Annotated in this window: 33 protein-coding genes and 3 pseudogenes (2 of these 36 cut by a window edge); 1 reads left to right on the top strand and 35 read right to left on the bottom strand. The window is 38.9% G+C overall.

Annotation, left to right across the window (positions count from 1 at the left end):
* The 10 genes from HCR01_RS08995 to HCR01_RS08950 form a co-directional block, all read right to left on the bottom strand.
* Positions 1-267, bottom strand: the 5' portion of a protein-coding gene (locus tag HCR01_RS08995; protein WP_193195868.1) for an SMR family transporter. Its footprint begins 69 nt before the window's first position; only the first 267 of its 336 coding nucleotides appear in the window; it begins with the start codon at positions 265-267; its stop codon lies beyond the left edge, outside the window.
* A gap of 352 nt (positions 268-619) precedes the next feature.
* Positions 620-5,938 carry a translocation/assembly module TamB domain-containing protein gene (locus tag HCR01_RS08990; protein WP_193195867.1) on the bottom strand — a complete coding sequence of 1,773 codons (5,319 nt, stop codon included), beginning with the start codon at positions 5,936-5,938 and terminating at the stop codon, positions 620-622.
* Positions 5,939-6,500: 562 nt separating this feature from the next.
* On the bottom strand, positions 6,501-8,546 hold the full coding sequence (locus tag HCR01_RS08985; RefSeq protein ID WP_226889212.1) for a TolC family protein: 2,046 nt from the start codon (positions 8,544-8,546) through the stop codon (positions 6,501-6,503).
* Positions 8,547-8,601: 55 nt separating this feature from the next.
* Positions 8,602-9,774: an ABC transporter permease gene (locus HCR01_RS08980; protein WP_193195865.1), complete on the bottom strand. Its 1,173-nt coding sequence runs from the start codon at positions 9,772-9,774 to the stop codon at positions 8,602-8,604.
* Between the two features lie 157 nt (positions 9,775-9,931).
* Positions 9,932-11,470, bottom strand: a complete 1,539-nt coding sequence (locus HCR01_RS08975) for an efflux RND transporter periplasmic adaptor subunit (RefSeq protein ID WP_193195864.1) — start codon at positions 11,468-11,470, stop codon at positions 9,932-9,934.
* Between the two features lie 130 nt (positions 11,471-11,600).
* Positions 11,601-13,418 carry an ABC transporter ATP-binding protein gene (locus tag HCR01_RS08970; protein WP_193195863.1) on the bottom strand — a complete coding sequence of 606 codons (1,818 nt, stop codon included), beginning with the start codon at positions 13,416-13,418 and terminating at the stop codon, positions 11,601-11,603.
* A 302-nt stretch (positions 13,419-13,720) separates the two neighbouring features.
* Complete coding sequence (locus HCR01_RS08965; protein ID WP_193195862.1) at positions 13,721-14,140, bottom strand: lasso peptide biosynthesis B2 protein; 420 nt, start codon at positions 14,138-14,140, stop codon at positions 13,721-13,723.
* Positions 14,141-14,279: 139 nt separating this feature from the next.
* Entirely contained in the window at positions 14,280-14,555 is a 276-nt protein-coding gene (locus tag HCR01_RS08960; protein WP_193195861.1) for a PqqD family protein, read from the bottom strand.
* A gap of 122 nt (positions 14,556-14,677) precedes the next feature.
* Positions 14,678-16,558, bottom strand: coding sequence for an albusnodin/ikarugamycin family macrolactam cyclase (locus HCR01_RS08955; RefSeq protein WP_193195860.1), 1,881 nt, complete (start codon positions 16,556-16,558; stop codon positions 14,678-14,680).
* A gap of 337 nt (positions 16,559-16,895) precedes the next feature.
* The gene (locus HCR01_RS08950; protein WP_162399094.1) at positions 16,896-17,042 is read right to left on the bottom strand and encodes a hypothetical protein; all 147 of its coding nucleotides are present in this window, start codon (positions 17,040-17,042) and stop codon (positions 16,896-16,898) included.
* A 1,993-nt stretch (positions 17,043-19,035) separates the two neighbouring features.
* Between HCR01_RS08950 and HCR01_RS08945 the strand changes: the two are divergent.
* Positions 19,036-20,093, top strand: a pseudogene (locus HCR01_RS08945) (ISKra4 family transposase); the annotation flags it as partial.
* 536 nt (positions 20,094-20,629) lie between these two features.
* Here the strand turns inward: HCR01_RS08945 and HCR01_RS39895 are convergent.
* The 25 genes and pseudogenes from HCR01_RS39895 to HCR01_RS08825 all read right to left on the bottom strand — a co-directional run.
* Entirely contained in the window at positions 20,630-20,752 is a 123-nt protein-coding gene (locus HCR01_RS39895; protein WP_264299889.1) for a hypothetical protein, read from the bottom strand.
* Between the two features lie 393 nt (positions 20,753-21,145).
* Positions 21,146-22,114 carry a glycosyltransferase family 2 protein gene (locus tag HCR01_RS08940; RefSeq protein ID WP_193195921.1) on the bottom strand — a complete coding sequence of 323 codons (969 nt, stop codon included), beginning with the start codon at positions 22,112-22,114 and terminating at the stop codon, positions 21,146-21,148.
* Between the two features lie 204 nt (positions 22,115-22,318).
* Positions 22,319-23,662, bottom strand: a complete 1,344-nt coding sequence (locus HCR01_RS08935) for a flavin-containing monooxygenase (protein ID WP_193195859.1) — start codon at positions 23,660-23,662, stop codon at positions 22,319-22,321.
* A gap of 647 nt (positions 23,663-24,309) precedes the next feature.
* Positions 24,310-25,182, bottom strand: coding sequence for an SDR family NAD(P)-dependent oxidoreductase (locus HCR01_RS08930; protein WP_193195858.1), 873 nt, complete (start codon positions 25,180-25,182; stop codon positions 24,310-24,312).
* 277 nt (positions 25,183-25,459) lie between these two features.
* Complete coding sequence (locus HCR01_RS08925; protein ID WP_193195857.1) at positions 25,460-26,467, bottom strand: NAD-dependent epimerase/dehydratase family protein; 1,008 nt, start codon at positions 26,465-26,467, stop codon at positions 25,460-25,462.
* Between the two features lie 605 nt (positions 26,468-27,072).
* Positions 27,073-27,711, bottom strand: coding sequence for a class I SAM-dependent methyltransferase (locus tag HCR01_RS08920; protein ID WP_193195856.1), 639 nt, complete (start codon positions 27,709-27,711; stop codon positions 27,073-27,075).
* A gap of 118 nt (positions 27,712-27,829) precedes the next feature.
* Positions 27,830-28,528 (bottom strand): FkbM family methyltransferase, encoded by a 699-nt coding sequence (locus HCR01_RS08915; protein WP_193195855.1) that lies wholly within the window; start codon positions 28,526-28,528, stop codon positions 27,830-27,832.
* Positions 28,525-28,710, bottom strand: coding sequence for an SDR family NAD(P)-dependent oxidoreductase (locus HCR01_RS08910; RefSeq protein ID WP_320073097.1), 186 nt, complete (start codon positions 28,708-28,710; stop codon positions 28,525-28,527). Before HCR01_RS08910 ends, HCR01_RS08915 begins: the two co-directional genes overlap by 4 nt.
* Before the next feature lie 558 nt (positions 28,711-29,268).
* The gene (locus HCR01_RS08905) at positions 29,269-30,210 is read right to left on the bottom strand and encodes a hypothetical protein (protein ID WP_193195854.1); all 942 of its coding nucleotides are present in this window, start codon (positions 30,208-30,210) and stop codon (positions 29,269-29,271) included.
* A 134-nt stretch (positions 30,211-30,344) separates the two neighbouring features.
* On the bottom strand, positions 30,345-30,569 hold the full coding sequence (locus tag HCR01_RS40405; RefSeq protein WP_193195853.1) for a hypothetical protein: 225 nt from the start codon (positions 30,567-30,569) through the stop codon (positions 30,345-30,347).
* Positions 30,570-31,661: 1,092 nt separating this feature from the next.
* Positions 31,662-33,029: a hypothetical protein gene (locus tag HCR01_RS08895; RefSeq protein ID WP_193195852.1), complete on the bottom strand. Its 1,368-nt coding sequence runs from the start codon at positions 33,027-33,029 to the stop codon at positions 31,662-31,664.
* Between the two features lie 35 nt (positions 33,030-33,064).
* Positions 33,065-34,693 carry a cyclic peptide export ABC transporter gene (locus tag HCR01_RS08890; RefSeq protein WP_193195851.1) on the bottom strand — a complete coding sequence of 543 codons (1,629 nt, stop codon included), beginning with the start codon at positions 34,691-34,693 and terminating at the stop codon, positions 33,065-33,067.
* Between the two features lie 370 nt (positions 34,694-35,063).
* Positions 35,064-36,347, bottom strand: a complete 1,284-nt coding sequence (locus HCR01_RS08885) for a glycosyltransferase (protein ID WP_193195850.1) — start codon at positions 36,345-36,347, stop codon at positions 35,064-35,066.
* Between the two features lie 286 nt (positions 36,348-36,633).
* The gene (locus HCR01_RS08880; RefSeq protein WP_226889227.1) at positions 36,634-37,317 is read right to left on the bottom strand and encodes a class I SAM-dependent methyltransferase; all 684 of its coding nucleotides are present in this window, start codon (positions 37,315-37,317) and stop codon (positions 36,634-36,636) included.
* A 215-nt stretch (positions 37,318-37,532) separates the two neighbouring features.
* Positions 37,533-38,543 (bottom strand): NAD-dependent epimerase/dehydratase family protein, encoded by a 1,011-nt coding sequence (locus HCR01_RS08875; RefSeq protein WP_193195848.1) that lies wholly within the window; start codon positions 38,541-38,543, stop codon positions 37,533-37,535.
* Positions 38,544-38,604: 61 nt separating this feature from the next.
* Complete coding sequence (locus tag HCR01_RS08870) at positions 38,605-40,482, bottom strand: hypothetical protein (protein WP_193195847.1); 1,878 nt, start codon at positions 40,480-40,482, stop codon at positions 38,605-38,607.
* Between the two features lie 15 nt (positions 40,483-40,497).
* Entirely contained in the window at positions 40,498-40,803 is a 306-nt protein-coding gene (locus tag HCR01_RS08865) for a phosphopantetheine-binding protein (protein WP_193195846.1), read from the bottom strand.
* Positions 40,804-40,855: 52 nt separating this feature from the next.
* On the bottom strand, positions 40,856-42,202 hold the full coding sequence (locus HCR01_RS08860; RefSeq protein ID WP_193195845.1) for a phthiocerol/phthiodiolone dimycocerosyl transferase family protein: 1,347 nt from the start codon (positions 42,200-42,202) through the stop codon (positions 40,856-40,858).
* Between the two features lie 71 nt (positions 42,203-42,273).
* Positions 42,274-43,953 (bottom strand): PfaD family polyunsaturated fatty acid/polyketide biosynthesis protein, encoded by a 1,680-nt coding sequence (locus HCR01_RS08855; RefSeq protein WP_193195844.1) that lies wholly within the window; start codon positions 43,951-43,953, stop codon positions 42,274-42,276.
* Between the two features lie 299 nt (positions 43,954-44,252).
* Complete coding sequence (locus HCR01_RS08850; RefSeq protein ID WP_226889211.1) at positions 44,253-47,618, bottom strand: PfaB family protein; 3,366 nt, start codon at positions 47,616-47,618, stop codon at positions 44,253-44,255.
* Positions 47,615-48,973, bottom strand: coding sequence for a polyketide synthase (locus HCR01_RS08845; protein WP_193195843.1), 1,359 nt, complete (start codon positions 48,971-48,973; stop codon positions 47,615-47,617). Before HCR01_RS08845 ends, HCR01_RS08850 begins: the two co-directional genes overlap by 4 nt.
* Positions 48,974-48,994: 21 nt before the next feature.
* Positions 48,995-50,740 (bottom strand): SDR family NAD(P)-dependent oxidoreductase, encoded by a 1,746-nt coding sequence (locus tag HCR01_RS08840; RefSeq protein WP_193195842.1) that lies wholly within the window; start codon positions 50,738-50,740, stop codon positions 48,995-48,997.
* A gap of 56 nt (positions 50,741-50,796) precedes the next feature.
* The gene (locus HCR01_RS08835) at positions 50,797-51,582 is read right to left on the bottom strand and encodes a glucose 1-dehydrogenase (RefSeq protein WP_193195841.1); all 786 of its coding nucleotides are present in this window, start codon (positions 51,580-51,582) and stop codon (positions 50,797-50,799) included.
* Between the two features lie 176 nt (positions 51,583-51,758).
* Positions 51,759-57,113: pseudogene (locus HCR01_RS08830) on the bottom strand (beta-ketoacyl synthase N-terminal-like domain-containing protein); the annotation flags it as partial.
* 430 nt (positions 57,114-57,543) lie between these two features.
* Positions 57,544-57,671, bottom strand: a pseudogene (locus tag HCR01_RS08825) (hypothetical protein) (its annotated part continues 118 nt past the right edge of the window); the annotation flags it as partial.

Genomic DNA, 57,671 nt, shown 5'->3' with positions numbered 1-57,671 from the left:
AGGTTCTCCCCAAAGTAAGTGAGCTAAGAAAGACACAACAGCATAGCTGATAGCAACAGTGGGATAAGCTACGGAAATTGGGATCTTTTTAAGAGCATATATATAAAACAAAGCAGCAACAAAATAAGAAACTAGTCCGACTAAAACATAGGGCTGTAAAAATAAGTTTATTTTACTGCCAAAACTTTGCAAAGCCCCTGCTTTAAGACTTAGCTGTCCTCCAATACCAATAACAATTGAAGTCAATAATGCAAAATAAGAATTCACTATATTATTCCTTTATTTAACTGACAATTTTTTATCTTTAAAAATATCTATGTTATAAAAACAGTAGACTTACTAAATGTGATTTTAACTTGTTGCATTTTACAACATCCTAAATAGAAGATGCAAGTGCTTTGCGAAACCAACAACATCATCCTCTACTTAAAGAAACATGATTAATAAATGTAAAATTAAACTTTTGCTCGTAGTGAGCGATGAATCGCTCTATATAAGGATTTAAACGGCCAAAGCCGCTCACTATGTACTTTAATTTAAATAATTAGATTACAACTCTTCAGGTAGGCATTGTCCAAAAAAGGTTATACCAACTTAAAAAAAGAATGCAAAGTCTCTACTAAAACCGGGTTTCATACTCAAATAAAAATTGATTTACATCCCCTAAATCAGTTGAGCCTCGCATCAGAATTTCATCATTGAGTCGATAGAGCAGATTGTAACGGAAAGACTCATTAGTAGAAAGAGGCCGAGATAAAGAAGCAGAGAAATTATTATTGATGTTAAACACACCCTCTGCTGACAAATCGAGAACCGAAGATCTCCTTGATGCTTGATTAGTTACAGGAGTAGGAAATATCCGAAATTCGCTAAAACCAATAGCTTGCCCGATCGCAGTGATACTTCCTTGCAGACCACCTAAAATAGTAGAGCCAGCTAAATTAGTCAGCCCTTGTGTTGCGTCTCCTGTTTGACTGAAAGAACCAAGAATAGAGCCACCCAATAGAGCAACGATTTCTCCTCTACTACGGCTAGGTTCACTCGTCAGTTCTAGATTTTCGCTCAATTCACTAGCTGGGCCGTTGACGCTTGCTTCAACCCGCACGGTACGTAAAGTCCCAAAATTAGTAGCAGAAACATCGCTGATTTCAGCAGAAAGAGGTGATTCTAAAATTCGACTGCTTGTCGCCGAAGCTTCAGGGACAATTGAGACAAGCCGGACATCTAAGATAGGGTCAAGTCCTTGACTAGGAGTAAACCGTGCAGTTTGTTCGTAGCCCCGCGCCAAGGTGAACTCAGTTGAAAATAGACTGAGTCGTCCTCCTGTCAGACGAATGATTCCTTCAGGAAGGGGCTTCGCTAAAGTACCATTAACAGTTAGGCCACCTTTTGCCTGAAAGTTCAGTATAGGCTGACTAAATGTGGCTCCTCCAGGTACAAAGCCCAGTAAAGGCTGACTAGTAACGCGAACATCGTCGCCCAAAATCAGCCGTAAATCTGTAAACTCTATAGGTAAGTTGGGTCTAGTTGTAGCTGTTGTATTGGCGTTACTGCTTTCTGTAGTTGTTGTATTGGCGTTACCATCTCCTGTAATTGCGGCGCTACTGCTAGCCTCTGTTGTAGTTGGTTGTGAGCCAGTAGTAGAGTTTCCAATGATGACTTGACCATCACTTAGTTGAATCTCTCCACCAATTTGAGGTTTTAGTGCTGTTCCCCGGATGACGACGCCACCGCTGACACCGCCTTCATACAATCCTGGAACCTGAAAATCTAGTTCTTTTTCTATTGATACTGTAAGTGGATTCGATATAGCTTGCTGAGCAGCAAAAATCGGGAGAACTCCTGATGCAGTTACTTGCCCTTGATTATAAATGCCTTGAATACCTTCGGCGTTCAGCGTACTACCATTAAATTGCAGTTGTCCTGTGACATTTGTTAGAGGCTCGGATACAGCTTGAGCGCGAAAAGTAGCATTATTAACTGTGGCATTCCCGTTAATAATTGGCTGGTTTAATGTGCCTTGAACGTTTAAATCTACTTGTCCTTGACCGTCTACCCAAGAGACTTGATTGTTAGTAAACAAGTTTAACAGCGCTAATCCTTCATTATTTACACTGGCGTTGATACTAATTTGATTGCTATCTGGTTGCACTGCGGCAAAAGGCAACGCCGCAGGTACACTACCTGTAATTGTTACTGGCTGTGTTCCTGTCACTAACAAAGTACTATCAAAATTTAAGCGAGCATTGTTGTAGTCAAAGTTTACCTGTCCTGTTTGCACAGGTTGCTTATTTAAAGTCGCATTCGCCAGCGTCACTTCCCCATTAACTCTGGGAGCTTCTAAACTACCTGCTAAGTTAGCGATCGCATTCACCTGTCCAGTAATATCTATAGGGTATCTTTCGATAAATGGGTCTAAAAGCGACAAAGGTAAACTGGCTACGCTCAATTGTCCAGATAGTTGTTCAGTTCCTAACTGTCCTGAAAAAGCCACCAGTCCTTGATTGACCCCCACACGCAACGGCGACAGTGTGACAATCCCATCCGCAAAAGTGCCTCTAGCAACGACTTCATTAAGCGAGTATTCACCCCATTGCCAGTTAGCACCTTGAAAATTAAAGCCAACATTTAACCCAGTCTTCAACGAGCCTGTCGCTTGAATTGCTCCACTCAAAGCACCCGTTAATTCTGCAAGGGTTGGTAAAGATGGTGTTTGTTTTGTTTCTACCCGCTCTTGCTTTGCTATCAATGCTTGAACTTTTGAGAAATATTCTAACTGTGTTTCCAAATCTGCATTAGGCAAATTGATAGGGGTGGTGTTGAGTACCTCTGCTCCAGCCAAATCTGGAGACTGTAACCCTCCACCCAAGTCTTGAAAGTCGAAGATATTGAATGTTTGTAGGAGTCTCTGGATTCTAATTTGGTCAAAATTCGCTTGGACTTGAAATTGAGGATCGTTCCCTGTTTGTAAACTTCCACTTAGGGCGATGCTGCTGTCTCCTATCCGCAATTGACCATTAGTTAAGTTAGCAGCACCATTAGCATAATTGATGTTACCTCGAAATTCGTCTGCTGTGACTCTGGCAACGCGAGGTTGAGCGATCGCAATATCTCCGTCAACCGCGTAGTTGTTCAAATTCACAACTAAATTTCCCGATAATATTCCTCCAAGGGGTTTCAACGTATTGTTAGGTACGAAGCCCCCAACCAGAGCTATAGGAAACTGTTGGGCGTTGATGAGCAAGTTATCGCCCTCAGTTCTGCCTGTGGTAACTGCCCCGTCGCGTTGGAGTAAAAATGAAGTTGGGCGATAATCTGCACCAAGGTTAAGCGCTATCCTATCTTGAGTACCTGCAAGTTGCAGACTTGCGCCTTGTCCCCCTTGAAAATTCACGTTTCCAGTTAAAAGTGGGTCAAACGCCAAATTACTAACATTAAAATTCCGTAACCGGATATCGCCAGTAGCTTTTGGAACATCAGGAGTGCCTGTAATTTTCCCATTAAAATCAAGTAGCCCCGCTATTGCTAAGTCTCCAGGAACTTGAAAGCCAGTATTTTGAAGGTTGAAATTCTGCGCTAGTACATTCAGATTAAAACTAGAGATTTGAGGTGTACCATCTAGTTGAACTGCGATCGCACCATTAGCGCTCAATCCTGGGGTAGTTGCGCGTTGTACAATAATCTGCTTTCCATCCCACTGAACTTGAGCTGTCAGCGGTTTCGCTAACAGTGCCAACCCTTCGGAAACGCGGATTTGTCCGTCGGCCCGAATATCTGCAAGCTGGAAAGATTTTATTGTACCTGCTAACTGGATGTTGCTATTGAGCCGTCCTTGCAATTGTGGTGAAAAACGGTTGAGTTGAACTTGGGAAACGTTGACAAGCCCTTGCCAGCGACCATCATCAAGGTTAAGATTCCTGAGATTAACTGTACCTCCTGCCACACTTAGGTTTGCTCGTCCTGTGGCTTGAATCGTTGAGGGTTGAAATGAAGCAGTACTTCCTGATAAATTCAACGCCGCATTATTTAAGACACCTTGAAACTGGGCAGGTATCTGCTTAAAGCGATTTAACTGAACCTGTCGGGTACTAACAAAAGCCTGCCAGCGTTGTTGAGCAACCTGACCCCTAGCCCTGATTGTATTGCCTGCTACATTCAATACAGCACTAGGAAATAGGATATTCTGCCCTTGTTGAGTAGCAACAATTTGTCCTGTAGTGGGGTATGTGCCAGCTGGTGCTTTTACCTGTGCGACTGCTCGTAGGTTGCCTAAAGAGCCAGAAACTTTGGTATTTGCCGATACAGTGCCAATAGTGACAGATGAATTGTTGTTCGTTTTGGCGATTGCATCCCCTGGTAAATTCTTTGCTTGAGCATTAAATGATACTCTACCTTGGGGTGCTAGTTGAATTTGACCGTTCCCGACAATTTGCCCCCCAGCTGGTGGGTTTGCTTGAATACTCGAAATCTCCAATTCCAACGGCTGTTGGCCAAGTGAGCCAGAAACTTCTGCCTTTGCCGAGATATTACCAACTGCGATCGGTGGCGTAAATCCGTATCTACGTGCCAGTATATCCCCTGACACATCTTCAGCTTGAATATTAAATATTACCTCACCGTTAGACCCCAGTGTAGCTTGACCTTCTCCTGTGATTTGACCGCCTGCGGCTGGGACTAATTTAAGATTATCAACGGTAATTTGCGATGCAGTTTTAGATGTACTCAAGCGGAAATCAGTATTTACAGCGTTGAATTGCACACGGTCAACTTGAATCGGTTTTATATTGCTTGCCGTGCCGCTGAGAACTGGCTGTTGAAGCGGCCCTTGCACTTTTATATCTGCTCGCACTTCTCCAGTAGCGGGGACTGGCGAATTTACCTTGAACGTATCTAAAAGATTTTTAGCACTAACTGATTTTATTTGAGCGGAGAGGTTAAAACCTGTTTGAGTATTAATTGCTCCATTTGCTAACACGGGAACTTTGCCAAAGTTTGTACTCAGATTATCTAAAGCAATTGTCTGACCCTGAAAATTCAATCTCCCATTAGAATTGGCGAACTGTTGAGGAATATTTTGAATTTGAGCAGTGACCTGATTAGCGGTAGCCGTTCCCGTAATCGCTATTTCTGACAGTTTTGGTGGAATCTGAACCCCTAAGTCAGCATCTACGCGCCCTGCTTGCAAGACAATTGGCAACTCTATTAATCGACTGACATCAGATGCTACTAGATTTTGTGCTAAAAGCTTGAGGTTTGTTTTTTGTGTTGTTAGTTCTGTTTCGCCAGAGATTTTAACTGCTCCTCCTCTAGAGAGTTGAGCATTTATGTCATAATTAACACCTGTATTTTGAGGTAAAAATCGAGCAGCACCACCAACTTGATTTAATACTACTGAGCCTTTCGGTTTGGTTGGTGCTTGGGCTGGTACTAACTCTACATTTCCATTCTGAAGCCGGAGTGTCTGCAACTCAGTTTGAATAGCACCTTTACCCTCTCCAGTCTTAATTTCAGCTGTAACCCAGCGACCATCTTTATCCTGTTGGATATATACATTGGGCTGAACTAACGTGACATCTAATGCTAGTGTCCGTGTGAAGAGGAGTTGCAAAGGCGAGAACTGCACTTCTACGGCTTTAACTGTCACCTGGTCTGGGTCTGTGGGAGTTGCTGGTATAGATAAGGAGCCAAATCTTAAACTAGAGAGCGAAAAACGTTCAACTTGCCCAACTTTTATGGGACGCCCAAGCAATTGCTCCAAATTTTGCTCTACTAATGGTGCTAAATCTTTATATATGTAATTTCTAGCCCACCAAGTAGCAACTGCAATTCCCGTGAGTAAAACGACACCTCCAACCAGACTGATACGCCCTAAAAGAAGGAGCTTGAGACGATGATTAGATGGTTTCTGATCATTTCCTGAATTTGGAGAATGCGTCATTATTGTTACCAGTATCGTTTTTTGGAGTTAGGCGGGAGACAGGCTAATTGCAGTTGCATCAGCAAGCCACAAGCTATAGCTTCAAAATCTAGCTTTTGTTAGGTAAAAAACTGTACTCAGTGTTCTTCTATTTAAAAATTTCGCCTAGAGTATTGTACTTAATGAAGACTCTATGACCTAGAGTATTAATTGCATCTATCCATTTTAAAGTTTTCTAGTCATCCAAATCTTTATTTGATAAATTTTGCTTTTTTGTGTTTGAGCAAAGTACGTGTTTATATGTGTTTTCTCATAGCACGTGTATTACCAGCAACTATCTTTTGTTAAAAAAATTTATATCTTTAGATAGATTTCATGTGAAAATATTCAACAACAAATCTAGCGTTGCATATTTTTATCTCACGCAGAGGCGCAGAGGCGCAGAGAGGATGAGGAGTTTTAGATCTCTACGTCAATTTCATCCTTTGTTTGTGCAACGCCAAAAATTTAATATCTCACACTCTTATTCTCTGTGCCTCTGCGCCTCTGCGTGATCTTAATCCATACTTATACTCAGTGACACCTAATTTTGAATTCTAATTTGCCAAGTTTGTAATGTAGTGCCAATAAGTTGATCGAGGTTTGTTAAAGCATTGAGATAATTAATAATTGCATCGAGTTCGGTATTTCTTACCTCGGCTAATTCATTCTGTAGCCTAATTATCTCAAAAAGTCCTGCTCCTCTACCCAATTTCTGTTTTTGTTGTTCAATATTCAGTTGTCTTTCAGATAATTGTCTAGCTTGTTGGGCAAGTTCGACTCGTGAAAAGCTTAAATTAACATCTCTAATTCGGTCTTGTAATTGAATATCTAAACGGGAATTTGCATCTTGTAAATTGTTTTTTGCCTGTCTTAAATTAACACGCGATCGCTCAATTCTTTGTTGTATAGTTAAATCACCTAATGTCCGGCTCAAATTTAATCCAATTCTCCCGTCTGCTGATTCAGTTGTTTGTTTGATTAAACTAGCATCCAAACTCAAATTCCAACGACTATTGTCTTCTGCTAGCAACAGTTCATGTTTATTTTTTTCTAAAGCTAGCTGTGTTTGTAAATAATTAGGTTGATTGGACAATGCAATTTGTCTGAGTTGGTTAAAATCTAGAGAAATAGAAACTACCTTGGGAATTACGCCGGCTTCTATATTCAAATTTTTATCAATACCAAGAATCGACAAAAGAGCTAGTTTTCTTGAATCTAGTTCATTCTCAGCAGCTAATAAACTCACTCGCCGATTAGCGATATCTGTCTGGTTTTGGATAATATCAACAGGTGCTATTCTTCCGGCTTCGATTAAAACTTGTGTAACTTTTAATGATTCTTGAGCATTTTGTAGGGATATCTGCTCATTTTTTAATCTTCCTTGTGCTCTGAGTAATTCACGGTATGCCAAAATAGATTCTGTAATAGTATTAATAAGTGTAGATTTTAAACCTTGAATATTACTTTTTTCATTGAGCCGAGCAATCTCAATTGAAGCTCTGTTAACTTCAATTCCTCCACCTCTTAATAAAGGTTGGCGAAAAGTTAGCTGCCAATCCTGTTGGGAAGCGTTATCATCTGTATTCCTATTTGAGCTATTTAAGCCAGAAGTTTGACTGTTACTTGACAGTGCAAAACCTAATTCTCCTCCAGTGGGAATTTTTACAATTACATTAGCACCAAGATTTGTTGAAAGTGAACCTTGTTGATTGGTTGATAATAATAAATTTGGTGTAAAATTGGGAACAAATTTACCTTCTTCTACTACTAAATCTTGTTTTTGAGCGATTCTTTCTAAATAAGCGTTTTTAATTTGGATATTATTTTCCAAAACCAAGAAAACAACATCAGAAAGCGATATTTGAATTTTTCGACTCTCTGGCAATTGGCTAATTTGTTTTTTTCTCTCAATTTGAGTTGAATTTTTTATATCAATAGCTGTAATGTTTGGTTGTTCTTGGTGTTTTTGAGTTAGTTGTAATAAGTTTGAGAATTGAAAATTAGTATTGTTTGATGTAAGAAAGGTTTGTTTAGGTATTTTATAAAGAGGAAAAAGCTTTTCTGTAAAACCATTTTCAAAACTGTATAAATCAAAGAGTTCTTTGTTTTTTGCTAACAAAGGTAAAGTTATCTGTTCGCTTTTCTCTTCTATAAAACTTTGTAAAAAACTTTGTGGGATTAAAAATTGTTTTAAATTCTGCTGTAGCTGATTGTTAAAACCACTTTGTAAATATAATTCTGATTTGTCTTCTACTATTAATGGAAATTTAGAATAAGTTACTAATAGTTTTTTCTTGATACCAACCAGATTTGTAAATGGTATACTTGCATTAAGGGAAATTAGCTGTAGCTCGTCGCTTTGGCTTTCAGTACTTTTATGATCAGGATTATCAATTTTCTGTTTAACTGCTACCTGAGCTTTTGGCGGCTTTCTTAAAGTTAATTGTGATTGAGAAGTAGAGACAATTAGAAAAACTATACTTAAAATTGTAGTGAACACACCAACACAGTTAATATTCCAGTAAAAAACCGAAATAAAAGACTGATATTTTGAAGATTGAGTATTTTTTTCAGGTTGCTTTTGCATATTTTTAAAATGCATTATTTCCTGGTGATTTTTAAGTTTCTCGTAATAGCGAGAATTATGATTCACGTAGAGCTTTAACTGGATCGAGTTGGCTAGCACGTATAGCGGGGACAAAACAAGCACCCATACCTACCAGCAAAGCCGAACCCAGAGACAAGGCGGCTGTTCGGCTCTCAAATTGATATGGCAAACTAAATGTATCAGCGATTACTAATGTCAAACCATGTACGAATGCGATCGCAGTTATTCCACCCACTAAACTTAAAATTACCGCTTCCAGAATAAATTGCTGTAATATCTCCAGTTTAGTCGCGCCAATAGCTCGTCTTAAACCGATCTCTGCGGTACGCTCAATCACAGCAGCTATTGTGATATTGGCAATACCAACACCAGCAATAAGCAGCGAAATTATTCCTACAACAATTAGTCCCCGCGTAGCGAGTTCCAAAGTCTCTTGTTGCTGAATAATATCCTCTACATTATTTGATGCATAAATATCCGAACCTGCAAGGCGTTGTTTTAATAATTGCGTTGCTTGCTTTTCCATACTTTTCAAATCTTTAAGTTTACGAGGACGCATTGAAATTGCATCAATGCCTTGGCTACCAGTCATAGCGCTATAAGTTGAAATTGGGATTAATAAAGTACCTTGAGGTTGTTCACCAAAATTTAATTTACTTTCCATAACCCCAACCACTAAAAATAATCTTCCTGAAGTAAATACAAGTTGCCCAACAGGGTTTTTACCACTAAATATTTTATCTTCTAGAAATTTATCAATCACTGCGACTGGACGATAGTTAACAAAATCAGCACTATTAAAAAAACGCCCTTTTAATAACTTTCTCCCAGAAGTGAGCAAGTAGTTTTGAGAAACAGCCAATATCAACGCCTTGCTTGTGCGATTTTGAAAGACGACTTGCTCAGAAACTACATAATTGTAAGCACTAATTACTTGAACATTTTTTACTCGCTTGCGGAGAAATTCCATATCCTCCAACTGTGGTTCTCTACCTTTTATTTCTAAAATAAAAACAGAGACTTGCGGTGCTTCTCGCTCTGCCAACTGTCTAGCAATTACAGCACGACTAATACTGCTCACCTGAAGAGTCGCATTTACCGCCGCCACACCCATAAACACACCAAGAGTAGTTAAAGCAGAACGCAACCGATTACTAAGTAAAGATTTAAAAGTGAGAGTTACGAGATCTTGAAAAGCGAGGCTCATATCAACGAGCAATAAAGTTAAGCAAGAATTGTCGATTTAATACCCTACCTGACTCTTAACGGAATAACATCTCAAATTTTTACTCTCTGCGACTCTGCGTCTCTGCGTGACACTAATTCATATTTCCACTCAGCAACGCCAGATTACGAATTACGAGTTACCTAAAATCGCCTGGAGCAGAATCGGTAGATTGATCAACTGGTGAACCTTCTATAACTGGCGTTCCTGGTTCTAGTTCAGTTTCAGGTGGGGGTAATATGACTTTATCGCCTGGTTTTAAGCCAGATTTTATCTCTACAGTCGTTGCTCCCTCTATTCCTAAAGTCACATTCTGCTTCTGAGCTTTGCCTTGATTGTCACGTACCCAAACATAAGGCTGGGCTTCAGAACGTTGAATTGCTTCTAGTTGCAAAGCTATTACATTCTGCTGCTGCTGTACAACAATTTCTACACTGACTTGGCTACCAGGAATTAAAGTCTGGCTTGGTTTGTCTAACTGCACAGTTACAGGCACTTTAGCTTGAGGTGATTGGCCAGGTACTAATCCCTCAGCAGTGGAAATTGCTACAGGATGTACACTCCGCACTCGTCCAGAAAATGTCTGCGGGTTGGGGCCGATAACTTTAATGCGAGCTAATTGATTGACTCGAACTTTGGCAGCATCAAGCGTTCCTAACTGGAGTTTCACCTCTTCTTGTGCAGGATTGCCTAGTGTGAGTAAAACATCACCGAATTTGATTCCATCCCCATTTCTAACTTTAATGTCAAGAACTTTACCTGAAATAGGTGCATTTACAATGTTATTTTGTAGTTGTTTTTTGATTCTTTGTCGCTCTACTTGCAGGCGTTTGAGTTCTTGGTTTGAGGTATTGACTTGTGATTGAGCTTCTCGCAGTTCTGACAAAGCTGTTAAAGCGTTGTTTTGCTGTTCTGAGGGGCGTTGTTGTTCCAGAGTGAGGCGCTGAAGTTCGTTCATTTGGGTGCGGGCTTCTAACTCTGCATCTCTGAGATTAGCTTGAGCCTCACGAAATTTGGCTTGCTGCTGTTGGAGTTCATTACCAGGAATAAAACCTTTTGCTGCTAGAACTTCGAGATTTTGAAGTTCCTTTTGATCGGCAGCAAGCCTTTGTTTTGCTTCCTCAATTTTCTGGCGGCTACGTGCTAAGCTAAGTTGCTGTTTTTGAATTTCCAATTTTTGTTGTTTAACACGCTCCTGAACTTGTTTATAAGCAGTTGCAAGCCTTTTTTCGGCTTCGTTAACTCTTTGGTAATTGCGTGATAAGGTAAATTCTTGTTGACGAATTAACGACTCTTGTTCAGCGAGGCTAGTTTGTTCTTGTGGGTTACGAAGAATTAGTAACTGCTGACCAGATACGACGCGATCGCCAACTTTTACTAGTACCCGTTCTACTGCAACTTCTCCGGGAGACTTTAAGCTTTGTTGACTCCCCATCTCCACAATACCAGTTTCATTAATTTTAATTTCAACATTGGCTCTAGTTGCAGTAATTATAGGTGCTATGACTTCGGCAGGATTCTTATCTAAACTTGAAAGGTAAAATAATAAACCACCAACACTGGACAAGGCAAAAATTCCTAACAAAGCTAACCATCCAGTTCCGATTTTGAATCGGTTTTTACTTTTAACTTGCTGCTCTATAGTCAAAACTTCAAATCCGCTTATTTCTTCCTGCATTGGGATGCTCGCCTTTAATTTTTAGTCGAGAAAACTTATTTTTTCTCACCCTAAAGTGATAAAAGAGAGTTAATAAGAGGTCTGAAAAGTATTAAATTATTCTCATCAGACTGATAAATTTAAAAAAAGATTAAGCGCTGTACTGTTTTGCTTGCATACTCCAAAGCGTGGCATACTCGCCTTGGCGCTGTAAAAGTTCTTGGTGAGTGCCTTCTTCGATTAAACGACCAGATTTTAAAACTAAGATTCGGTCAGCCATACGTACAGAAGCTAGTCGATGGGTGATTAAAAGAGTAGTCTTACCTTCAGCTAGCTCAACAAAGTGGTGATAAATCTCATACTCGCTGCGAGGATCAAGTGCAGCAGTAGGCTCATCAAGTATTAGTATTTGAGCTTCCCTGACAAAAGCTCGGCACAAAGCTAACTTTTGCCACTCACCACCAGAAAGTTCTGTGCCGCCGAATTGTTTACCTAAAGGAGTGTTTTCTTTTGTCGAAAACTTTTCAACTAACTCAACTATACCGGCTTTTGCAATTGCATGTTTGAGAAGTTCTGGTTGCTCTAAAGCTTTGAGATTTCCTAAAGCAATATTTTCTCCTAGTGTAATGGCGTAGCGACCAAAATCTTGAAATACTGCCGCGATTTGCTGTCGCCACTCATCTAAGTTTAATTCTCTCAAATCTATACCATCGACTAAAATAACCCCTTCTGTAGGATCATATAGCCTGGCAAGTAGTTTCACCAAAGTGCTTTTACCCGCTCCATTTTCTCCAACTATGGCTACAGTTTGATTTGGATAAAGAGTAAAGGAAATATTTTTCAAAGCTAAGCGATTATCTGGATATCTAAAATTAACTTTCTCAAAAGTAATACCAGACTGAATCGGATTTGGTACTGGCTTTCCTGGGACACAGGGTTTCATTGGTAGTGTGCTATCAAGAAAGTTGAAAAACTGTTGCATGTACAGCAGAGTTTCGTAGAGTTCAAGGAAAGCCTTGACAAATTCTTCCAGATTACGTTGCAGTTGAGCCAACGATTCTATGAACAGGAGTACACTTCCTGGACTGATTTGTCTTCTGAAAGCTTGCTGCACTACCCAATAGAAAGCAAAACCATTTCCTAGAGTACTCATAACGGCTAAACTACTCGTCCAAAGAGCTTGTTTAACTCGCAGATGACGCATAGATTGATATAAAGATTGGAATGCTCGCAGGTACATACTAATAAAGAATGAACCTAGTTTAAATAGCCGCACTTCCTTAGCGTGAGTATCTGTAAGCATTACTGATGTGCAGTACTGCATCCGCCGAGCTTGGGGACTATTTTCAAACAAATTTAGCCAAATTTGCTTTTCATACTGAAAGGAAACTACTACTTGAGGTATGGCTGCGATCGCAATCACAAGCGGAATCCATAACCCCAAGGGAAGCAATAGAATTATCATAGCTACCAGAGTGATCAAAGACTGAGTTCCCCCAGACAAATGCTGAAGTAAGTTCAGTGGTTGATAGCTAACTTCCTTTTGCAGAAGTTGTAACTCATCGTAAAACTCAGAGTCTTCAAAACGACTCAGATCTGCAAAAGTATCCGCTTTACGCATTAAAAGTAAGCTAATATGAGCCGTTAGCTTATCATTAATATTCCCCTGAGCTGCTTCTACCCAAGGATTTAGAAGCAACTCCAAAAGTAAAGCTCCAACCCATCCAGCCACCAAAATAGCAACTGATACTTGCTCTAAGTTTTCGTTTTGAGTTAAAGCTGCTGCTACCCCATCTACGACTAACTTGCTAATCCAGATACTTAGTGCTGGAACAAGCCCTTGCAACAAAATAGCAATAGCCATAAAGACAGTCTCCCTTGGAGCCGCTGTCCATAATAATCTTAAAGCACGAAATAAAGCTTTAGTGTACTCACATACAGGCTCAAGCCAATTTCTAAAACTTGTCATTAATTCAATCCTTTCTTGGATGTCTTCTTCTCAAGACAATCATTCTCCAAGCATAGAAAAAGTTTTTGTAATTTATATAACTCTCAAGAGGTATAAATATTCTTTAGAACTTTGAATTAAATTTGTTAATGAATACATCAAAATAAGAACGCTATTACTATTACTTTATATTTATTTATATATTAGAATAAGATAATTTGTGAAAACTGCTATATACGCACTCCCTAACTATAAAAACTTATACATTCTAATGATATAAATACACCCTAATTTTGACAAAAGCATTCTTTTATAATTGCTTCTTAAACAGCAAGCAATTTTCTAAAACGATATTCAAAATTATCCACCTCTCGAAATGGTAAACCACCAATTTCTACCCATGCATGGGCTTGTACGGGTTCATTAGATACACCTATACACCAGGATGAGGATAAACCTTTAGTTAGCGCTAAGAGCACAAATGCCAAAGAAAATTCTAGACATGCTACTCTTCCTAATAGCAAAAAACTGGATTCACGCACTGTTACCCATACAATATCTGCCTCATAATTTGTGATTTCACGTGAGCAGTATCTCTTAAGTACGCTAAGAACTTTACTAATTCTGAAAATACTCAAGCAACGTACAGCGATGTATGCAATTACAACAGCGAATAAACCTATTAAACGCTCATTCCATTTCAAGCTTATGCTAGTGGGGGTGAGTGACATTCTATCATCCATGATATCCCTCCCTATATTAAAAATCAAAAAATAAGTTTCCCTGTAAGGATATGTATTATGTTTTTTTGGCTTTGTTGAGTGTACACAGTTTTATGACTTTAGGCATCAAAAAACTTAAACAAAAAACATCATCTATTTTTTATAGATTACTCCTTTTTATTTCTAGTAATCCAGCTTTTAAAAAACTGTTTACCAAGACATCCATGTCTTTTATAAGAATATCTGAAGAAACTTCATATAAATATGAAATTTCTTTTAGCGTCTCTTCAAGGGAACCAGATTTTATTAGCAAACTCCAAAAGTCAGCCGCACTATCATTCAAAGCATAATAAATATTTTTTTGCCCATCTAGTAGTACTGCACTTCCTTCAAAAAACGTTGTATAGACATGAGGTGGTATGCAAACTTCTTCCATTGTATTTCTCCTGATAATAATTTGGAGCTAAGAAGATACTGAACTTGAATTCATTAACAAAGCTTTTCATTATTTAAAAACATTAGTTCTACCTGCCTTTAAATTTTAGTTTAATAAATTTTTTATAATTTAGGCTGTTTATACCAATCTTCTTGTAACCAAAAACTATGATTATTTTGTACCAAACGGCGTAACCAAAGCTCAACTGTTAATGTAATATTGAAAAGTGACATACCGCCATATAATCCCATACTAAAAGATTGCATAGCCCTTTGTAATGTTTTTATATCTACTAATCCCATATCAGCCAAGAGAGAGGTTTTTAAAACTTCTTTGATGGTATCTCGATTTTTTCGGAAACCAATGAACTCATCTGCTGTATATTCTCCTTTAGAGTTACGTGTAAAAATACTCTGCGGCAAATCGTGCTGAAATGCTTTAATTAAAAGTGGCTTGTAAGCAAATGGACTTGTCCGCTCTTCCGGCTTTGCAGAGAGACAAGCATCAATCACTAAAGTATCAAGATAAGGAGACTCTAAATTGACATCATAAACATCAACTACTTGTTGCTCGGCTTTAATAGTAGCTCCATTTAATTGGATATCAGCTATAGCTTGATGTTCACCAGGATTGTTAGCAAAAGGTGTTGCTACTATTGCCCACTTATGAAGTTCTTCCAAAACTAAATTAATTGATTTTTTCGTATGCCAACCAATAAATTCAGGAAGAAAATCCCAGGCTAGAGATTCCTCACTATCAGTCAAACTATTAAATGATTTTAATAGTATCTCTCCATTTTTTATTTCTTTAGTTTTTTGAATTAACCACTGACGATATGAACTAAAACTTAGGCTTATAGACTTCCTTATCAAAGGAAATGCCGAACAAGTTCCTAACCGAGACCATCCGTAAACGTGCCATAAGAATGTTATTAGTTTTAATTGTTTTAACAAATCTACACAATAACAATGACTTGATGAAAGTACTTCATCTCCACCTTGTCCACTAATATGAAGCTGACAGCCATTCGACCTCATAATTTCCATTCTGCAATTAATTCTTGCCATATCTAGGCATAATGGATCTGGCGCATCTGTTAAAGGAAATGATTCCAAGCCAGCATACTCACTCGGAAGCTCACGATCTTCAATCATAACAGCATTTATATTAGGATAAAGACTAGCTGCTTGCTGAGCATATTTGACATCTGAAGATTGAGTAGCACTGAAAGTTTTGTCAGTTATAGTAATTAATTGTTTACCTTGATTTGCTAGAGTTTTTGAGGCTATTAGAGCCAAAGTGGTTGAGTCAAAACCGCCGCTTAAATCGCTAGATATGTTGCCGTATAAGTTGATCCTTCCCTCGACAGCAGTTAGCAACTGTTCATGCAGATATTCAGCCGCATCAGAAAAACTTTTATACTCCTGGGGTTTATACCAATAGCGATTACATGTCAGTTTTCCTGATGAAATATGTAAATAGTGACCAGGAGGGATAGGCTGTACCCCACAAAATGGACTACGTTTTTGTACTAAGCTTAGTGTTGGTGAACCCGATAAAAAAGTAGCAAGCCAAGACTCATCTACTCCCGTTTTAAGCAGCTGTTGTAGAGTTATTGCTAACGAAGAGTACACAACAACAGAATTATAGACTGCATAAAATGCAGATTTAATACCAGCTACATCAACAAATATATATGTGTCAGCTTTATCTTGAACAATCAGGTTATAACTACCTGGCAATCTCATGAGTTGGCTATAGTCGCCTTCTTTAATAGCATTCTTAAATAACTTAGTCACAGTTTCATAAGGTGCAAGGCAACTACCAATTATAGCTATCCGAACCAAGTTCTCGGAGATTGTAATTATTTGCTGTTTTTTCCAATTACCACAGAGCCACAAGTAATTTCCCTCTTGCCAAAGCAACTTCCCATCAACTGGTTTAGGAAGATTTTCTGGAAAACAATTATTCTGAATGACAAAACCGCAAAACCAGCGTTCCATATTTTTCTAATTTTATTAAATAGTTGATTTAAAAAACTGCCTTGTCAATAGAAATAAGACTTGTCAGCAAATCTTGATATAATATCAAAATTTTAGTATTTAATAATTGAATATAAAACCCAACCAAAATCCTATAAAGTATTACTTTAACTAGGAAAATTTTTGGTAATAATATTATGCTCAGTATTTCAATGAATTTGAAAAGGGTGAAGCAAAATTAGAATTAGTGGTTATTTACTTCACCCGATTGCTGTACGAATGACATCGCTTGCCTAAGCAGCTAAAGTCGAAGGAAAGATTAACAAATTGGCTGTGAGGTAGTTGTAGTTATTCTACTTTAGTACCCACCGCGGTAGCGGCGGCGGCGGCGGCGGCGGTATTCCCGTCTCCATCCACGCCAACCTAACGTTGCTTGAACTGCATCGCCTATCTCGATAATCTCAGGCTGAGAGTACTGTTTTTTTGGTGAATTTAGAGTTGTCATTTGAAAAACCTCCAAATGATTCAGTTGATAAGTAGGTTAAGGTAATCAAACCTTATCTGAACTGCTCTACAAAACTAATACAAAGTCAGACGTATTTGGATATCGAAGTTTAATTCTTCCTTCAACATTGAATGTTGGGATCTTTCGCTTCATACTAGAGACAGAGTGCAACCGCATAGAGCCTCAAACCTTTTTCACACGTACCATTACTCAGATTTGAAAACTGTAAAAAAATAAACGAAAGGTTAAGTGTATGGGTTAAAGCCAAGGTAAAACGGTTGCTCATAGTCAGACATTCTCGTCTACTTGTGAACTTTGATGAGCAGTTTCTATTACTTATAACGAAGACTCAATGCAAAATATTCCAAAAATAGCAAAAAAAATTTGAGGAATATCTACTTGTATCATTTCAGTATCTAAGGCAAGTAGCATGAGATTATTGAATTGAGTGCAATAATGTGAGCGCTCTTGTACATACAAGTATTTTAAGGATCAACAGTTAGCTGAAACTTCACTTAGTAATAATTTTTATATTTTATTTCAGATTTTTAACTGTTAATCTTTCCAAAGATAGTTTAATTAGTCGTTATTTTGAATGGTTAAGCTACTATCAAATTTTACTACTCTTAGACACATCCTAGAGGAAGATGACCAAAAGTAAGAGTAGATATAAATTAATCCTGGTGTGTCGAATAACTGCTTTCTATGGAGGTTTAGCTCTCAGCTAAGCCTTTTTTATGACTAGAACTCTTGCAAAAGTCCGAAAATTATTAGTGTCATTCTGAACAGAACGTAGTGGAGTGTACCTCTACGCAAAAGCCAAGCTACGCTTTGGTTCCACAGGAAAGAATCTCCAAGATGTATCTCTCCGCTCAACATGACAATTTAAGCATTTATGCAAGAGGTCTACTGATGTGACAGACTTGTGATTCACTAGCTTTAAAATATTTGCATACTTTCTAATGGCAGATAAATTACCAAATTAAAATAACTAATTGTGCTGATTGATTCTACTGCTGTCTGGAGCTTGGTGATAAACCACGATTTCTTTTTTAAGTAACTAACTTACACAAACTAAGCCTACGGCAGCTAAAGTCTAGCTACGCCGAGCTTGAGGTGGCGTAGCTAGACTTTAGTATCATAGTGACTTTAGAATATTGTTAGTCAATTCTTCATTAGTTTGACTTCTTAATATCTCCTTAACAGCTGATAAGATATTTGGAACCACTCTATAGGTAGATGAACTAAAGTAGGAGAAAATCTAAATTATATATATATGGTAAACACTTGGTATATATGGGGGCGTGGCTAAAAGCCACGCCTTTTTTATGAGCAATAATAAGCAGAATATATAATTAAAATGCTAATTATACAATCTCTGACTGCAACTTTCGATAATCAGGTATTTATTTATCGATTTATAGAATATTTAAACATCTACCAGAGGTAGATAAACTTTCAGAAAAAATGGATGAGTTGGTATCAAAAAATACTATACAGAAAAGTTTAGAATTCACCTCAGCTTTCTTTATGGATAGATCGCCTAACTCAGGCGCTTCCATACCATATACATGTAGATATTTGTATCATTCTATGGGTAGTGGAAATAACTATTTTGTCAAGTTAATATTCAGCCTGTTAATGCCTGAAAAACGTGTGTGCACCCTGGAATAATACCCAGGGTCTTTTTTGTTAGGTACATCTCATCAACAACAAGATTTCCGACTTTTCAAAGAGGTTGCAAATCTGAGCTTTTTGATTTTGACAAATCAGAATAATTGCTACAATTGTGTACCATTTGTTAAAATATTTGGACACAGTCTATAGGAAGATGATCTATAAGCAGAGTGAAATTAAATTAATTTAGTACGTTGTTAAGCACAGCAATTATGAGGTTTGGCTCGGGAGCATGCCAACTTTGCTAGAACAGATGAACTAGTGAGTAGTGGCAAAATCGATGAAAATAGAGAAAGAAATCAATCCTTACTCAACAATGAAACCAGCTAATCAGAAAAAACTCGAGAAACATCTCCAAGCCGGAGCAAAAATTCTGTATCAAGAAGCAGGGACTAAAGAATTAGAGAGTCTAGCCGGAATTGAACAAACAATCAGAGGGCAAACTCTAGAGTATATTACGCCAGAATTAGGAGTTTTTTTCTCCAAGAAGCAACAGGAACTTCATCAGGAAGAGTAAGAACAATCAAAAGTCTTCTCGGAGAATTACCAGTCAGTGAGAAACAAGCACGAAACTTAAAACTAGACAAAAATCACAAAATAAGTCCTTATTTAGAGCAATGTTGCTTGAGAGCAAGTGCAAATGTCTCCTATGAAAATGCGGCAAAAGATATTCATAAATATACCGGGATGTCGGTTTCTGCTAGCAGACAACAAAGAATCGTTCAGCGGTATGAGTTTCCCGAAATAGAATGTGAACAAGAGCTAGAAGAAATTAGCGTGGACGGCGGTAAGGTGAGGCTTAGGACTGAAATAAAAGGAGAGCCATGCATCTGGAAAGACTATAAAGCCATCTGTATCAACCAGGAAATAAAAGTAGCTAGATTGAGTGAAAATGAAGCTTTAATTGATTGGGTAAATCAACAACAGTTGGCCAATCCATTAACTTGCTTAGGTGATGGACATCCAGGAATTTGGAAGATAATTCGACAATTTAATTGTCCTGGAGACAGATGCGAGATTTTAGATTGGTTTCATCTCATCGAAAATCTACATAAAGTTGGTGGTTCTCTCAAGCGGCTCAAAGCTGCAGAAACTCTTCTCTGGCAAGGGAAAGTTGATGAAACTCTCGCTCTCATCTCTCCACTTAAAGCTAAACAAGCTCAAAATTTTTGCCAGTATTTGGAAACCCATCGGTATCGAATTGTGAATTATGATTATTATCAAACCGAAGGTATTTGTTCTATTGGTTCTGGTGCCATCGAGTCTACTATCAAACAGATAGATCGGCGATTAAAAATCTCTGGAGCACAATGGGATGATTTTAACGTCTCTCAAGTTCTCAAGCATCGCTGTGCTTATCTTAACGCCCAGCTTTATAGACTGTTTAGTTGTTTTGTTCTAACAAAGTTGATATGCTCCCGTTTGGCTCACAGCCAAGCCTTTTTTCTAATATATAACTAAGTGATCATATATCAGCTTTTAAAGTATTTGGACACAGCCTATAGGAAGATGAACTAAAGTAAGACTAGGTCTAAATTAATCATGGTGTAGTAAATGCTTGGTATATATAGAGGCTTGGCTTAGTCAAGCCTTTTTTATCGCCTACCAAATAATTTCGTATCAGCCTTCAGGGTTTTTAGGAACAGCCTATATATAGATGAATTGTCAGATTATGTCTAAATTAAGCTGTAATGTCTGCATAAATAACTAGAAGCCCTGGAGGCTAAGCGCTTAGCTCAGCCTTTTTCTTTATCTATTGCCGTTTGTTTATTTACTAGCTACTTTTCATCAGTTCTAGCTTGAGCGTTACTATTCTCAGCATGTATATCTTGCTCAACAGCTGGAAAGCTTATCAAGTTACTATAACTGTCCAACAGTAGTTTAATACTCTTTACTCATATATGGTGCGGTTACGTAGCCTCTACGATGTAGGTGAGCTTTGTTTGGGTAACCACAAGTAGAAAGATAAAACGATCGCTAATCCAATATTCAGTTAGCAGCAAAAGGCGATCGCTCTCATCGTTCACTGTCAATTGCAAAATAAGAATTAATTCTATGCAATAATTGCATTTAATGGATGCACTAAAGCCTTGTAGATGCCATTCTTGTTTATGGGAATAGATGTTGATGGTAATAGACCATACATACCCCCAGTACTAACTGGGGGCTTTTTATTTATCAAAAATCGGCGGTAAACTCCACGCCACAAGCGAAAAGTTTCCTAGGTTGGGAAACTTTTTAGCCAGAGAATGGAGTTTTTTATGAGACTGCTATCAAGCGGATAAGGTGGCGATTGCTTATGTATTACATTCAGTCTTAATGAGCGCGATCGCTCATACATATCTCTTGAGTAGCCACAAACGAAGAACTTAAATCTGTAGCAGTATACTTGAAAAAATACAAAAACTGTAAAAATTTGCGAGTTACTAACTTTCAATTAATGCTTTTCGCCAACGTTGCCAAAGTGTTTGAAGCACTCTCAGCAAATCTTGCAGCAAAAAATACTCTGTGCCTCTCAATTGCTGGTACATACTTCTAGAACAATAAATATATTCATATAAACTTAGTGAACTCTGCCACATTGAGAGTAAATGCTCCCAGAAGATTCTCCAATGTGGCAAGATAATTTTGCCTTCATTTGATGAATCGAACCATACAGAATATGCATAGTAATCAGGCATCATACTTAATGAGTATTTTTGATCTTTGTTAGCCAATAATAAGTGATTATCAATAAACATACTCATTGATTGTTGCGGATGCTTTCTGGCAAAGAATAGATATTCTGGAATTTCATAAAACCGACCTAAAAGACCAAGTCTTAACAAAAAAATTCCATCTGTATGACCATAACCGCCCATAGGCGGTATCTTCCTGAGGGCGCTGGCACGGATTACTCCGAAAATCTGATAACATAAATGCTTATGCAGCAATTCGTGAAAACGCTCGTGTCTTTTTGGTGAATCAGTCTTCAGGTGAACATCGTAGTTTCGGATAAATTTCCCATATTCGTCAATGAAATATGCATAGGAGTGGCACAAGATAAAGTTAGAATCATGGTCAAGCACCTCAACACACTTCATGATAAAATCTGGAGCATATAAATCATCATAGGCTGCCCACTTAAAATACTCGCCCGAAGACAATTCAAAGACACGATTGAAGTTAAGAGCACAACCCATATTCTTTTCATTGCGGTAGTAACTTATACGTTTATCTTGGTCAACGTATGCTCTACAAATTTCCTCAGTCTTGTCTGTAGATGCGTTATCTGAAATAATTAGCTCGAAATCTTCAAAGGTTTGAGACAAAAGTGAATCTATGGTTTCTTGGATAAACTTTTCACCATTGTATACAGGTAATCCGATGCTTAATCGTGGCTGATTTTTACTCATAGGAAACATGTAAGTCAAGAGTTAAGAGTCAAGGGAAACGCAATGAAGTAATGTTGTGGATAGCTTTCACTTCAGCTTTATAGCCTAGGGCGATCGCAAAATCCTAATTCAACTCAAAGATAGTGTTGTGCTTATTCCAGGCAGGATCATCTTGCAAGCAAATATGCAATGTCTATCTAACATTTAACTTTCTATATCGCACCGCTACTTATAAACCCAATAATGGTTGAGTGTTCTGAATTCCTTGCAAGGAGAGAGTGGGACGTTAATAAAGTTGGGATATGAGGTATCAACCTGATAGGCTTTTTTAACGATCAGGTTAAATAAGAGATTGGAAAGCTTTAATTCATTAAAAATCTGGTGGGGATCGGAAAGATGGTTTTTCGGCAGATGTTGTCCCGCTTCTTTGAGAACCAGACCAACAGGCACATTGATTTCATCCTGGAGTTTAAGATACTTAGTGAAGACCGAACCATAAGCTGCAATGATCGATCCGACCCCACCTCGTGGTTGTCCCCAACCGATGTAATACAGTCCCTTATAATCGTCAAGAAACGAGCCTCCATAACATTTAACTACTGCTCCTTCAACGCGTTGAAGTTCTGGGGGTAGAAACGGATACGCGACGTAGTAACCAGTTGCACAAACGATTAGGTCAAATGCTTCTCGACTACCATCAACAAATTCAACTTCCCAACCATCAAATCGATGCACAGCAGGCTTGGGAGTAATTCGTCCATGTTTTATGTAGTACGGCACTTCATTGTTCAAAGTCGGATGCTTCTCGAAAACCTGATGATTGGGTTTGGATAGACCATAATTGTCGTGCGTGCCAAACGTCAGTCCTATAATTCCGTAAGCCATGAGCCGCTGAAACCATTCTGGCATCCACCATCTAAATAAATCAACAACTGGGACTCCAGCAAACGACTTTGGGATGAACCACACTGATTCGCGCATGCTCAGAACCGATTTAGCTCCAACGCGAGCTGCTTCTGCTGCTACGTCACAGGCTGAGTTTCCTCCACCAATAACTAGAACTCGTTTACCACGAAGCTGATTAGAGCGTTTGTAATCTTTGGAATGGATAATTTCTCCCTTAAATTCTCCATTGAATTTGGGAAAACGTTTGCACCAATGATGACCGTTACACAATAACACCCCTTTGTAAATTCGCTGTTCTCCGTTGGCAAAAGTCACTTCCCAAAGATTATTTTCAACTGGTCGTACATAACTAACTATACAATTAAGTTCGATATGTCTGCGTAATTCAAAATGATCGGTAAAAGCATTCAAGTAATCCCACATATTTTGAGCGCTGGGGAAATCTGGATAATTATCTGGCATTGGAAAATTGGCAAATTGGGTAATCTTTCGTGATGAAATTATGTGTGCGCTTTCGTAAACGCCGTGATACCAATTTCCGCCGATATTGTCGCTGGCATCGACTTGATCGTAGGGAATATCACCAGCCTTGAGTGCCTGGGCCATACCCAATCCAACAAAACCAGCCCCGATAATCAAATGTTTGTGAGTGGTATCAACCATTTTCTGAATTATACTGGAGCTACTCACTTTGATCACTTTTTATCCTCTTGGTGAATGCATAACTAATCTAGTTAAGTCACTGGGTAAACATCGTTTGAGAAGATGGATACTTTTAAGATATAACCGTTTGACTATGTACTTAATGAGCGAATATTATCAGGCGCACGCCACAATAAGCAATAGAAATGCAACAACGTCTATCTACCAGAAACTCTATTGTTAAACTGTTATAGAATAGTAAAGTCAGCAAACAAAAATAACATTAACCAGGATACACTATCACTCTGGATAATTTGCTATCGTCCCAGAATACTCTATCTGGCGGTCAACTAACTGTGATTTTAAACAACAATAATCACCAAGGTATCATTCAATTTCAGGATACAGGCGTGGGTATTGCACTTGAACATTAGATGCAGATTTTTGATCGTTCTGAAGGGTAAATAGCGATCACTCTCACAATACAGGCGGTTCTGGTTTGGGATTACCCATTGCTGCTGCGATTGCCACTGCACATTAAGGTAGCCTAGACATTACAAGCGAATTAGACCAAGATACTATATTTACTATTCGCCTTCCCTCTAAATAGGTAACAAGTAATGGGCAAAATACATCAATTCTTGATTACTATAATGGTTATCAATCAGTTAGCCATGTTTACCAATCACAGAATTTATCATACTAACATCTACATTCCTTTTCTTTTCTAAACGCATTCGCGTAAATTTAGGTATACCAATCCACCGATAAACTACATCTATAAATGGTGGATATAATTGTCCAATTACAAATAGTAACTTCACAAAATATTCTATTATGAATCCTGTACTAACAATTATCTCTGCCTGATTTTGCTTAATAGCCCTAAGTACAGCCTTTGCTACGTAAAATGGTTTGGAACTACCTGCAAAATATGGTGCAGGTAAGCCACTCTTAGCAACAAGCCCTACTTCAGAGACATATCCTGGACAAATTACAGAAATCTTCACTCCAGTACCCGCCAATTCCTGTCGCATAGCATCAGTCCACATAATCAAACCAGATTTGCTCGCAGAATAAATGCTGTTGTAAGCAACTCCTTTTTTCCCAGATAGTGAAGCAATGTTAACAATGTGTCCACTACGCCGCTCTAACATACTTGGCAGAAACAAACGGGTTAATTCTATAGGAGAAAGCAGATTAGTTTCCAATATTGACTGGATTTCTTCAAGAGAATAATCTGAAAGTAATCTGCAAATTTCTATGCCAGCATTATTAATTATAATGTCAATGTGGTCTACAAATCTATGAATATACTGTTTAAGAACTGACAATTTTGCTACGTTCTTAATATCAAAGGGAATACTGATACCTTTGCCACCCAAAGCTGTGATTTCATCACATATTATATCTAGTTCTACCTTTGAACGAGAAATGCAAATCACAGTTGCCTTCTCTCTTGCTAGAGCACGAGCAATATATACTCCCAAACCGCCTGATGCGCCAGTCAAAAGAACTGTCTTACCTGTTAAAATTGTCATGACAAATACCTTATCCTCTTATTTTCAAATCGTTTCCAATAATTCAAGCGGTAGAACTGCTTTTTTACAACTATTCCTGTTATCTGTTATCCAAGTACAGCAACTTTGTCTTTCACTTCTACTACTAAGGAACTTAGATTGAATAAATTGAAACAATGAGGCTTAGACAAAAATTAAGCCCAAAATAGCTTTATAAGCAGCAAATACGTCACGATGAAGTGTCAGCCAATGAACTTTTTTCTCTTTTGTTCTGTTTAAGTCCCACTAGTACGTAATTTCATTGCCGAATCAACTCTTGAATATTTGTTTTTTGCAACCATTCCTGTGTACGTCGCATTCCCTCTTCTAGATCAATTGTTGGTTGATAATTTAATCTACTTCGTGCTTTGGCAATGGAATAAGCGTAGGGGCGAGTCACAAAATCTATAGACTCAGGGAGAATATTGGTTGTCTTCCCCACAAGTTTATTTAAAAACCTTTGTTGCCAAAGCACAGATTTGAGCAGAGTGGCTGGCACAGAAAATGGCTTTGATAGACCTCCAATTTCGGCTAGGCGCGTAAAATATTCTTTCCAAGAAGTTTCTTGACCATCAGTAATATTAAAGATTTCTCCATAGGCTTCTTTTTCTATAGCCAAAAAGATGGCATCAATCAGATTGTCCACATATACATGGTTCATAATTCCTTGCCCACTATTAGGTAGAGCAAAAAATTTTTTGTGCATCAATAGCAGTGGTCGGACTGTCCAGGGGATGCTTCCTGGTCCATAAACATCTCCCGGTCTAATAATAATAGTGCCAAACTCTGGCGGAGAATTGATTTGTAAGAGTGCTTTTTCGGCTTCTATTTTCGTCTGGCAGTAGGGGTTATTTTCCCCGCTGAGTGGTCCCGATTCTGTAACGTAATTGGGATAGTTAAAGCCGTAAACCATTACACTTGAAAGATGAACGAAGGTCTTGACACCAGCACTTTTCGCAGCTTGAGCAATATTGACAGTGCCACCAACATTTACCTCACGAAAATGGTCGAATGAACCGCTTTCTTTGCCAACTACAGCTGTATGCAAAACAATGTCTACTCCTTGGCAGGCATTTTGGGCATGTTCAGGATTAGTAACACTGCCCAAAAATACCTCAGCGCCTAGTTTTTGCGCTTTTTCAGCTTTATCTGCGGAGTGTTGCAGCCCGCGTACTTTCATACCTTGGGCTAGGGCTAGCTCGGCAGTTCGCAATCCGATAAAACCACCAATTCCTGTGATGAGAAGAGTTTTATTTTTGATGTTCATGGTTCAAAAATTATTGCTATGGTGACAACAAATAGGGCTTACACACTGGTTTTTACGAAAATTGCTTTTTTGGTAACTAGCATACCTACGAAGAAACTGGTTTTTTGGAATATATCGAAAGTTGGTAAAATTCAAAATTTTTGACGCAAACTCCCCAACAACAGCCGCGCTTGATAGCAGCTTTAAATCCTTACACACCAGATATTTCAAGCGGTATAGCGATTATGTGATGAAAGAGCAAATCATCTGACAACTATTTGCAACTATAATTTACCTCTTATTCAAAATATTTGAAACTTATAACTGCCAAGGGTTAAAAGACTTAATTTCCATTGTCGCACTTATCTCATATCAATGCCTTGCAGCGATATCTGGAGGTCATGCCAGAGCAGAAGAAGAAAGTAGTTTCGGTGATTTGGTTCTAGATTATGCACTACAAAAAAAACGTGTAATACCAAGTTGTGGTATATAGTATTATTTGCTTGAAAGCTAGTCCAGCAGAGACTTAATTCCAAACAATACTAACTTTCGTAACTTGGTATAACTGCTGTCTTGATACTAGTAAATATCGGGGTTGTGGGTGCAAAGTTTTAATTTGCCCAATATCATTTTATTGCCTCAATATTAAGGCTTATAGGATAATATTTAAAGCCTATAAAATGTTGATATATAGAATAATCATCAAAGGTAGTCATTTCACAAGAATTAGGTTGCCATTCTCGAACCTCTTTAAATCCTACGCCTTTTAACAATTCTCTTGTACTAGATTTAGTAAATGCCGCCATATGAAAGTTATATTCATAATCTTGTCCTCCCATTAATATGCCTAGAATTGTATTAATGTTGTTTCCATTTTCCTTGTAAATGTTTAGTAATAAATCAAAATCAGGTATAGATAAACGTAGAATACCACCTTGTTTTAATACACGAAACCATTCTTTTAAAACTTTGGAAACTTTATTATGTGGAAAATGCTCTAAACAATGAGAAGCATATATAAGATTTACACTATTGTTTTCAAAAGGAGATAAATCATCTATTGACCTTTGATAATGAATATGTGGTGCTGGCAAAAGGTCAATATTAATAAATTTAGGATGTTTAACAAAACCACATCCTAAATGAAGATTCACTTCTCCATTTTCAATCAGTGGGGAAGCATAAGGTAAAAATTTATTTTTGATTTTCTCATAATTGAGACGTAAAGATACTGGGAGTAGATTTTTGTAAAAGTTCATATTCATACATTAAATCCTTCAAATGTTTGGCTAAATTGTAACTATTACTGTAAATACAATTACAGTAGTACACACATTTTTTTTCTAAACTAATACTAATTAACTATCGCGCAATTCATTGTTATTACAGTTTTTTATAAACTATATCGTAGTAATTACCTCCTTCTTTTCGCGAAGCAAAGTTGTGCCTTGAGACTTCTCTAAACCCATGCTTAAGAAGAAAATCTTCAATATCCTTGATTTGACAACAACCAACATAAGACTCAAAGTCGGATACTTCTGTTTTAATGTATTTAAACTTATTCAAAAGAGTCTCTGCTCCTTTAAGAACAAGCAATTCAGACCCCTGTGTATCCATAACGAGAGCATCATATTTGACTATGTTTATATCTTCCTTATCCAATAAAGAGACTAACGTCGTGCTTTGAAGGATAATTGAGCGCTCGTAACTAATCTGTGGCCAAATATCTTTATGAAGATCAAAATTAAGGATTGACGAGGATAACCCATTGTTGTTAGCAATGTGAAATTCATATTGCTCGTTATCTCTATCGGTAACCAGATATTGGTATCCTTGCTGGCGTGGGTATTTCTTAAGGTTATTTTTCAATTTTTTAAATATTTTAGGGATGGGTTCAATCCATAAGACATCTAAGTTATGTTTTGCATAAAGTTTTCTTTCTTGACCTATATTAGCGCCCACATGAATTACACCAGAAACTTGCTCAAGAAATGAATCGCAATCTTTATCTAGCCTTTTTTTAATCGCTCTAAATACTAGTTTAAGATTTTTTACCCAATAGTCAGTTAGTCTATAATTCATAATTTTTCTCCACTGTAAATATTTAAATATACTCCTATTTCCAACATACTTGGCAGTAAAAAGCTTGTGATTTCCATAGCAGTAACTAGATTAGTTGTCAGTACTGACTGCATTTTCTCTAGAGAATAATCTACAAAATTGCAATACCTTTCTATGTCTGCATTATTAATTAAAATGTCAATTGTTTGATGTGTTGCAATTTATAACTTTGCAACGATGGATAAAGTAAGCACTGGAAGCCGATATGGGTGGTTGTTTTCAAAACTGTGCTATCTTATCCAGTTGCGGTTTGAACTCATATTATGCAATTGAGATATTCAATTGCAACTCATATGCAACCTGACTTTTCGGGGGATGTGGAAAAAGGACAGTGGTTCCAATACGGTTATGATAAGCTGAGGAAGCTGAGTAAGGAAGCAGAGGGGATCTATAACTTCTTTCTCCTTTGCCACCCCTGCTTGCCTCAACAGATAACTTTGTTAACCGAACCGTATTGCAACAACGCCCACTTTTAAAACATTCTCTCAAAATTGCTATAGCGCTTCGTAGTGTCTTGAGGTACAGCTAGATCTCAAATATAAAATCTTTAAGCTTTGAGGATGTACCTCATTTGATCTAGAATCACTATGTATTGGTGCAAGAGATAGATTCCTCTCCTGCTTCTCCTGCTATTTTCATAAGAGTGTTAGCAAAAGTCATTTGTCCAAGTAACTTCCGGTTAAAGGCTGCATTAAAAGCGATCATGTTAAATGAACCTCTTTAAACAACTTGGCGAAACGAGGCATATCTACAAGAAATGAGAAAAGAGTGGATAATGGTTTACGCTTCTTAAGCCCCAAAGGTGTTAGCTTCCAGGTTGCAGCATATCCACTAGTTATATGTATATTTCCGGCTAACTTAGCATTCTGTTTAGCTTCGTTGCCTTTAACATAAGCCGCGCCCCGACCACCTGATAAATGATTATAGTTATGATTCTGGTGTATGGCTGTAACCACATGTGTGGCATCAACAACAGGAATTTTTAATTTATGGGCATAGTCAAAAATCCAGTGATCCCAGTAACCCCTTCCAACAGCAAAAGATGGAATTTCGGTATAGAGTGGTTTGGGAAATACAAAATAATCCATACACACAGCGGATGCTAATGTGCCCTGTTTTAAAGCAAAGTTGCAAAGCTCGGTGTCCCAAGCAGGCATATCAAAGTCCAGTGATTCTGTAATATTCACATCAGTACGCTGTCCAGTCATCAAAAAATGATGGAAAGATGTGGTTTGCAATTGTTTCACAGCGAGCAAGAAATCATTTAACAGAATAATATCTGTATTCACATAACTCAGAATAGAATTTTTAGCAAGTTCTTGAGCCTGGCGAAATATACTATTTAATAATGGTGTACCACATTCATTGAATTGAATATCAGGTACGTGAATTACACGAAGTTTGTTAGCAATTTCATCAATGCCTTCTTCGTTACCAAATAAGATAATTTGTGGCTGGGGACGAAGTAATGTCCAACTTTTGATTGCATTCTGCTGAATGATTCCAATATGTCCTTTAAATGCTTTCGGTACAGTAAAAATCGTAATGGGTTTTTCAGTAAGCTGTTTTAGAGTTGGCAATTCTGTCATTAAACCGCTTGATGCACCAGTCGAAAGTGCTGTCTTACCTGCTAAATTTGTCATCACAAACACCTTAAACCTTATGTGTTATTAACCTTATCTATCGTTAAATCTCTTAAAGCAATTCAAGCTGTAAAACTGTTATTTTACAGTTATTATGATCTGATTACAACCACTTCGTATTTTACTTGTATAACTTAGACACCTAGACTAAATAAGCTGCAATTCTGCCTCTGATTATGGCTTGGCAGATAGTTCCATTTGGGTAGAAAGTCGTCAAGTACAATCTGCTTTGATCGTTTCTGGAGAGTGAATAGCGATCGCTCCTGCAATACAGGTAGTTCTGATTTGGTTTTATCTATTACAAGAGCGATCGCAACTACACACCAAGGTACTCTAAAAGTTACGAGCGAATTAGGCAAAGGTAGTAAATTGTAAGCATTTTAGATTCTAGGTGATACCTTGTAGTATCCTTGCCACCTTTACCCCATTTAAGGACAGTTTTGCGTTGGTTACTACTTAAACCCAGGTTTCTCCCATTGCCTCTCAACCTAAAAATTGGGGATAATTTCTTCGAGTTCATCAAGTTCTCCCACATTAGGGATTTCACTTACTACTGTATTTTCACCAGATTGCAAAAGCCAGTCTCCCATCAAACTTAAATTGGCTCAAAAGCAGCTAAAGCTTCTTGCATCGGAGGCTGTAATAAGACCGCTTACTGATTGCAGAGATGATGATTTTGGGCATCCACCTCTCAAGTTGTGATTTGTACGTATATTATGCCAACGAGATACTCAATTGCTACTCATATGCAACATTTATCCTGAAAATCTCACAAACCGAGCTAAAAACGAGGTTAAAAACGGTTAAAATGCACTGATGACAAGCTTTTCAACAATTTTGACAATGTGTCGGGTATGAAAACTGAGGTGAGAAGCTGTGCATAAGGCAGTTAAGTTTTCTCGACGCTCATCCTCTGGCACAAAATTAGAGTGATGCACTAATCAGTCTCTTAATAAAATTAGAGATTATTGGAAATTAATACTATAGCTGTCCTAAATGATTCGTGAAATCTTCTCTTTGTTTCCTTCTCTTCTCTACGAGAGGCTACGCCAACGCGAACATGCTCTTTCTCTTGGAAAGTTCTAATCGCTATACGGGTTTTAATGCCATCAGAACACGAGGACGCGGAGACACAACAAACGCTCTGCGCTGTAATGTCTCCGCGTCTTCTTTGATGACTTGCGTAGAAAATGAAAATCTGAAGATATTACCTGGCTTGCCTCCATCGCAAAACTTTGCGTTTTTGAGGAAATGCTAAAGTACTCAATTCGATTGCTACTGCATTACCAGGAATATCGTTATTGTTATGCTATTTCTATATTTGATTGTATTGCGATCGTCGCAATTTGTCCCTAATTCCAAAGTTAATAGCGTTATTCGCTATCAATTATGAATTATGAGCTAGAAAATTAATTTATAGCCATTTCGTACTTCACTTATATCACCTCGTATCACCAAAAAGCTTTGGCTTCGTTGCCTTGGAGTATATCAGGGTTCCTTCTGCTCCTATTTTCGATTTGTCGAGAGATAAAAAAAGCAACAGCCAAAAATCTTAATTTCTTAATTATTGTATATAAGTTGATTTTTTCATTTTCCATCACTCTTTTCCAAAATTCGATTGGTTTTGTCACAGTAAACCAAGGAAATCCGTCATCTGCCATCATTTTAATGTTATGTTCTCCATATAGCAATTTCAATCCCTGATGAGCAGTACTCCATCTATATACTTGTTCCATCCAAGCCTTTTGTGACGGATTATCCACTGCAATATCTGTAACACTAGGAGTTTTGTTTGTAGAAACAACATCTAAAAATATGTCACCTATAAAGCCAATATGCTTGGCTAAGATAGTGAGTTGAGTATCTTCACCTCTAACACCCGGATATCTTTCAGAAATCACTGCTAATAAGCTAACTATGACATCAGTTTTACCAAATGTACCTCCTCCAGGTTTAGTCTGAAAACCGTTATATCTCCCATAAAAAATATTCATAAACCATTGGATAGGTGGTAATGGCTCACTAAAATTAGGTAGCAATATTTCAGTTTCATCTATTATATATCTTTGGTAAACAACAAATATATTTCTTGTACCCAAGATATCTATTTCTGGCTGCTTTTGCAGTTGGCTGACAATTAACTTTAAACCGTTAGACTCTGGCTCAATAACTGAATCCTTTTGTTCAACTAGAAACTGAGATTCAGCATCAAAAGTTATCAAAAATTTTGGTGGTATCCATCCATTATCTATACTCTTCAGCAATAAGGAGCTATAAATATCTCTTAAAACCCGAATTTTACCTGCTGAGTGTTCCCCTTCTTGTTGATGGACAACAAATATCCTATGTTTTAAATGTGGTTTATCGATATTAGTTAAGTAATAGGGTGTACCTTTGCACATTAAATTGTCAAATATTTTAGCTGGGGTATTGTTTGCCAGTTTTTCTCCAGTATAGAGACGAATAACTTGGACATTTGAAAGTGTAGTAAAATGGTCGATAACAGCCGGACATTCAAAGCCATTATTCAAACCGATTACTATATCAGCCATCAACCCTATTTCAGAGATTTGCTGAATAATTTTTGGTATAGTATATGGCAAATAATTTTCAGATCCTTTAGTAACTGCTACTATTCCTAATATTCTTGTGCTATCAAAACTATTATTAGTTTTAGCCTGAATCCATGCTCTGTAAGACAAAACAGTTTTTATATCTGCTTCCAAAATTCTGTCTTGTTTTTCTCGCAATGTCAGCCTTCGCTCTCCTAAAATATCACTGGACATGTCAGACTTTACTGATAGCTTAGTCAACAACATTGCTTTTCTCCTTCCAATAATTCAATGTTCAGGTTTCACTTGATTAAATGTTCAGCTTTCACTTTGCCGTAGTCCAGTTTGATGATCCGATCTGCTAGATCAAAATATCGGTCGTCGTGACTGATAACCAGTACAGTTTTCCCTCTATTCTTTAGCTCTGTTAGAAGTTGAGTATAGAAAATTTCTTTGAATACAGGATCTTGATCTGATGCCCACTCATCAAACATATAGATGGGGCGGTCTTCTAGGTAAGTAGTAATAAGAGCAAGACGTTTGCGTTGTCCTTGAGAAAGGTCAGTGGTAGAAAGCACACCATTATTGACCTTAACTTTATGATCAAGTTGCAATTGAACAAGGTATTTTCGAGTTTGAATATCTAGATCGCTATTATCTAAACCCAGCAAGCGATCAAAAAGATAAAAATCAGAAAATACTACAGAAAACTGCTGGCGATACCACTCTCGATTCTGATTATTGATGGGTTTGCCATCTAAATAAATTTCTCCTGTTTCAGGGACATAAAGCCCAGTAATTAATTTAGCAAGAGTAGACTTACCGCTACCGTTACCTCCTACAATAAAAACAAGTTCTCCCGGATGAAATTTCAAGTTCATGGGCCCAAGAATAAAGTTGCTTTCTTCTCGCTCCTGATAATAAGTGTGGGTTACATTGAATAGTTCTATAGATTTCCAATTTTTGTCTGATTTAAGCGAGTTATCAAAGTCAGTTTCAGTTGAGTAACTTGCCAATGAAAAACCCAAAGACTCAACTTTTTTTAAAGCAACTAAGGCTCGCGTTAAGGTGGGCATAAGGCTCATAATATGCTCCAAAGGTGCTATCAAGTAGATTGTAGTTAGAGCATAAGCAGATAGAATTGCAGGAGAAATTTTGTTGAAAGTTGGTAGAGTAAATAACAGTAAACCAATAGAAACAAAAAACAGCATTTGTCCCCAGCTGGCAGCAGCAGCAAAGATACTCATACCTATAACACTATGACGGTGATGTGTTCGAGCAGTGGTATGAAGGTCTTCAGAAAAAAATGCTTGCCGTCGTTGGCGATGCAGCTTAAGTTCTTTTGTACCTTGAGTAACGGTGCGAAAATGTTTAAATAACCTATCTTCTTGTTCACGAGCCAATTTTAGAAAAGACATAGCTTTCATCATTGGTAGTGAATAGCTAAATATTCCTACGAACATAAAGCTAATACCTATAATAAAGACAGTTTTGGAGAGCCAGCAGAGATAAATTTGGCAGGCAATCACAATGGCAATATTAATGCACAAAAAAGGAATAGTAATAACTGCACTAGAGATTGTTTGTATATCTTCAGCGAGGACGGCTAACAGACCATGAGGGCCGATTTGTTCTAAGTGACGTAAGGGAGAGGCAAGAATGCGGCGGCTTAAAAGCATCCGCAAGTCGAGAATGGCTTTTTCTGAAAGATGGATTAACAAAACTTGAGAAGTAAAATTAGCAATTAGCCGCAGTAGACAGAGACCGACAAAACTCCAAATCAGTGTAGTTGTCGATGGTTGATTTTGATTCAATGTCGTGTTAATTAGAGCAATTAGACCAGCAGCAGTGCCTCCACTAACAATACCAGCAAACATCGCAAGACTGAGATTAATAAAGGAAGTACGTAACAGAAGGCGGATCAGGTTCATAATATCAATTAATTAACAACCCACAGCATCTAGCCACATTACTTAGCGACTAGAGAAACAAAAAGTTGGAAGGCAATGGAGATGCACGTAGAACAGTAAACTTTTAAGATAGAAACCTACGGTTAATTGGGTACAAGAAACAATGCATATATCTGTTTTTCACAGCCATTTCTATATGCTCCTTATACCCTCTTTTCAGAAAGTGTGAAATTAATGTTATGGCCCACGAACTTTCATCCTCTGCACCAAAACATCAGTAAGATAAGTTCAAGATTGTTTATTTTTTCAGATGGAAAGCTTTAATATGAAGGTTATAGGCTGCAAAAAGTGCAAGTTAAATGTAAAAAAGCTCAATACATTTACTCTTCGCCTACCGAATCGATACTGTTCTACTACCTTTCACCTCTAATCTCTTCAATACTCCAGCATGCTGGTAGAGTATGTTTTCAAATTTTTCCATACACGCCGACCAATTAAATTCCAATATTGAGGGGCGAGCATGGCGAGTCAATTCTGCTTTCAGGTAAGGATTTTTGAGAATTGTAATCACCTTTTGGGCGAAATCTTTTGGATTATTAGGTTCAGCCAGAAAACCGTTATGGCCGGGGAATATATGCTCCGAGGTTGAGGGTGAAAGGGTAGCAACCACAGGGGTTCCAGAAGCCAGGGATTCGTTAGTTGTGGTGCAAAAGTTTTCGGTGACGGAGGGATTCACAAATACGTCTGCTCGTGCAAACCATCCCAGAAGTTCTGTGCCGTGGGACTCACCCCAAATTGTAATACCAGATCCAAACCTTTGGGCACACTGCCGGATCTTCTCATCTAGAGGGCCGCTACCAACTATGACCAGATGAACATCAGGAATTTGGGCAGCGATAATCGGAAATGCATCTAGTAGCTGATTAACATTCTTTTCCGCACAAATTCGTCCGACAAACAGCAGGGTCGGTCGGTGGTCGTTCGGAATAGGATCATAGCTAATGTTTCGGGGATGAAATTTATCGCAATCGACCCCTTGATAAGCAAGATATTCTGTGCGTTGGGCTTTCATCTGCTTGTACTTAGTAAGCTGTTCTCTGGAAGAAAAGTAATTGACATCATAAGCCTCACTTAACTGCTTGATTAAAGCTGGAATGATAGGATGAATCAAGCTGTAGAGCCAATGCCCTAGATAATATCGAATGTAGGCAACAATATCGGTATGGAACATCGATATTATTGGGGTACGTGTTTGCTTTGCATATTCGGTTCCAATGGGGCGACCATAACCTTGTAAGAAAAGAGAGTAGCAACCCATCATTGCTGGCGCTTCTTCAACCACCACAATGTTAGGCTTGAAATTCAAGAGCAACTGAGTATCGCTCCAATGCTTATTATGCAATGGTTCGGGGAGAGACTTATAGAAAATGAATGGCTTGGTTGGGTAAGCATAAGCAGAAAAGTTGGGGAAAGACAGAGCTTCCTCCATCTCTCGCATAGGACGCTTGTGAACTTCTTCGGGGTATAGGTCATTAATTTCAGGGTGGATGAGCAAAACTTCATGCCCTTGTTGTAGCAACCAACAAACCCGTTGGTGTACTCCTCTAGAAATCCCCGACAAGAACGGAGCATATGCTGCTGTAAAAATCGCAATGCGAAGAGGTTGTTTTTTCATAAAACCTGAAACCTTATCCAAAAGAAAAGTATGGAAACACGGAACTTAATAGGACTTTGTTAGAAACTAAAATTCAAATCGCTGCAATTCCAAATAGGGCAAGGGTTTTACATTTATTGAGCCTTTTTCATTTTTTTAAGTAGGTTTGAGGCGCTTTCATCTCTATTGATGTATTTACCCTCTCTACAAAAACTTTTAGATGCTTTTGATGCCAGAAAATTTTAGAATCCCAGTAAGAAGTTAAATTTTGAAATCATAATTTTGCGTAAGTCCTGATGGTCTGTTGTTACTCAACCATCGAGCTGTTACTCTTGCGGGCAGTAACCAAGAGTTGGGGGATGTCAAAACCGCCGCGCAGGATAAAGTCGTGAATGACCTGCCATCCTCTGCGGCTAAACAATAGTTCCCTAATTGATGGGGCAGTCTCTGGATATAACTTTCCTAAGCGAAGCAGATCACCGCGAGTCAAAAAACACTGATCGCAACGGTAGTAATCTACTGAAAATCCGATCTTTTCAAGTAGAGCAAACACCTGTTCCTGAGTAAAAGCATGAAGGTGGTATGGATCCATATGGCGTGTCTCACCCAGTGGTACAGAGAGCAGCAATATACCATCGGGAGCCAAGATATTATGGATACGTTTAAGGAACTTACTAGGATGATTTAGGTGTTCTATTGTCTCGAATGAGGCAACAACATCGAAACGCTCCGACCATTCAAACTCTTCTGCATCAGCACAGATAAACTCTATGCTGGGTGTCTGATAGTTTTGCTTGGCATATTCTATAGTTTGGGAGGACACATCGACCCCGACTACAGTAGTTGCGCCTGCAAGGTGAAGCATTTGGCTACCATATCCGGCACCACATGCAATATCCAGAACCTTTTTGCCTTTTACGTAGTGAGATGCAGTCTCATAGCGTCGAAAATGGATTTCAATCATCCTTAAACTTGCCGGATCATTCGCCATCTGGTTGGGGACAAGACGTTCTACAATTCCCCATGTGGAGGCAGGACTCTTTGAAGCTTCTAGCGATGGTATGACAAAATTACTCATGACTTATTGGTTTCCAAGAATGTGGTGTAACTTTTCTCGATCTAGTGAAGTACGTTATGAAGTAGCTGTTACTCTATCTCAGGAGACTAGGAAAAGCTATATTTGGATTTCATTGTTCTCATGGTCAATTACTGCAACTCAATTAATTTTCGGATATCGGTTTTTTGCAGCCATTCCTGTGTGCGCTGCATTCCCTCTTTCAGATCAATTTTGGGTTTATAGCCCAAAATTGTTTCTGCTTTAGCAATGGAATAAGCATAGGGACGAGAGATAAAATCTATGGACTCAGGCAAAATATCAGCCTTTTTTCCAAAAAGTTTCCGTCCCTGGTAGCGTAATTGCGCCAAAACTTTAAGTTCTTCTTTTGGCAGAGAATTAGGTACAGGTACACCTGCCATTTCTGCTAAGCGTGTGAAATACTCTTTCCAAGAAGTTTCTTGTCCGTCAGTAATATTAAAGATTTCACCGTAGGTTTCTTTTTCTATAGCCAAAAATATGGCATCAATCAGGTTGTCTACATATATATGATTGATGACTCCTCGTCCATCATTGGCATAGAAAAATAATTTTTGGCGCATCAAGAGAATCGGTTGGACTACCCAAGGAATGCTCCCTGGTCCGTAAACATCACCTGGTCTGATGATGATAATCCCAAAATCTGGTGGGGCATTCAGTTGTAAAATGGCTTCTTCAGCTTCTATTTTCGTTTGACAGTAGGGATTATTTTCACCAGATAACGGCCCTAATTCTGTGATGCGATCGCCATAGTTGAAACCATAGACCATTACACTGGAAAGATGCACAAAGGTCTTGACACCAGCATTTTTGGCGGCTTTAGCCATGTTGACAGTACCACCTACATTTACCTCACGAAAATGCTCAAGTGATGCACTTTGATTGGCCATGTCAGCCGTATGCAAAACAATGTCCACTCCCTGACAAGCCTTTTGAGCAATAGCAGGATCAGTAATGCTGCCCAAAATCACCTCAACACCCAGTTTTTGAGCTTTTTCAGCTTCATCTGTGCAATGTTGCAGCCCACGAACTTCCATCCCTTGAGCTAAGGCTAACTCAGCAGACCGCAAGCCAATAAACCCACTAGTTCCCGATATCAAAAGCTTTTTTTGTGAGAGGTTCATAAAACTTAATAACTAAACTTGGTTGAGAAATTCAGCATGATAAAGACGAATTGTTCTACGCTTAAATTTCGTCTTTACCTACTTTTGCTTTCAAAGAAGCAAAATGTTTTCCACCTAGTTCAATTTGCCCATCTGCACACCCAGTTTTCAATCTTTCGACTAGATAACCCAAATCATGAGCGATGAAATTTGTGCCATGATCTGGTTCTACCAAACTAACTAAAGCATGATTTTTTACCTGTTGCTTTGCCAAGCTGGCAATACCCAGAAAGTTGAATACTCCTGATTCATAAGTTCCACAAGGGACTGAAGGGTTATGTACTCCAACGCAGTATTCATTAGGTTTAAACCAGTCAAATACTGGATAACCGTGGAAATGAACAATTGGTGCGCCATTTTTAATTAATTCCGGTGTGTACAAAGCAGCGCTAAGACTAATGGCAAGCATTACATAAACATCATACGAAGGCTTGACATCTACTATTTGAGGGTCAACTTTCTGCGGTAACTCTAGTAATAATCTGTTTGTCAAACCAATTCTGAGGATATCATTCTCAAGACTCAAGTTTGTTTTATTTGAGCCGGAGCGAGCGCTTAAAATCCAAATATCAGGAATTTGTTTAAATTTATATTCTGCGCCTATCTTAGTTTTTAAATATCGTCTACCTGTAGCATTTTGGCGGACTTGATCAATAAGAAATCCTGCAACAGGATCTAGGCTATCCCAATTCGTCTCAGTTATTTCAATTTCGCCTATATAATGTGGTGGCTCTGCGTAAGCTACAAAGCCGTAAGAAACACCAGTTCTACCATTGACGATGACATTAACAATATCTCTATGAGACTGTCTTTTAATTACCTCACTTAGCTTTGAACCAGGAGGAAATAAATTTGTGTCTGCTAAATGATTACTCAATGCAATTAAATTTTTGGCATAGATTGATTCTTGAGGATTGAATTTTCCTAATTTAAATTTGCTTAGTGGCAGAGGTAATATGGGGACATAGACTTTAGGAATGAGTGATTTTAAGACAAAATTGTCTATTTCATTGCGAGAGAACACAGAATCAGACAGATTCATATTTAAAATTGAAAACTGAGAATCAGAAACTCCAATCACAATTTCTGAAAACGTTCTGATCAGAGTATTTAATCCAATCTTGATCTTCTGTTGATAGGGAGTTTGCGAATTAACAAACTCTTGATCTAAATCTGTAAGGATAATTATCTGAGTATTCGTGGGATCTTCAACATATTTAGCTGCACACTCTTCAGCCCAACCAATTAAGCGAGCGATTCCTGAAACCGATATTTTGCGGTCTTTCAAAATAAAGCGAGAATAAAGTTGATACAGCTTTTCGGCTGCAAATGTTTCTGCGCGACTTCTCACAGAAGGTGGTCTATCAACATCAATTACAGCATTAACCCCAGTTTTAACTACTCTAGTTTTGATGCTTTGCTTCAAGTTAATAAATGGTATCTTAATATCATAAGAAAACTCTTTTGTAGCTTGTTCCCAAGGTGTAACTTTCACCCCATAGTCATGGAATTTATGTTCTAGTTCGGCTCTAAATTTGATAACTTCGGTATTTTTGTATCCCTTTTGTAGAGGTCTAAAGGTGACAGTTAACCTTTGAGCCATTAGTTTTGGGTCAATAATCGGTTGCTTGAACTCTGGATTTAATTCATCGCCTACTTCTCCAATTAAACGACCAATTGTTTGCAAGCTTAAACCCTGGGCAAGTGGCACAAGAGAAGAACTATTAAGATTGCGATCGCACCGCAGAAATTCTAAAATTTCTGACTTATGTGCAACTAGTTGTGCCTGGATATCTTGTGTTATTACTCCTTTGGGAGAACGAATATTTAATGTTTCGTTCTCAACCCAAATATCTACGCCTTGTTGTCTAAGACTATTCACGATTTCGGTTGTATTCATAGTTTTAATTAAAGACTATATCTCAAATATTTCTGATTCTGAAGCTTGAAATTCTTCGGCTAATCGTTGGGAAAGTAATTCAATAGTAGGGTAATGCCACAGCACCAAGGGAGACAATTGAAACCCCAATAACTTTCCTGTTTGAGCAGCCAAGAGCATCCCCTGAACTGAATCCAAGCCGTAGCTATCCAAAGGCTCTGTAATATCTATCTCATCGGGATTAACTTTCAGCAATTCAGAAATATGAGAGACTAGCCAAGCTTGAATTTCTTCAGCCGTGTAAGATGGTTTTGCAGTTGAATTAGGAATAAAATTGCTCATTTACGCACCTCGAAAAGAACAGATGTTAGACGATGTTTGATAGTATGGCTGATTAAGAAATACACATATCGTATGTAAAACTAAGATTAAAATTCAAATTACAAACATCAAAGATGCAGGACATTACATTGTTTACAAGACTCTCCATCATATCTAGACTAATTGAAGGCTCAGAAAACACGAAATTCAACAGCATTTTTCCCTGAAAAGTTGAAGCATGGGTAATAAACATACCTGCATATAAAGAATGTGAGCCAGCAAAACTGATTTCTTCTAGTTCAAATTCACCGTAAACTTTGGGAATATTTACTTTGCCAACATTGGAGACAGATACCGTGGCTGCGACTTCTTTGGGTTGTATGAAACAAAAATTGATGAGATGCTTGGCAATTAACGCCATGTTGAAGATATCACCTTGCTTTGTACCAGCTTCCAGCTTTTGTTTTACCTGTCTAGCTAATTCCCAGAAGGAAGTATTTTTCTGTATGGTGTAAAAGCCCATCATGGACGAAGCCAATACACCCATTTGCTCATCACTAATTACAGATTGAATATGTCTCCTTAAATCAAAATATGACAAGCAACTTACTCGTACATCTTTTCTATTAACTTTAGTTATTTTTCTCGCTACTGTAAACATCAATGCAGTACATAAAGCACTATTTACTGTCGTATTTTCTTGGCGACAACGATTTACAAACTGTTGGGTTAACTCTGGGTCAAGTTGTCTGTGAATAAGATTACAACGACGTTGTGCAATGGGTACGTACTTTTCAAAACCTAATGTTTTTGGTCGATGCCAAATCTTTTGAACCGTCAGCCGCAATAAAAAGCGCAGGCTACTTATCTTACCTTTGAAACCCTTCGTCTCTTCAGGTAATAGTTCTTCGGTAGGTGGGAGTGGAGCTAACTTAGTAACTGGGTTAATGGCTTCGCCAGACACAATTTTTTGACAATAAGTCAAGATTTCTGAGTGAAGTTGAATGCATGATAAACCATCTGCGATCGCATGGTGTACTGTTGTAATTAAGTAACAGATATGCTTCTCACTCAAGACATGAACAAGTACCACTCGCAGCAGACCTTTACTACTATCAATTTCCTCATTCATCTCCTCACAAACGACTTCTTGCCACTGTTGAGCCTCTAAATTATTTACAACGCGCAAAGCAATCTTTGCTGTTCCATCGCTTTGAAAGTAGAGACGATTATTAAAACAGACAATCTGAGAATTCAGACGAGACTGACGACACTGAACTATGTCTAAAGCCTGTTTAATAATTTCTTCGCTGAGTGCTCCCTTGATGCGGCTAATAGTCAGTATATTCCAAGTTTTAGCACGCCTATTTAAAATTTCCATAGCTTGCTCAAGGCGACCCAGCCTTCTGTTGTCAGTCATTATTTTTCCTTTGAAATAGTTTTATTAGACTTCTTAGATAAATATTTTTAGCGTTGCTGAATTTTAAAACCTCAATCTTTATCTAGTAAATTACTGGAAATCATGGGTAAATACTGGTTGTAGTAATCCGGAGTTTGTAATCCTTGAATTCTCAAACTTTGTATTCGGTACAAATATCCGGCTCCAGTCATGATGTGGTGAGCAACATCAACCACGCGACGATTATTTGGCTCAGATAAATAAGAACCTCTTACCCAGTCATTAAAGCTGCCTATTGCAGGGCCACACCAGATTTGATAATCAATTTCTCGACCTTTTTCACCAGAATTAGACCAGCGAGAAGATAATCCGAGATACCAGCGGAAAATTAAAGCCATTTTTAGTTTGGAGTTACTGGCTGCTTTGATTAATTTATCGGGGTTGCGCTGGGACAAATAATTAACTGTTTCTTGCCAGACTGCTTCTAGACTATTTCTAAAAATTTGTTTTTCTAACTTCTCTCTTTCCTGGATAGGAATGTCTTCTATCGAGTCATAGGTTTTGTATAAATCAAACAGTTTTTGTGCTCGGAGAGGAAAGAGAGTTCCTTTTTTTAGTACTTGAAGTTTCACCCCCATTTCAAACATATCTGCGGCTGGAGCCATCATTACATCAGTCATCTCGGCTTGAGCCAGCAATTGTTTGGTATATTGAGAAGCTCCAGATTCAATGCATGACTGATTAATGGAGCCAGTTACCACATAAGCAGCACCCATCATAAAGGCTGCTAAGGCTGATTGTGGTGTAGCAATCCCTCCTGCTACGCCAACTCTAACGGGTGTTTCGTAATGATATTTTTCCTGAATTTCATCACGCAAAGCAATAATAGAAGGTAACAAACAAACCAAGGGACGATTGTCTGTATGACCGCCAGAATCAGCTTCGACAGTAATATCATCAGCCATCGGAACTTTGGCTGCAAGAGTTGCTTGTAACTCAGTAATTAGTCTTTGCTCAACAAGTTCCTTAAGAATTCTAGCTGGTGCTGGTTGGAGAAATTTAGTCGCTACTTCTCGGCGAGAAATTTTAGCAATGACTTTATTTTTGATTTCAATTTGATTGGCGTCATTTAAACTAAGTCCAGCAGCACGGTAGTAGACGATGTTAGGAGTTAAGTCGAGAAATGCTGAAGCTTCTACAGTTCTGACTTGATATTTGAGGTATAAACCTACCGCACGCCGTTCAATTACAGGTTCGTTGGGACTATGAATTAAATTAAAAGCATAAGGGCCTTGAGGTAAAGCTTGTTGAATGCGATTAATAGCTGCTTCTAAACGGTCTGGAGTTAAACCACCTGCGCCAAAGGAACTGAGAACTTGCTCTTTACCAAGTGCAATAACCATTTCTTCAGAAGCAATACCGCCAGCCATTGCGCCAGTGACGTAGGCATATTTGACGCCATGAAATGAGAGAAAATTAGGATCACCTAGCTGTTGAATACGAATTGGTGGGACAAATGTCAGCAGTTCTACTTGTAATGTTGTGCCGTTATCAACTGGAGATAAATATCCTTCGTTGGTAACACCAATTTTTCCGGCAACTTTCACGATGTAGCAAGGTTTATCTAATACCATCAATTTCTCTTTGATGGCTGATTGCTCAAAAGATATAGATTCTAAAGAACCTTTCCAAACTTGGTTTTTCCTATAGTAATAAGCAGAAAATCCCAGACTATTAACGTGTTTGTTGAGTACTGTGTCTATAGTTTGCATAATAGCCAGACCTCGAATGATAAGGAGTCACTATGAACTGCTTTAAATTCAAAACAATATGCACCTTTGTCTTTATAGACTTGCCTATTTTTCAATTTAGGAAAGTGGTAACGAAGAAAATAAAAAACTTTTCATTACCTCTTATCTAAATCAGGACTTACGCAAAAGTTGCCAAAAAGCTTAATTTATCGTTCGCGCAGCGTCTGTCTGCGACACGCTGCGCGAACGTAGAGAAGAACACCGAGAATTCATAAAGTGTGCGTAAGTTCTATAAATATGCAAATTCAATAAGCTATGACTTATTGATTAAGCAAATTTTGGACAGTAGATAATTGTAATTGGATGATTGCACTCAGTTGCTTGCTAGATTCTTGTCTAGCTTCTAAAAAAGCAGCGTGAGCTTTACTTGTACTGCAATTATTGACAATCAATTTTTGAAACTGAGACTTATTAAAATTGGATAAGGAGCCTGTATAACTAAAATAGTTAGATACATTAACAGGATCCTGAAGGCTTTGAGTAACTTTTTGTTGGTTGACATTTGATTTTGAAGTTTGTAACTGTTCTTTTGGATCACAATAATCGTTGTTGAGAATAGTTGGAGTTTGAAGATAATTAATGATTTCCAACTCTCTAAAAATAGGCGTGTGTTCAGCAGGTTTATGCATGATACCAGCTTGATTTTGAAAAAATTTGCGGTTTTCTTCACTCAAGATTGTGGCAGTAATTGAGTTGCCACCCAAGTTAACAGTTTTGAGAGTTGTTGTACTTTGATTAGCAGTTTCTTCTGTGAAACTGTAAAGTGGCGATAAGTCCAATTCAACTTGATGGCTGAGGAGTTTTGCTAATGCTTTGACAATAGAAGTATGGTCGTCCACACCTTTGCGATTTAAGGATACTGTGATGTGTTCTTTATTTATGAGGATTTGATCAATCCATCGAGAACAAACACTACCAGCGCCGGCTTCCAGAAATATTCGCGCACCATCCGCATAGACGCGGTTAACTAATCGTGGAAAATCAAGTTGTTCACACTGGGTTTTTGCAATACTGTGAGCGATCGCTTCACTATCGAGTGTGATAGGTTGATAATCACCTGCGGAATAAAAGACGATATTTGGGATATTTTTAGATGGTAAATTGTTTAATTTTACCAACTCATCGTACTGCGATCGCATCGGCTCACAATGAATCACATGGTCGAAAGGAGCCGGAAAAGCATTGCAACCTAAAGTTTCAATTACTCTCTGACACGCTGCTGTTTCACCAGCAATTAAGACTTCTTCTGGTGTACTGATCTGAGTTAAATAGACACGATTCTCAGATTTAATACATTCTCTGACTTGGGATGGAGTGGCCATGAGAACATAGATACTCCAAAAATCGTTGTCTTGTGAATCTGGTGTATCTGTCAATCCCCAATACTCACGCACAGCATGTTTCGGGCCAGATAACTTATCTCCAAACAGTGAGGATGAGTTTAAGCTATTACTCCCACCATGAAAATTACTCCAAACTCCTTGAGCAACCATCATGCTAGTTTCACCCAGGCTATAGCCAAACACACATTGTGGTTTGACTTGGAAATCATCTCGAATAATTGTAGTAATGAGTCGAGAATAAGCTATTTCCGTTTCAAACATTGATAGGGAATCATCTAGCAATTGCTGTTCGAGAGTTTCCATCTGTCTGGGTGACAATTTCTGCAAACTTCGGGGATAAAGTCGCTGATGAATTTTGGTGGCGCGGTTAGCTAGACTATTAAATAGCGGGTCATCGAAGACTTTCGGAAATAAACGGAAGAGATTTTGACCAATGCCGATATATGAATTGACTGCGGCTGGATAAACGTAAGCTAATCCTCCAGTTTTACCTAGTGGTTTAGCTGTGAAATAACTCCCTATGGGTGTTTGCCAGTCTGCGTTTCGCTCAAAAGCGCTATTGACACCCTTACGCGCAGATGCAATTTCTTTAACTAATTCTTGCTTATTACGTCCCGCGATCGCTAGGGTATATTTTGTCTGTAAACACTTTTGAAAGGTAACAAATGTCTGGCTAGCAGTAGTTGATAAAGCAGAACTGTTTTCGATGTTTTGTTGGAGATTATCCAAAGCCTCTAATAAATTTGAGCGCTCATTAGCTGCTATGGGAAAAAGATAATAAGGTGTTTGCTGCAAATATCTGCTGCTGCGCTCTTGTTGGTTGGATTCTTCTGACAAAATTAAATGGGCATAAGTCCCATCACATCCCATACCATTAATTGCTGCGATTCTCTTGATACCGTCCTTACCAAACAACCAAGATCTTGAGTCCGTAGCAACATAAAAAGGACTGCCTTGCCAAAGTTCTGGTGTTTTGACGCCAGACCAGTTGGGAGTCGCAGGAATATATCTGTAATAGAGACAGAGAGCGGTTTTGATCAGGCTAGCAATTCCTGAAGCCACATAAGTATGACCAATATTGGCTTTGACACTACCCAGCGCACAGTACAAATCATTTCCCTGTGGGGGATAAGCTTGAAGCAAACCTGTGATTTCGGCTGCATCTTCTTGAGGAATGCCGCTACCGCAAACTTCTACATAGTTCACCTCTGTGGGGTGAATACCTGCCATCTGGAAAGCTTGATTGCAGACTTCGTTGACAGTTTCCGCATCTGTTGAGGTGGAATGAGCTTGCCCAAAACTAATGGCATCAATGACTGCATAAATGCGATCGCTGGAGGTGTTCGCGGAGACGCTGACGGAGCCACCGCCGGAGCCATCGCCGTTTTGTTGGGCAGTTTCGTAACGCTTCAGGACGACGGCGCCTGCACCTTCGCCAATCATCCACCCATTCGCTTTCTGGTCATAACTTAAGGTATTAACACCAGTATTAACTTTTGCAAATTGGTTTCGCAGCAAGACATTTTCCACGCCTCCTGCCAAATCGACAGCACCAACAACCACAGCATCGACTTCCCCAGTAGTCAGTAGCATTTGTGCCACTTCCAACGCTTTGAAGGCGGAAGTTTCCACAGCAGTTACAGTAAATGCCGGCCCGGTGAAATTCCATAGAGCAGAAATCCGGCTCGCCATGATATTGGCGATGTAACTCAGATATTCACCAATATCTACTTGATGATGGATACTATCTTTGACAATAGTTTCTAGCTTAGCAACTTTATCCACAGGCAAATCAATGTTTGCAGCATTCAGTCCATCTTTGATCTGCCAAGAAGAATTCCATCTTTGCTGTAACTGGTGAACAGAAAATTCTGTCTCAGCGGCAATAATAACTGCGACATTTTCCCCTTCTTGAATGTTCGCATCTTTCAAGGCGCGATCGGCAACCTTCAGCAGTAATAATTGTTGTGGGTTGAGTTTTTCTATTTCATTCGGGGGGATTTTGTAAGCTAAAGTATCAATTTCAAAATCTGTGATATATGCCCCTACGGGTGCTTTTCCATCTGCCAAACCGTACTCTGTGAGTAAGTTTTCTTGCTGTTCTATGCCATACCATCTTTGAGGTGGCAGAGGAATAAAATGCTGTTTGCCATCATAAATACTACGTTCAAAAGCATCTAATCCATTACATTCGCCAAAAAAGGCATCCATGCCAATGATCACAATTTTGGCTAGTGGCATAGGTTCAGCTATTGTGCTGATGCTTTCTTGTTCAAGACTCATTTTACTATGTTTCCTTGTTCAAGAATTAAATGGGAGTTGGTTCCACCAAAGCCAAAAGCACTTAATGCTGCACGTTTAGTTGTCGTATTATTTGGCCATGTTGTGGTAGTTCTCACAATCTTTTTGGCGGAAATTATACTATCGTCAGAACCTAGAGGTTCACTGACATTAATAGTTGGTGGAATCACGCCATAAGACATACTTAAAATTGTCTTAGTCAAGCTCACCATACCGGCAGCAACTAGTAAGTGACCAACATTGGCTTTAGTAGAACCAACTAAAGGTGCTGCTTGGTGTTGACCAAAAAAAGTTTCTATAGAGTTGAATTCGGTGCTATCTCCTAATAAAGTGCCAGTAGCATGACACTCCATATAATCAATTGCCTTTGGACTGAGTTTTGCCTCAGTATAAGCTCTCTCAAAAGCTAGTATTTGTCCTTTAGAATTAGGGCTGAGCAGATGCTTACCTTTGCCATCATTAGAAAGCCCATTTCCGCAGATAGTTGCTAAAATTTTATCCCCATCTCTGATGGCATCATTATATCGTTTTAGCATGACCATGCCAATCCCTTCGGATGTAATTAGTCCTCTAGATGATTTATCTAAGGGACGGCTGAGATCGTTTTCTGGATAACCTTGAATACCAGAAAATAACATCCGTAAAAACAGCGGATCTGAACAGCTAATAGCTCCCGCTAACATCAAATCAGCTTTGCGTGACCAAAGATAATGAGATGCTAATTTAATCGCATAAAATGCTGAAGAACAAGCAGCATCTATACAGAAATGGGTACTAGATAGAGCAAAAGCTTTGGCAATTAGGGCTGCGGGAAAACCGGATACCATAGCATTATATGGAGACGCTTTAGCTACGGTTGGTAGGGCAGGCAAACGAAAGTCTTGTTGTAAAAGTTCTGCGATCGCAGATTGAATCGTTTGCTGATAAATCGGTGCTAACAATTGATTAGAGGATTTGGTTGGTAAGGATAAAGTCCCTAAAATAACGCCACATTTTGAGAGAACAGATTTTCCTGCATAACCACTCTGCTCAATCGCTTGTTTAGCAGCATAAAGCGACCATTTAAATGTATCATCCAGGCTTTCTAAAAAATTTGATGGCAAATTATAGTCATCAGCATTAAACTTAAAGTCGCGGACGAACCCTCCCTTAAGTGAATATATTCTTTCTGGCTGTCCTTTAAGTGAATCATAAAAGATGCCGGGATCTAATCCCATTTCCTCAGCAGTGACCGATGAGATGGAATCTTTTTCCTCAGCAAGATTCTGCCAAAATTGCTCAGGGTTTGTAGCATCAGGAAAGAGACATGATAATCCAATAATTGCTATTTTTTCCACTACTTATATTCTCCTCATCTACTAGGCATTAACAGCTACGCGCTTAAGTGATTGCATAGGCCAAATAACTGCTTTGGCTCCTAGAATACGTGAGTATACTTGTCCTTGAAGATTATGGATAATGAAATCGGCAGTTAAACTGGTATCTGTTTTTGCCTTGATTTCACAAGAAACGTAAAAAGGTTCATTGCATGGTATGGGTGCAAATTGTTCATATTTGTTTAACTGTCCAGGTAGACAAACTTCTTGATGAAAATGGTTTAACCAAATCCATAACGGTTGTGTACTTAAATCAGTTGTATAAGGGTTCACCCAATGAACAGGAAACTGTCCTTGTTGCTGATCTTTGATTGCTGTCCAAAGGCATTCCGCAGTAATCTTTTCAGAACTAATGTTTAAAACTTTGGTAATTTGCTGAAAAGCTGGCCCATGAAATAAGGTTGATTCTCCATTTTGATAAAAAGATTTACCAGTATTGGTAATAATTTTATCTTCTGTTAAATCCACTGCATCATAAATTGGTGGAGCAGGTATTTTTCTCAGAAGTTTAATAAAAGCACTAAAGTGATAATGGGTTTTTCCTTCGGGCGTTTTACTTAAAATCGTAGTCTTAAATTCAATTTCTTGAGAATCTATTTTAGAAAGTTCTTTTAGCTCTAAAATATGCTCGTTAGCCAGGGTATAATTGAAAGTAATTCCCTTCAAAACTTTGAAATCTCTACAACTGAAAAATTGATAGCCTGGATACATTTCTTCACAGGCATTCATCATCCATGACATTGCACAGGTAGCTGGTAATACTGGATAACCAGCAATCACATGATTAAGCAAAAAGGGATTATCTTCGAGTGTGATCCGTCGTCGAATCTGATATATTTTCAGTTCTGAATCTATCGGTGTAGGAGGTGGAACAATTGGATTGCCTATCACAACTTGTGTAGTTGCATGATGAGCAGGATGCAGTTCATTAACTAACATTTGTGTGCCAACTTCTACAGGGATAATATCTATCCCCCGTTCGGCAAAAGCTTTTTTGAGTTCTGAAGTTACCATGCCACTATCCCATCCTCCCCAATTAATCGCCACTACGTGAGATTGTGGATAATATTGCTTGATTAAATGGGCTGATTTGTTAAGAATTTCGTTAGCGATCGCATAATCAGCCTGACCAATATTCCCATAGAAACCTGTTACTGAAGAGAATAAAATTAAATGTTGAATTTGATTAGGTGGAATACAAGACAAGAGATTTTCTAAACCTTTAACTTTCGCATTATAAACTTTTTCAAAATCTTGTTCAGTTTTCTTTTCAATCAACTTATCAGCTAAATTTCCCGCGCCGTGGATGATTCCCGTAATTGCACCTAGACGTTTCACAGTAGTAGCTAGTTTCTCCTGTAAAGCCGCTATATCTGTAACATCAACGCTAATATATTCTGCTTGCGCTCCTGTTTGTTGAATTGAAGAGAGAGTTTTTTTTATTTCGCGGCTGGAGGTAATCTGGTTATAGACTTTTTGCACACTCATAGGTGTGGGTTTTTCTCCTTGGCTAAGAAGATTCTCCATGATGCGTTTTTTCAATACAGATTCTTCAAAACAATTCTGAGCAAAATCTGGTTCAGTTTCTAAAACTTCAGAACGACCAAGGAGGATAAATTTACACGGTTGCTGCTGTGCCAATTTAATCGTACATTGAGCCGTAATACCTTTTGCACCACCGCTTACGACAAATACAGATGATGGGCTAAGTTGCGCTATTTGTGCCATAAATACTCGTACAGGAGTAGATAGTTTGCTAATAAATAGATAGATGCTTGCAGTAATTATTTATTCAAGATTACATGTCCAGACATACTGCCAGCACCATCTGCGACCATCGCATGTCCAGTAATAAAAGAAGCTTTATCTGAGCACAGAAAAACTGCAATCTCAGCAATTTCTTCTGGGGTTCCTAAACGTCCGATGGGTACTTGATTAATTGCCACTTCTTTAAAATCAAAATTTTGAGAAACTTGGCTTTCAAATAATGGCGTATTGTGGATAAATCCAGGACATAATGCATTGATACGGATACCCGCTTTTGCATATTCCAAAGCAGCTGTTTTAGTAAGTCCAATGACGCCATGTTTACTAACAGTATAGGCAGGAAAACGTTGTAAACCACTGCCTAAACCTGCCATTGAAGACATGTTAAGAATGATTCCACCGCCTTGTTCTCGCATATAAGGAATCTCGTATTTCATGCACAGCCACACGCTCTTAAGATTGATGTTGAGCACTCGATCCCAGTTTTCCTCAGTACAGGCGGCTGTTGAACTACTATGTCCCAAAATACCAGCATTGTTAAATGCACAGTTGAGCGCTCCATAAGCTTCAACAGTTTTTTTGATGAGTTGCTTAACCTCAAGCGCCTTGGTAACGTCAGTCTTAACAAAAATAGCTTCCCCGTTAGCTATCTCAATCTTGCTAACTGTATCTTCACCACCCGTAACATCCACATCAGCAACGACGACCTTTGCTCCTGCTTTGGCAAATGCTAGTGCAGAAGCTCTACCAATCCCTGAACTTCCTCCAGTCACTAAAACGACTTTTCCTGTGAATGCTGACACTTTAATACCTCGATTTTGCGTTTAGTTATAAGTAGAATAGTTAGTTTCTTTGAATTTATTGCTCTATTTTGGAGAAGTGATGTTCTACATTGAATTTGCAGTGAAGGTTGTTATTAGTCATGTGTATTGCAAAGGACAAATGACTAATAACGTTTTTAACGTAGCTTGTTATTAGCAATAAGGGTGACTCGTCCCTGTGAACCGTGAGCAACTTCACTAATATAAAGATTTGGGTCGTGAAGTTCAGCAAAAATGTGTTGTGCTGATTGCTTGGGATCTAAATCGGGACTCAAGTCGATCGCACGCGTAAATACCTTTGGCCATTCCCATCTGAGAGTTTTGGTTAATCCAAATAAACCAGCACCGATCGCACCAAAGTTGACTTTGTATTCCAACCCAAAAGCCCCATCAAGATGAGCTACAGTGCAGAAACAACTACGTCCATAACGCGCCGCTTCATTTAACGATTGTTTGAGATGTTTTGCGATCAAAAACACATGCTTGACGATCGCCTTTTCTGATTCTAAATAGGGAACTATCCCAGTGTGATTTGTTGTAAATAGAGGATGTAGGTGGATAAAAGCCCCAATTGCACCGTAGTGAGTGGCGATCGCCGTTAATTTTTCTTGAAGATGTTCTTCACTTAAGTTATCCAAGGTTACGCGAGTCACACCCTCGGTTAAAGGCGATCGCTGGGGGATAAGCGATTGTGGGAAACTTAAAACCACCACTTTCCAGCCTTGTTCAATCAGAGAATGAGCCAATTTAGAAGTAGTGAGGGAACCATCATCGGTGATTAAGCTGATATATCCCTCTGGTAAACTGAAATCCAAATAATCTGGTGGCGGTAAGGTTTTGAGTTTGACTGGACAGCGGGGGATATTCTGGATTATTTGAGGTGGCTGCTGCTCAAACTCATGCTCAGACTTTTTTTTTTCACCACCAACTAACTGTTGGAGATAATCAACAATTTGACCAATGGTGCGTAGTTCTCCCAAATCTTCGACATTTGGCTTGGGTAAATTGGGGTACATTTCTTGCATCGCCCCCAAAATTTCCACACGTTTGATGGAGTCAATCCCCAAATCCGCCTCCATGTCCATGTCTAACTCTAGCATCTCTACTGGATAGCCAGTTTTATCACTGGTGATGGTTAACAAGGCTTGGCTCAAGTCTGCGTCATTAGCTACTGCGATTTCTGTTTCTGTGTTGAATGCTACGATTTTGTTGATTGGAGATTGGGTAGATTGTTCGCCTAGTTCATTGGCGGCTAAATTTTTGACTTCCAAAGAAAAACTTGGCGTCCGGGATTGGAGATACTCCACAACTTGACCGATTGTGCGTAACTCTCCCAGTTCTTCTACATTCCCCTTGGGCAAATCGGGGTAGATTTCTTGTAGCGCCCCTAAGATTTCCACGCGTTTGATGGAATCAATCCCTAAATCTGCCTCCATGTCCATGTCCATTTCGAGCATTTCGACTGGGTAGCCTGTCTTATCACTAATGATATTAAGCAGAGTTTGACTCAAGGTGGCTTGATCTACAGGGGCTACTGTAGTGATCGCAGTATGATCCTTGAGTGCGATCATCTCTTGGACTGTTGCTTGATGATTTGCACCATCACTATTAGTTGTTAGCTCTGAGTTGGTGACATTGAGCAGAGTTTGACTCAGGGTGGCTTGATCTACAGTGGCTACTGTGGCGATCGCAGTATGATCCTTGAGTGCGATCATCTCTTGGACTGTTGCTTGATGATTTGCATCATCACCATTAGTTGTTAGCTCTGAGTTGGTGTTAAAGCCGTTACTCGTTACAACCAAAACAGATTGATCTTCTGGGAGCAGTGAAGGCGCACAGTCAACATGGTGGTTAGTGACATTACCAAGAAGCTGCTGCTCATACTGTTGTTGGAGCAATTGGAAGAAGTTTTTAGTATATTCCTGCTGATAGTTCAGATATTCTTCATGAACACGCAGGGTTTCAGCTTGATGGTCATGAAACCGCATGATACTGCGCTCTGAACTAGAAAGTGCAAGTTGCTGCGTTTGCGCTTGTTGCTCAGTGAATTTACCATTTCCCCACAACGATTGCTGTTGCTGCATTAATTGGAAAAAGGTTTTGGTATATTCTGTCTGATGCTTCAAAGATTGCTCGTGAACCTGCAAGACGCTACGTTGATGACGATTGAACTCGATCAGAGTGTACTCTAAGCTGTCTATAGCTCTTTGGGAAGGGTCTGAACTTGGTTGCGGAGGATTGATATCCAGTTTTTCTGATTGCTTTTTGTTCACAGATTTCGCTCCACCGTTAACTGCTTTGCTCTCCATTGGTTCAAACTGATTAGTTAGCCAGCGTGTTGAAGAGCCAGCACCGTTGTCAGCTAACGCTACGGCAGGGTTTTCCGAACTAGGCAACCGACTTAGTGTTTCCACCGTAGGATTTGGCGTAGTCAAGAAGTTTGTTGTTGGTAGATCTTCGATAAATATTGTTGGTTTCTTGCCGTTACTGCCGCTTAATGTAACTTTATGCCCATTTTGCAGCGCTTTTTCAAAGGACTGCTTCGTTTTTTCAGACACATAGTTAGTACTATCTAAGCGGACATTTAATAGCTGATTTAGGGAAACTTCTGGGATTTGGCTTTCTAGTTGACAAGGGTCGAAGTTTCGCAAAAGTAAGCCAGCGACGCGCAATTGCACAACAGCTTCTCGGAAAGTGCGATCGCTATCTTTGGAAGAATTAGCATTTAAAGCCACAGCTATGTGAGGGCGATCGCTCAAGATATCTTTTACCAAACTTGTGAGAATACTTCGCGGCCCAAATTCAATAAAGCAAGAACCACCTTCAGCATAAATATTTTCAATCTCCTGCTTAAATAACACCTGATTCCTCAGATGTTCTTTGAGGACTTTTTGAATAACTTGCGGCTCGCTTGGATAAGGTTTTCCTGTGACATTGGTATAAACCGGAATTTGTGGCTCTTTGAAGGTTACTTTCTCAACTGCTTTGGCAAAAGGTTTCTGTGCATGAGCCACGAGTGGTGTATGAAAAGCCGCTGAAACTCCCAGTAAAACGGCAGAGAACCCTTGAGTTTTCAGGATTTCTTGCACTTTGGCAATTTCAGCTTTTGTTCCTGCCAAAACTACTTGATGATGGGAATTCAAATTAGCAACGGTAACTTGAGGGAAATTCTTGATTAGTTCTGTAACCTGACTAACATCCCCTTTCACCGCCAGCATCGCTCCCGCATCAAATTGGGGATCTTGGGGTGCAGCCATAGCTTGACCCCTAGCTTTGACCAGAAAGAAGTAATCTTCTTCACTCAAAACGCCCGCAGCCCACAAAGCCGTCAGTTCTCCGAAGCTATGTCCAGCAACAAAATCCGGCTTAAACCCAGCTTGTTGCAATATCTTGTACAAACCAACGCTAAAAGCTGCGATCGCAGGCTGTGCATATTCTGTCAGTTGTAATCTCTCCAACTGAGCAGCCTTTTGCTCTGAATCGAAGACAGGAGCCGGGAAAACGACTTCTGAAAGGGGGTGCAAACCATCTTGGCGCAACAGAATGTCCATCTGGGTATAAATCTGCTGCAAGTCAGGGAAGTTGATCAAGATTTCCCGGCCCATCTCCAAGTATTGCGAGCCTTGTCCAGAAAACAGCGCTACTACCTTACCCTTTGTCGTCATCCCAGTTTTGCGGTAGTAAATTCCTTGAGGATGCTCCCAAGATTCGGCTTGCGGTTTGTTTGTCAGCCAGTCAATACTTATTTGCAACAAGTCACAAGCCTGCGCCAGAGAATTAGCAACAAACCCAACTCTGGCATTTGCAAGAGGAATTTCTAGAGATTTACACGCCGAAATCAGTTCTGTATAATGCTGTTTCCCGGCATCGGATTGCAATTGAAGCCGGACTTCTTGAGCGCGTGACAACAATTTCTCAGGTGTTGACGCAAATAGAAGCACCTGCTGAGAACTGTTGTGTAAACGACGATAAGGAAGATTGCGATCGCTTTTGTATTCTTCTAGGACAACATGATAATTTGTGCCACCAAAACCAAAAGAACTTACCCCTGCACGTCTTGGTTGGTTATCGGCGTGAATCCAAGGCCTCGTTTCTGTATTTAAATAAAATGGAGAACTATCAATTTTCAGTTTCGGATGCGGTTTGGTGATGTTAATCGTCGGTGGCAATACTTTGTGGTGTAAAGCCAAAGCCGTTTTGATCAGACTCGCTGCACCTGCGGCCGCTTTTGTATGTCCAATCTGTGATTTGACAGTTCCTAGAGCAATATATTGTTTTCTGGGATTGTTTTCGCCAAAAACCTCTTTTATAGATAAGAATTCAGTTGGATCTCCCACCATCGTGCCTGTGCCGTGTGCTTCAACTAAACCGACACTTGCAGGCGAAAATCCTGCATCTTCATAAGCACGACGTAAGGCTTTGACTTGACCTTCTGAACTCGGTGCATAGATGCTTTTATAACGACCGTCGCTGGAAGTCCCAATACCTTTAATGACTGCATAGATTCGGTCATTGTCTCGCTCAGCATCCTCAAGACGCTTCAGCACCAACATCCCGACACCTTCACCCATCATCATCCCATCGGATTCGGCATCGAAAGGTTTAACATTCTGGCTTGGGGAAACAGCAGGAGTTTTGCTGAAACACATATAAGCAAAAATCGAGTTGTCTGTGTCAACACCGCCAGTGAGCATCATATCGGCTCGATGTTCGGTTAGCTCACTCACAGCCATTTTGAGGGCACTCAATGAACTAGCGCAAGCGGCATCTACTACACAGTTAGTTCCTCCTAAATCCAAGCGATTGGCAATTCGTCCAGCAACTACGTTAGCTAGCATTCCGGGGAAGGCATTTTCTTCCCATTGCACATATGCACTTTTGATTTTCTCGATAATTTTTTGCGTATCTTCATCGGATAAGCCGCTGCTTTTGAGCGCTTTTTCCCAAACCGGATACTGCAATCTTGCACCTAATGGAACCGCCAACTGCCTTCCTGTTGCTGCACCCAAAATCACGCCAGTGCGTTGGCGATTAAACTGTCGAGATTCGCCGTAACCCGCATCTTCAATTGCTGCTTTAGCAACAACTAGACCCAGCAGTTGCGAAATATCCGTGACTTCCAGGATGTTGGGCGGAAGCCCAAATTCCAGGGGATTAAAGTCAATTTCGGGGATAAATCCGCCTCGTTTGCAGTAGGTTTTGTCAGGTGTTCTGGGGTTGGGATCGTAATAGTCTTCTACACTCCAACGCGAAGGAGGGACATCAGTAATACAATCAACTTTTTGAACAATCTTTTCCCAATATTCCTGTAAATTTTTGGATTGCGGGAATATCGAAGCCATGCCGATAATCGCAATATGGTTTTGTTGCTGTTTTGTAGTGACTTTGGTGCTTAGGGGTGCATTTTCAACCATAATTTTTTTCACCTGTATGAGCTTGAGCAGGGACTTCTCACAGTTGCTCACTTCGTCTTGCAACTGTGCTAAAACAGCTTCAACTCTAGAAGCAGCCATGACTTCATCTTCACTATCGTGCTTGTGAAATTGTAGATATGTTGAGATCACTTCCTCAATCAATGAGGTAAATTGAAATTAGATTTAGGAGAAATACTTTTGTTGACAAATAAGTTGTGGATGACTTAAAGGCTACAACATGAATTGTTGACCGACTTGAGCTTGGATAGTTTGATCCAGAAGACTTATCCTACTTTGTGTCATCCTATTAAATTGTCACTTGCGATTATATTAGATTGGTGAGTTGTGCATCGCAATTGATATGCAACTTACATGCAACTTAATCTGTTCTGCTAGATAAAATGTTGGTTCATAATTTTGTTGGTGATTTCAAATTAATAGTCTAAGTTTTGGTTTGCTTATCTACCGATAATGATTGGGTGGATGAATCATCATCTGTATGACAAACTTCTATAGAATTGCTTGCAAAATTAGGTTCTTCATCTCTTTCACTTATTATCGCCTGGCGCTGAACAGCAGCTAATAGCTTTCGCTCAAGTTCACTAATACTAATTCCAAGCTCAGAAGCAGTTTTAGTTTTCCATTCTTCTAGCTCAA

It is taken from the genome of Nostoc sp. MG11 (assembly GCF_014904695.1).
Lineage (GTDB): Bacteria > Cyanobacteriota > Cyanobacteriia > Cyanobacteriales > Nostocaceae > Komarekiella.
Note: the sequence above shows the minus strand (reverse complement) of the source record. Positions and strands in the feature narration are given on the sequence as shown.

Excerpts from the sequence above, each read along its gene's own strand:
- HCR01_RS08990 (WP_193195867.1), bottom strand. The coding sequence starts at position 5,938 with ATGACGCATTCTCCAAATTCAGGAAATGATCAGAAACCATCTAATCAT.
- HCR01_RS08985 (WP_226889212.1), bottom strand. The coding sequence starts at position 8,546 with ATGCAAAAGCAACCTGAAAAAAATACTCAATCTTCAAAATATCAGTCT.
- HCR01_RS08980 (WP_193195865.1), bottom strand. The coding sequence starts at position 9,774 with ATGAGCCTCGCTTTTCAAGATCTCGTAACTCTCACTTTTAAATCTTTA.
- HCR01_RS08975 (WP_193195864.1), bottom strand. The coding sequence starts at position 11,470 with ATGCAGGAAGAAATAAGCGGATTTGAAGTTTTGACTATAGAGCAGCAA.
- HCR01_RS08970 (WP_193195863.1), bottom strand. The coding sequence starts at position 13,418 with ATGACAAGTTTTAGAAATTGGCTTGAGCCTGTATGTGAGTACACTAAA.
- HCR01_RS08965 (WP_193195862.1), bottom strand. The coding sequence starts at position 14,140 with ATGGATGATAGAATGTCACTCACCCCCACTAGCATAAGCTTGAAATGG.
- HCR01_RS08960 (WP_193195861.1), bottom strand. The coding sequence starts at position 14,555 with ATGGAAGAAGTTTGCATACCACCTCATGTCTATACAACGTTTTTTGAA.
- HCR01_RS08955 (WP_193195860.1), bottom strand. The coding sequence starts at position 16,558 with ATGGAACGCTGGTTTTGCGGTTTTGTCATTCAGAATAATTGTTTTCCA.
- HCR01_RS08950 (WP_162399094.1), bottom strand. The coding sequence starts at position 17,042 with ATGACAACTCTAAATTCACCAAAAAAACAGTACTCTCAGCCTGAGATT.
- HCR01_RS08940 (WP_193195921.1), bottom strand. The coding sequence starts at position 22,114 with ATGAGTAAAAATCAGCCACGATTAAGCATCGGATTACCTGTATACAAT.
- HCR01_RS08935 (WP_193195859.1), bottom strand. The coding sequence starts at position 23,662 with ATGGTTGATACCACTCACAAACATTTGATTATCGGGGCTGGTTTTGTT.
- HCR01_RS08930 (WP_193195858.1), bottom strand. The coding sequence starts at position 25,182 with ATGACAATTTTAACAGGTAAGACAGTTCTTTTGACTGGCGCATCAGGC.
- HCR01_RS08925 (WP_193195857.1), bottom strand. The coding sequence starts at position 26,467 with ATGAACATCAAAAATAAAACTCTTCTCATCACAGGAATTGGTGGTTTT.
- HCR01_RS08920 (WP_193195856.1), bottom strand. The coding sequence starts at position 27,711 with ATGAATATGAACTTTTACAAAAATCTACTCCCAGTATCTTTACGTCTC.
- HCR01_RS08915 (WP_193195855.1), bottom strand. The coding sequence starts at position 28,528 with ATGAATTATAGACTAACTGACTATTGGGTAAAAAATCTTAAACTAGTA.
- HCR01_RS08905 (WP_193195854.1), bottom strand. The coding sequence starts at position 30,210 with ATGACAAATTTAGCAGGTAAGACAGCACTTTCGACTGGTGCATCAAGC.
- HCR01_RS08895 (WP_193195852.1), bottom strand. The coding sequence starts at position 33,029 with ATGTTGTTGACTAAGCTATCAGTAAAGTCTGACATGTCCAGTGATATT.
- HCR01_RS08890 (WP_193195851.1), bottom strand. The coding sequence starts at position 34,693 with ATGAACCTGATCCGCCTTCTGTTACGTACTTCCTTTATTAATCTCAGT.
- HCR01_RS08885 (WP_193195850.1), bottom strand. The coding sequence starts at position 36,347 with ATGAAAAAACAACCTCTTCGCATTGCGATTTTTACAGCAGCATATGCT.
- HCR01_RS08880 (WP_226889227.1), bottom strand. The coding sequence starts at position 37,317 with ATGGCGAATGATCCGGCAAGTTTAAGGATGATTGAAATCCATTTTCGA.
- HCR01_RS08875 (WP_193195848.1), bottom strand. The coding sequence starts at position 38,543 with ATGAACCTCTCACAAAAAAAGCTTTTGATATCGGGAACTAGTGGGTTT.
- HCR01_RS08870 (WP_193195847.1), bottom strand. The coding sequence starts at position 40,482 with ATGAATACAACCGAAATCGTGAATAGTCTTAGACAACAAGGCGTAGAT.
- HCR01_RS08865 (WP_193195846.1), bottom strand. The coding sequence starts at position 40,803 with ATGAGCAATTTTATTCCTAATTCAACTGCAAAACCATCTTACACGGCT.
- HCR01_RS08860 (WP_193195845.1), bottom strand. The coding sequence starts at position 42,202 with ATGACTGACAACAGAAGGCTGGGTCGCCTTGAGCAAGCTATGGAAATT.
- HCR01_RS08855 (WP_193195844.1), bottom strand. The coding sequence starts at position 43,953 with ATGCAAACTATAGACACAGTACTCAACAAACACGTTAATAGTCTGGGA.
- HCR01_RS08850 (WP_226889211.1), bottom strand. The coding sequence starts at position 47,618 with ATGAGTCTTGAACAAGAAAGCATCAGCACAATAGCTGAACCTATGCCA.
- HCR01_RS08840 (WP_193195842.1), bottom strand. The coding sequence starts at position 50,740 with ATGGCACAAATAGCGCAACTTAGCCCATCATCTGTATTTGTCGTAAGC.